Annotated in this window: 50 protein-coding genes and 1 rRNA gene (1 of these 51 running past the window's edge); 37 read left to right on the top strand and 14 right to left on the bottom strand. The window is 65.1% G+C overall.

What is annotated here, in order from left to right; translation table 11 throughout:
* The 8 genes from HY699_15095 to aroQ form a co-directional block, all read left to right on the top strand.
* Positions 1-501, top strand: partial view of a type 4a pilus biogenesis protein PilO gene (locus tag HY699_15095; GenBank protein ID MBI4517131.1) — the 3' portion only. Its footprint begins 117 nt before the window's first position; only the last 501 of its 618 coding nucleotides appear in the window; its start codon lies beyond the left edge, outside the window; its stop codon occupies positions 499-501.
* On the top strand, positions 498-989 hold the full coding sequence (locus HY699_15090) for a pilus assembly protein PilP (protein MBI4517130.1): 492 nt from the start codon (positions 498-500) through the stop codon (positions 987-989). The genes HY699_15095 and HY699_15090 overlap by 4 nt, the downstream gene beginning before the upstream one ends.
* Before the next feature lie 104 nt (positions 990-1,093).
* Positions 1,094-3,115, top strand: a complete 2,022-nt coding sequence (gene pilQ, locus HY699_15085; protein ID MBI4517129.1) for a type IV pilus secretin PilQ — start codon at positions 1,094-1,096, stop codon at positions 3,113-3,115.
* A 45-nt stretch (positions 3,116-3,160) separates the two neighbouring features.
* On the top strand, positions 3,161-4,396 hold the full coding sequence (locus HY699_15080; protein MBI4517128.1) for a 3-dehydroquinate synthase: 1,236 nt from the start codon (positions 3,161-3,163) through the stop codon (positions 4,394-4,396).
* 23 nt (positions 4,397-4,419) lie between these two features.
* Positions 4,420-5,019, top strand: coding sequence for a hypothetical protein (locus HY699_15075; protein ID MBI4517127.1), 600 nt, complete (start codon positions 4,420-4,422; stop codon positions 5,017-5,019).
* A gap of 44 nt (positions 5,020-5,063) precedes the next feature.
* Entirely contained in the window at positions 5,064-14,021 is an 8,958-nt protein-coding gene (locus tag HY699_15070; protein MBI4517126.1) for an Ig-like domain-containing protein, read from the top strand.
* 97 nt (positions 14,022-14,118) lie between these two features.
* Positions 14,119-16,122 (top strand): choice-of-anchor L domain-containing protein, encoded by a 2,004-nt coding sequence (locus HY699_15065; protein ID MBI4517125.1) that lies wholly within the window; start codon positions 14,119-14,121, stop codon positions 16,120-16,122.
* Between the two features lie 34 nt (positions 16,123-16,156).
* Positions 16,157-16,606, top strand: coding sequence for a type II 3-dehydroquinate dehydratase (aroQ, locus tag HY699_15060; protein ID MBI4517124.1), 450 nt, complete (start codon positions 16,157-16,159; stop codon positions 16,604-16,606).
* A gap of 16 nt (positions 16,607-16,622) precedes the next feature.
* Here aroQ and HY699_15055 read toward each other — a convergent pair whose 3' ends face one another.
* Entirely contained in the window at positions 16,623-17,756 is a 1,134-nt protein-coding gene (locus HY699_15055; GenBank protein MBI4517123.1) for a D-alanine--D-alanine ligase, read from the bottom strand.
* A 139-nt stretch (positions 17,757-17,895) separates the two neighbouring features.
* On the opposite strand from HY699_15055, the gene HY699_15050 reads away from it, so the two are divergent.
* The 4 genes from HY699_15050 to HY699_15035 all read left to right on the top strand — a co-directional run bounded on the left by HY699_15050 (position 17,896) and on the right by HY699_15035 (position 19,721).
* Positions 17,896-18,084, top strand: coding sequence for a hypothetical protein (locus tag HY699_15050; protein ID MBI4517122.1), 189 nt, complete (start codon positions 17,896-17,898; stop codon positions 18,082-18,084).
* 162 nt (positions 18,085-18,246) lie between these two features.
* Positions 18,247-18,519, top strand: coding sequence for a helix-turn-helix transcriptional regulator (locus HY699_15045; GenBank protein ID MBI4517121.1), 273 nt, complete (start codon positions 18,247-18,249; stop codon positions 18,517-18,519).
* Positions 18,520-18,565: 46 nt separating this feature from the next.
* Positions 18,566-18,787, top strand: coding sequence for a hypothetical protein (locus HY699_15040; GenBank protein ID MBI4517120.1), 222 nt, complete (start codon positions 18,566-18,568; stop codon positions 18,785-18,787).
* Positions 18,788-18,896: 109 nt separating this feature from the next.
* Positions 18,897-19,721: a DUF3108 domain-containing protein gene (locus HY699_15035; protein MBI4517119.1), complete on the top strand. Its 825-nt coding sequence runs from the start codon at positions 18,897-18,899 to the stop codon at positions 19,719-19,721.
* On the opposite strand, the gene HY699_15030 is transcribed toward HY699_15035, so the two are convergent.
* A complete protein-coding gene (locus HY699_15030) occupies positions 19,659-20,279 on the bottom strand; it encodes a hypothetical protein (protein MBI4517118.1) in 621 nt (206 codons plus the stop codon). The two genes, HY699_15035 and HY699_15030, sit on opposite strands and share 63 nt — an antisense overlap.
* Positions 20,280-20,390: 111 nt before the next feature.
* Here HY699_15030 and HY699_15025 point away from each other — a divergent pair, with 111 nt between their 5' ends.
* Positions 20,391-21,167 carry an SDR family oxidoreductase gene (locus HY699_15025; protein MBI4517117.1) on the top strand — a complete coding sequence of 259 codons (777 nt, stop codon included), beginning with the start codon at positions 20,391-20,393 and terminating at the stop codon, positions 21,165-21,167.
* Here HY699_15025 and HY699_15020 read toward each other — a convergent pair.
* The 11 genes from HY699_15020 to HY699_14970 all read right to left on the bottom strand — a co-directional run bounded on the left by HY699_15020 (position 21,145) and on the right by HY699_14970 (position 32,134).
* Positions 21,145-22,026: a VOC family protein gene (locus tag HY699_15020; GenBank protein MBI4517116.1), complete on the bottom strand. Its 882-nt coding sequence runs from the start codon at positions 22,024-22,026 to the stop codon at positions 21,145-21,147. The genes HY699_15025 and HY699_15020 overlap by 23 nt on opposite strands.
* Positions 22,026-23,324, bottom strand: a complete 1,299-nt coding sequence (locus HY699_15015; GenBank protein ID MBI4517115.1) for an alpha-glucosidase/alpha-galactosidase — start codon at positions 23,322-23,324, stop codon at positions 22,026-22,028. The genes HY699_15020 and HY699_15015 overlap by 1 nt, the downstream gene beginning before the upstream one ends.
* Before the next feature lie 75 nt (positions 23,325-23,399).
* Positions 23,400-24,278 carry a hypothetical protein gene (locus HY699_15010; GenBank protein MBI4517114.1) on the bottom strand — a complete coding sequence of 293 codons (879 nt, stop codon included), beginning with the start codon at positions 24,276-24,278 and terminating at the stop codon, positions 23,400-23,402.
* 20 nt (positions 24,279-24,298) lie between these two features.
* Complete coding sequence (locus tag HY699_15005; GenBank protein ID MBI4517113.1) at positions 24,299-25,483, bottom strand: D-alanyl-D-alanine carboxypeptidase; 1,185 nt, start codon at positions 25,481-25,483, stop codon at positions 24,299-24,301.
* Between the two features lie 49 nt (positions 25,484-25,532).
* Positions 25,533-25,826, bottom strand: coding sequence for a hypothetical protein (locus tag HY699_15000; GenBank protein MBI4517112.1), 294 nt, complete (start codon positions 25,824-25,826; stop codon positions 25,533-25,535).
* 89 nt (positions 25,827-25,915) lie between these two features.
* On the bottom strand, positions 25,916-27,523 hold the full coding sequence (locus HY699_14995; GenBank protein ID MBI4517111.1) for a fatty acid--CoA ligase family protein: 1,608 nt from the start codon (positions 27,521-27,523) through the stop codon (positions 25,916-25,918).
* Positions 27,524-27,556: 33 nt separating this feature from the next.
* Positions 27,557-28,684, bottom strand: coding sequence for an acyl-CoA/acyl-ACP dehydrogenase (locus HY699_14990; protein ID MBI4517110.1), 1,128 nt, complete (start codon positions 28,682-28,684; stop codon positions 27,557-27,559).
* A gap of 20 nt (positions 28,685-28,704) precedes the next feature.
* Complete coding sequence (locus HY699_14985; protein MBI4517109.1) at positions 28,705-29,889, bottom strand: acyl-CoA dehydrogenase family protein; 1,185 nt, start codon at positions 29,887-29,889, stop codon at positions 28,705-28,707.
* Between the two features lie 46 nt (positions 29,890-29,935).
* Positions 29,936-30,778, bottom strand: a complete 843-nt coding sequence (locus HY699_14980; GenBank protein MBI4517108.1) for an LLM class F420-dependent oxidoreductase — start codon at positions 30,776-30,778, stop codon at positions 29,936-29,938.
* 1 nt (position 30,779) lies between these two features.
* Positions 30,780-31,640, bottom strand: coding sequence for a TIGR03619 family F420-dependent LLM class oxidoreductase (locus HY699_14975; protein MBI4517107.1), 861 nt, complete (start codon positions 31,638-31,640; stop codon positions 30,780-30,782).
* 38 nt (positions 31,641-31,678) lie between these two features.
* Positions 31,679-32,134, bottom strand: coding sequence for a nuclear transport factor 2 family protein (locus tag HY699_14970; GenBank protein ID MBI4517106.1), 456 nt, complete (start codon positions 32,132-32,134; stop codon positions 31,679-31,681).
* Positions 32,135-32,273: 139 nt separating this feature from the next.
* Here HY699_14970 and HY699_14965 point away from each other — a divergent pair, with 139 nt between their 5' ends.
* The 18 genes from HY699_14965 to HY699_14880 all read left to right on the top strand — a co-directional run bounded on the left by HY699_14965 (position 32,274) and on the right by HY699_14880 (position 51,096).
* Positions 32,274-33,476, top strand: a complete 1,203-nt coding sequence (locus tag HY699_14965) for an acyl-CoA/acyl-ACP dehydrogenase (GenBank protein MBI4517105.1) — start codon at positions 32,274-32,276, stop codon at positions 33,474-33,476.
* A 48-nt stretch (positions 33,477-33,524) separates the two neighbouring features.
* On the top strand, positions 33,525-35,147 hold the full coding sequence (locus tag HY699_14960; protein MBI4517104.1) for an AMP-binding protein: 1,623 nt from the start codon (positions 33,525-33,527) through the stop codon (positions 35,145-35,147).
* Positions 35,148-35,183: 36 nt separating this feature from the next.
* On the top strand, positions 35,184-36,020 hold the full coding sequence (locus HY699_14955) for a CoA transferase subunit A (protein MBI4517103.1): 837 nt from the start codon (positions 35,184-35,186) through the stop codon (positions 36,018-36,020).
* Positions 36,017-36,781 carry a CoA-transferase gene (locus HY699_14950; GenBank protein ID MBI4517102.1) on the top strand — a complete coding sequence of 255 codons (765 nt, stop codon included), beginning with the start codon at positions 36,017-36,019 and terminating at the stop codon, positions 36,779-36,781. The genes HY699_14955 and HY699_14950 overlap by 4 nt, the downstream gene beginning before the upstream one ends.
* A 135-nt stretch (positions 36,782-36,916) precedes the next feature.
* Positions 36,917-37,972 carry a nitronate monooxygenase gene (locus tag HY699_14945; GenBank protein MBI4517101.1) on the top strand — a complete coding sequence of 352 codons (1,056 nt, stop codon included), beginning with the start codon at positions 36,917-36,919 and terminating at the stop codon, positions 37,970-37,972.
* A 40-nt stretch (positions 37,973-38,012) separates the two neighbouring features.
* Complete coding sequence (locus HY699_14940; GenBank protein MBI4517100.1) at positions 38,013-38,843, top strand: enoyl-CoA hydratase family protein; 831 nt, start codon at positions 38,013-38,015, stop codon at positions 38,841-38,843.
* A gap of 35 nt (positions 38,844-38,878) precedes the next feature.
* Positions 38,879-40,039: an acyl-CoA dehydrogenase gene (locus HY699_14935; GenBank protein ID MBI4517099.1), complete on the top strand. Its 1,161-nt coding sequence runs from the start codon at positions 38,879-38,881 to the stop codon at positions 40,037-40,039.
* A gap of 153 nt (positions 40,040-40,192) precedes the next feature.
* On the top strand, positions 40,193-41,245 hold the full coding sequence (locus HY699_14930) for an acyl-CoA/acyl-ACP dehydrogenase (protein MBI4517098.1): 1,053 nt from the start codon (positions 40,193-40,195) through the stop codon (positions 41,243-41,245).
* A 16-nt stretch (positions 41,246-41,261) separates the two neighbouring features.
* Positions 41,262-41,693, top strand: coding sequence for a Zn-ribbon domain-containing OB-fold protein (locus HY699_14925; protein ID MBI4517097.1), 432 nt, complete (start codon positions 41,262-41,264; stop codon positions 41,691-41,693).
* A 142-nt stretch (positions 41,694-41,835) separates the two neighbouring features.
* Positions 41,836-43,023, top strand: a complete 1,188-nt coding sequence (locus HY699_14920) for a lipid-transfer protein (GenBank protein ID MBI4517096.1) — start codon at positions 41,836-41,838, stop codon at positions 43,021-43,023.
* 3 nt (positions 43,024-43,026) lie between these two features.
* The gene (locus tag HY699_14915) at positions 43,027-44,181 is read left to right on the top strand and encodes a lipid-transfer protein (GenBank protein MBI4517095.1); all 1,155 of its coding nucleotides are present in this window, start codon (positions 43,027-43,029) and stop codon (positions 44,179-44,181) included.
* A gap of 2 nt (positions 44,182-44,183) precedes the next feature.
* Entirely contained in the window at positions 44,184-44,621 is a 438-nt protein-coding gene (locus HY699_14910; protein MBI4517094.1) for an OB-fold domain-containing protein, read from the top strand.
* Positions 44,622-44,742: 121 nt separating this feature from the next.
* Positions 44,743-45,897 carry an acetyl-CoA C-acetyltransferase gene (locus tag HY699_14905; protein ID MBI4517093.1) on the top strand — a complete coding sequence of 385 codons (1,155 nt, stop codon included), beginning with the start codon at positions 44,743-44,745 and terminating at the stop codon, positions 45,895-45,897.
* Between the two features lie 95 nt (positions 45,898-45,992).
* A complete protein-coding gene (locus tag HY699_14900; GenBank protein MBI4517092.1) occupies positions 45,993-47,117 on the top strand; it encodes an acyl-CoA/acyl-ACP dehydrogenase in 1,125 nt (374 codons plus the stop codon).
* A 111-nt stretch (positions 47,118-47,228) separates the two neighbouring features.
* Positions 47,229-48,008, top strand: a complete 780-nt coding sequence (locus HY699_14895) for an SDR family oxidoreductase (protein MBI4517091.1) — start codon at positions 47,229-47,231, stop codon at positions 48,006-48,008.
* A gap of 44 nt (positions 48,009-48,052) precedes the next feature.
* Positions 48,053-48,487 (top strand): MaoC family dehydratase N-terminal domain-containing protein, encoded by a 435-nt coding sequence (locus HY699_14890; protein ID MBI4517090.1) that lies wholly within the window; start codon positions 48,053-48,055, stop codon positions 48,485-48,487.
* Between the two features lie 9 nt (positions 48,488-48,496).
* Positions 48,497-48,895 carry a hypothetical protein gene (locus HY699_14885; GenBank protein MBI4517089.1) on the top strand — a complete coding sequence of 133 codons (399 nt, stop codon included), beginning with the start codon at positions 48,497-48,499 and terminating at the stop codon, positions 48,893-48,895.
* A 365-nt stretch (positions 48,896-49,260) separates the two neighbouring features.
* Positions 49,261-51,096, top strand: coding sequence for an APC family permease (locus HY699_14880; GenBank protein MBI4517088.1), 1,836 nt, complete (start codon positions 49,261-49,263; stop codon positions 51,094-51,096).
* Positions 51,097-51,176: 80 nt separating this feature from the next.
* Here the strand turns inward: HY699_14880 and HY699_14875 are convergent, their stop codons facing one another.
* Positions 51,177-51,977 (bottom strand): enoyl-CoA hydratase/isomerase family protein, encoded by an 801-nt coding sequence (locus tag HY699_14875; protein ID MBI4517087.1) that lies wholly within the window; start codon positions 51,975-51,977, stop codon positions 51,177-51,179.
* A gap of 173 nt (positions 51,978-52,150) precedes the next feature.
* On the opposite strand from HY699_14875, the gene zapB reads away from it, so the two are divergent.
* The 6 genes from zapB to HY699_14845 all read left to right on the top strand — a co-directional run.
* Positions 52,151-52,378: a cell division protein ZapB gene (gene zapB, locus HY699_14870; protein MBI4517086.1), complete on the top strand. Its 228-nt coding sequence runs from the start codon at positions 52,151-52,153 to the stop codon at positions 52,376-52,378.
* Between the two features lie 44 nt (positions 52,379-52,422).
* Entirely contained in the window at positions 52,423-52,668 is a 246-nt protein-coding gene (locus tag HY699_14865; GenBank protein MBI4517085.1) for a cell division protein ZapA, read from the top strand.
* A gap of 619 nt (positions 52,669-53,287) precedes the next feature.
* Entirely contained in the window at positions 53,288-54,853 is a 1,566-nt protein-coding gene (gene rny, locus HY699_14860) for a ribonuclease Y (GenBank protein ID MBI4517084.1), read from the top strand.
* Positions 54,854-54,901: 48 nt separating this feature from the next.
* The gene (locus HY699_14855) at positions 54,902-55,687 is read left to right on the top strand and encodes a TIGR00282 family metallophosphoesterase (GenBank protein MBI4517083.1); all 786 of its coding nucleotides are present in this window, start codon (positions 54,902-54,904) and stop codon (positions 55,685-55,687) included.
* Positions 55,684-56,895, top strand: coding sequence for a tyrosine--tRNA ligase (locus HY699_14850; GenBank protein MBI4517082.1), 1,212 nt, complete (start codon positions 55,684-55,686; stop codon positions 56,893-56,895). Before HY699_14855 ends, HY699_14850 begins: the two co-directional genes overlap by 4 nt.
* Positions 56,896-57,089: 194 nt before the next feature.
* Positions 57,090-57,671, top strand: a 16S ribosomal RNA gene (locus tag HY699_14845); the annotation flags it as partial.

The raw sequence follows: 57,671 nt of genomic DNA, 5'->3' as shown, positions 1-57,671 counted from the left end.
GCCGACGCGATCGCCGAGAAAGAGACCAAGATCGAGGACCTGACCCGTGAGCGCGACAAGAAGGCCGCGCTCGCCGGCAATCTGGAGCTGGCGCGCAAGACCGTGGCCGACCTGAACGCCGCGCTGAAGCAGGCGGTGGCACAGCTGCCCGACACCAAGGAGATCCCCGACCTGCTCAGCAGTATCTCCTCGGTCGGGCGTGAGGCCGGGCTAGATGTGATCCAGTTCCGCCAGCGCGAAGAGCAGCCGATCGATTTCTACGCCGAAGTGCCGGTCGAGATCGTGGTGCGCGGAACCTTTCACCAGATGGCGGCCTTCTTCGACCAGGTCAGCCGCCTGACGCGAATCGTCAACATGTCGAACATCGGCATGAAGATCCCGACGAAGGCCGAACGCGACGTCGTGCTCGACACTTCGTGTACCGCCACGACGTTCCGCTTCCTCGATGAGGCCGAGCGCGAACGGATCGCCAAAGAGCGCGAGAAGAAGGCCAAGTCATGAGAGGCGCAGCGGCGGTGATTGTGCTGATTCTGGCGGTGGTGCCGATGGCGGCGGCCCAGGCTGTCGCGCCGACGCCTCCGGCCGAGACCGAGATCGCACCGCGTCCGGTGGTCGGCGCTCCACCGTACGACCCGACCGGCAAGCGCGATCCGTTCCGGCCATTCATCATCGATGTACGCGAAGCCAGCCCGAACGAGCCGCTGACACCGCTTCAGCGTTACGATGTGGGCCAGCTGTTGGTGGTGGCGGTGCTCTGGGAAGTCAGCCCGCCCCGCGCCATGGTCGAGGACAGCATCGGTATGGGGTACATCGTGACGGTGGGCACGCCCATCGGGCGGCGCAGTGGTGTGGTGAAGGCGATCGAGCCCAGCCGGGTGGTGGTCGAGGAACGGGTGATCGATTTCTACGGCCAAGAGCAGACCGCTGAAGTGGTGATGGAATTGCCGGGCGACAAGGGCACCAAGCAGAAGGCGCGGGAGCGAGAATGATGCGAGGCGGGTGTTGGAAATACGCGGTTTGTGCCGGTGGGATCGGCGCGCTAGTAATCAGCGCCGGCTGTGCGCGGCCTCCGGTCGTCGTCGAGACCGAACCGATGGCTGAAGCCACCACCGCACAAGATACGGCCCTGGTTAGCGAAGCCATTCCGCCGGCCCCTGAGGCCGTCGCAGTTCCGCCGGGGACTGCGCCGGTGGCGGCGCCAGCGGCGGTGACGGTGCGCGAGATCAAGGTCATCGAAGACAACGGCCAGCGCGGCGTCTTCGTCAAGCTGAGCGGTCCCCCGGCAGGGTTGAGCCATTTTGTCCTGGAGAACCCGAGCCGCATCGTGGTTGACGTTGCCGGCGCCGGGGCGAGCGCGCCCAGCGCCAAGCGCTTTGCCGTCTCCGACGCGGTGATCGCGCAAGTCCGTTTGGCCCAGCACGATGCCAGCCTGCGCCTGACCATCGAGTTGCGCGGCAAGTCGATTCCCGCTTACACCGTCAACGACCTCAATGATACCGTGATCGCTTTTCTGGGCGAGCCCCAGGGCAACGCCGAGCCGGTGCGCGAACAAGTGGTGTTCAGCCAACGTCCGATCGAGCTGGCACAGGCGGCGCCAGAAGAAGCCCCGCCGCGTAGCCGGCCGGCGGCAGCGGCGCGCCCGGCAGCGCGCGTGATAGAAGCGGAGCCGACGCCTCGTTCGAGCGATCCGTTTGAACGTATGGGCGAACGCCGCACTTACAGCGGGCCGCATGTGTCGCTCGACTTCAAGGATGCCGACGTCCACAACGTGCTGCGCTTGCTCGCCGAAGTCAGCAAGCTGAACATCGTGGCCACCGAGGACGTGAAGGGCAAGGTGACGCTGCGGTTGTTCGACGTCCCTTGGGATCAGGCGCTCGACATCATTTTGCAGGTGCTGTCGTTGGAGAGCGTGCAGGAGGGCAACGTCATCCGGATTTCCACCGTCAGCCGGCTGCGGGCAGAACGCGAAGAGCTGCGCCGCGCACAAGAGGCCTCGCGGGCGGTGGAACCGCTGCGGGTGGAGTACATCCGCATCAATTACGCCAAGGCGGTCAAGCTGGCCGACATCGTCAGCGGCACCGCCCGTCAGGGCGGCGGCGGTCGCGGGGGGGAAGGTGGTATCCTGACTTCGCGTGGCAGCGTGCTGGTGGACGAATTCACCAATACATTGATCGTGCGTGACGTGCAGCGCGGGATCGACAACGCCCGCGAACTGGTGCGCCAACTCGACGTGCAAACACCGCAGATTTTGATCGAGTCGAACATCGTCGAGGCGACCTCGGACTTCGCCCGCTCACTCGGTGTGCAGTGGGGGTACCGCGCCTCGGTTGGGCCGCAGACCGGTACGACAACGGGGGCGAACTTCCCCGGCACCATTGGCGTCGGCGGCTCCGGACTCGGCCTGGGGCAGCTCAGCGTGCCGTTTATCGCCGACTTTCCGGCGGGCGGCAACTTCGGTCCCGGTGCCGGTGGCGCGCTCGATCTGGCGCTGGGCTCGCTCAACGGGGCGCACGCGCTCGATGCGCGCATTACGGCTTTGCAGGAAAAGGGCAAGGCCAAGATCGTCTCGCGACCGCGAGTCGTTACGCTCAACAACGTTCCGGCGACGATCAAGAGCCTCACCATTATCCGCGTCAAGCTGCCCAGCACGGGCACGGTCATCAACACCGGCGCCGGCGGCGCGGCCGGCAGCGCCAGCACGGCGACCGAGAAGATCGAAACCGGTATCACCTTGGTGGTGACGCCGCAGGTGTCCTCGGACGGCTACATCCTGCTCGACATGTTCGCCAAGTCGAGCCAGGCCGATTTCACCCGGACCGTCGATCAAATTCCCACCGAGATCAGCCGTGAAGCTAACTCACACGTGCTGATCAAGGACGGACAAACGGTGGTTCTGGGCGGCATCTACCGCGATCAACTCAATGATCAAGGACGATCGATTCCATTTGTTTCCGATATCCCGGGGCTCAGCTGGCTGTTCAGCAATGCTACCCGCTCGGATCGCCGCGAGGACCTGCTGGTGTTCATGACCCCGCGCGTGTTGGGCAGCGTCCACCCCTCCCTGCCCACGGCCGCCGAGCTGTGGGAACACCGCGCCGAGGGCGCTTTGCAGTGAGGGCGCCGACGACGACTACCGCGGCGGGCGCGATGCGTGTGACCAATGACGAGAGTGAGCTGCAACGGTGTGGCAGAGACAGCGGGCGCCGCGAGCCGCTGTGGCACCGCGGCTTGCGCCGCGCCCAGGTGCCGGCCGGCTGGCGATGGAGTGAGTGTGATCGAACTGAGCACGACAGTCAGTGAGGCAAGGTTGCACGTGCCGACTGAGACCGTCACCGTCGAGTTGCGCGAGCGTTCTTACCCGATCGTGATCGGCGCCGATTTGCTCGCGGACCTCGGCAATCGGCTGCGCGCGCTGCAGCTGGATGCCAAGATCGCCGTGGTCACTAATCCGATCGTCGGTCAGCTCTATAGTGCGCGTCTGGTGGACGGCCTGAGCGCCGCCGGATTCAAGCCGACGGTCATCGAAATCCCTGCTGGCGAAGAGCACAAGAACTTCGCCTGGCTGACCTTCCTCTATGACCGGCTGCTCGCTGCTCGCATGGAGCGGCGCTCGGCCATCGTTGCCCTCGGCGGTGGTGTCATCGGCGACCTCGCTGGCTTTGCGGCGGCGACGTTCTTGCGCGGCGTGCCGCTAGTGCAAGTGCCGACCACGCTACTGGCGCAGGTTGACGCCAGCGTCGGCGGCAAGACCGCAATCAATCACCCGGGCGGGAAGAACCTGATCGGCGCCTTCTACCAGCCGCGGCTGGTGTTGATTGACGTCGGCACGCTGCGCTCGCTGCCGCGGCGCGAGTTCGTCGCCGGCTTGGCCGAGGTGATCAAGTACGGGGTGATCCTTTCGCCGGAATTGTTCGACTTGCTGGAGCAGGAGCTGGCGCGCGTGCTGGCGTTGGATGCCGCCTTGCTCACTGAGATTATTCGCGTCGCCTGCACGCTCAAGGCGATGGTGGTCGGCGAGGATGAGCGCGAGATGGGTCTGCGCTCGATCCTCAATTTCGGTCATACCCTCGGCCACGCGGTCGAGAGCCTAACGGAATACAAGCGGTTTTTGCATGGCGAGGCGGTAGCTATAGGTATGGCATTTGCCGCTCGCCTGTCGCATGGGCGCGGCCATTGTAGCGAAGCAACGGCCGCCCGCGTGGTGCGCTTGCTCAAGCGCGCCGGGCTACCGGTGGAAATTCCGCGCCAGGTGCTGGGCCGGCATTTGGCCCTGGCGATCGAGGCCGACAAGAAAGTATCGGGTGGCAAGATCAAGTTCGTCTGCATCAGCGAAATCGGGCGCACCCTGTTCGACCAACTCGGGGCCGCCGAGATCGCGCAGTCGGCGATGCGGTGAGGGGCAACAGACACGGAGGGGTCATGAGGTGGCTGTACAAGATAGCGGTAGTGGCGCTGGTGGCGGCGATGATGGGCTGTGGCGGCGACGCCGGCGATCGGGCGGTGTTGCGGTTCCTCGGGTTTGATAACCCCGACAACGGCCAGCCGGACACGGTGAATCAGACGTCTGCGGCGGTCGATATCTTCCCCGGGTTGTGTTCCGACGGCAGCTACGAGCCGTTCACGGAAACGGAAGCGGTGGCCACGTTCATCAATAACAGCGGCTCGGACATCCAGCTTGATACGATCACGGTTGCGATCCCCGACTCGGGCGTGGCGACGATCACTCAGCACGTCAGCCAGACCATCACGGGTGGCCGGTGCGGCGGCTCGGGCGGCAAGCGCTGCGCGATAGATGAGGAGTGCGCCGTGGGCACGGCGCCGGGCACGTGCACGCACCAAGAGTCACAGGTGACCTTCAAGTTGTTCGATATCGAGACCAAACTGCTGGTAAGTGCAGGAGTCTACAACGTTTCGGTGACTTTTTCCGGTGAAGACTTGAGCGCGGAGCGCTTCACGGTGCGCGAGGGACTGCGGGTGACCTTCGCGAATTTCGACGGCTGCTCGTCGGGTGGGCAGTAGGAGTGCGCCCCCGTGCAGCCTGGCGAAGTCGGGAGGAACGACTGATGATCCGACGGGTGGTTGGGAACCTCGGGTTGGCGTTGCTAGCGCTCACCTTGGTCGCGTGCGGCGGCGGCGGGAGCGACAACGGCGGCGGTGGTGGTGGTGGCAATCCCACCCCGGATACTCGCAATCAAGTCACCGATGCCAGCGGGCGGCTGACACTGGCGGTCGAATCGGTGACCTTCAGTGGCGGCGATTCGATCGACTTTACCGTCACCGTACGCGACCGTAGTGGGCGGCCACGTGCGGACGTTCCGGTCGCGGTCACCGGCAGCGCCGGTCTGGCGGTGAGCTTTGACGACAACATCACCGGCGAGAACGGGCAGGCCAGCGGCGCGGTTAGCAGTACCTCGCTCGGGTTGGCGAGTTTGGCGGCCGAAGTGCCCACCGAAGTGCAGGGCGAGAAGGTGCGCGTTTACATCAACATGTTGGTCCTACAGGCGACGCAGGCGCCGGGACAACCGACGCCGACGCCGCTGCCGGGGCAGAACACCCCGACGCCCTTGCCGGCCTCGCTGGTGCGCAACATCGTGCTGGAGACTCGGCCATTTTCGGTCAGCGCCGCCGCCGGCGGCTCGATCGGGGTGACGGCGATCGCTTTTGACGCCGACAATCAGCCGGTGAATAACGTCGAGATACTCTTCGATTTTTCTCCCAAACAGGGAGTGTTGCGACCGCCGACTGCAGTTACGCGAACGGTGGACGGACAACCCGGCATCGCCCAGACGACGATCACCTACGAGCCCGGCACCGCCTCGGCGGGTAAAGTCACCGTGAGCGCGTCGGCTGGGGGCGTCGAGGGCGTAATCGATTTCGATATCGTGGCGGGTGCCAGCCAGAAGCCGGCGGCAACGCTGCTCATGCAGAGCGACACCAATACCATCGGCACCGAAAGCGGCGGCCAGGCCACAATCAGCGCCGTGGTGTTTGATGCTGACAACAATCCGATCAACGACGTCAACGTGCTGTTTCTGACGCCGGTTGGTGAGATGCTGCCGCTGACCGTGAAAACAAGCGTGGTCGGTACGCAGGCCGGAGTGGCGCGTAGCGCCTTGCGCATTCCCGCGGGCACGCCGGTGAAACGCTCGGGCGATAATATCCTGCCCTACGAGATATCGGCCCGCGCCGGCGGAGTCAGCGGCACAATCGACATATACGTGGTACCGGGCCGTGGCACCGGTGGCGGCATCGGCAACGGCGGGACTCCCGGTGAGCCGGCCAGCATCACGCTCGGGGCCAGCCCTAGCCGTGTGCGCGCTCGCGGCGCGGGCGGCCGCGAACTGGCGTCCGTAACCGCGACGGTGTTCGATAACAACGGCAACCGCCTGAAGGATGCTCCGGTAACTTTCGCCGTCGTGGAACCTAGCGCCAGCGGGGCGATGATGCTGCCCAACAACGACGGCACTCTGACGCAGCTGACCGATTCCGCCGGCAGTGCGCTGATTCAGATGCGCTCAGGCTCGGGCCTCGGCTCGGTGACTGTGCGGGCCGAGGTGCCGACTGAGCTTGGCGTCGGTACCGAGGACTGTCAGGTGCCGGCTAATGCCGGCCGCCAGTGTGTCTTTGCAACTAAGCCGCTGGTGACTGTGACCTCGGGGAACCCCGGGCGGGTGAGCCTGGTGATCAATGACGTCTCGATCGACCTCAACGATGGCGCGCGGCTCACAACCGTGTCGGCGATCATTACCGACGCGCAAGGCAATATCGTTGAGGACGGTACCCCGGCATTCTTCGAGGTCCTGGTTGACCCGAACGATCCCACCGACCCGGCGCGGCGGCTGGGGATGCAGGGCTTCTCTGCGACCAACGATGCGCCGCCGTGCGACGTCAGCCAGTTCACGGTACAGACCGGGCTCCCGGTTATCCCGGAGCCCGGCGATGCGATCACCTGCCTGAAATTCCCCCCCAACATGGCCGGGACCACGTTCCGCGCACGGGCGGAGTCGCAGGGGGTGGATGTGACCGAAACCCTGCAACTGCCGGGTGCGATCAGTAGTCTCATCTTGCGCGCACAGCCGGCAAAGGTGCTGGTAACGGCGACCGAATCCGCCAGCGTTCAGCTCACCGCCGAGGCCCTCGATCGCGGTGGACTGCCGGCGCGCAACGCGTTGCTGCGCTTCTTGGCGGAGGTGGGTACGTTCGATGATGGGGCGCTCGCTTACACCGATGCCTCTGGACTAGCTACCGTGGCGCTTACCATCCCCGCCGGCACCAGCGCGGGGTTCGCCACCGTTACCGTGTTCGGCGGCGGGGTGACGGCTGCAGCCGGACCAGACCTCGCTGTTGAAATCGTCAACCAAAGCGGTAGCAGCGGGCCGGCGGGAACGCCGCAAAGCCTCGAGTTCGTCGGCAGCAACCCCGCAAGCATTGGCGTGCGTGGCTCCGGCTTCCCCGAACAAGCGGTGGTGTCGTTCAGGGTCATCGATAGCCTCGGCACACCGCTGAGCGGGGTGACGGTGCGGTTCCGTATTACCGGCATCGGCGGCGAGACCATCACTCCGGCGCAGGATACCACTGACGCCAACGGCATCGCCCAGGTCGCGATCAACAGCGGTAGCCGCGCGGCCCCGATCCGCATCACTGCCTCGGTCGACAAGGATAACAACGGAACGATCGACATCGTGACCCAGTCCGACGCCGTCAGCGTGGTCGGCGCGCCGCCGACCTACAGTCGCTTCAGCCTGGCCGCGCGGTTCCTTAATGTCGCCGGCCGTGTAACTTTCGGCTTGGAGGACACCATCAGCGCCTTCCTCAACGACCGCTTCGGCAACCCCGTGCCCCCGGGCACCGCGGTCAGTTTCTTCACCAACGGCGCCAGCGTCGTCGATGCCCAACCGACCACCGCCGCCGGCCGCGCGGAAGGTACGTTGATGTCCGAAGGCAAGGGCGAGGGCCTGCCGCCCACCGGCATCATCACTGTGCTGGGCGTCACGCGCGGCGAGGAGCCGTTCGTGGACGCCAACGGCAACGGCGTCTACGATTTCGGCGAGCCGTTCACCGACATCGCCGAGCCGTTCATTGATTACAACGGCAATGGGCGGTTCGATCCGCCCGAGGTCCTCGTCGACACTAATGGCAACGGCCGCTACGACAGCGGCGAGACCTACGAAGACAAGAACAGCAACGGGCAATACGATGATCACCGCTACGAGCAGTTCATCGATTTGAACGATAACGAACTTTGGGACGACGCCCAGAGCGCGGGCGAGTGGCAGAGCGATGCGATGATCTTTGCCACTATCGACGTGACTTTCTCCGCCCACACCATCGTCTTCTTGAGCCCGTCCACTTTCCAGATCCGCGACGGCGGTAGCCAAACGTTCCAACTGTTTGTCGGCGACATCAACGCCAACCCCTTGGTCGGCGGTTCAACCGTGAACTTCTCGGTCGAAGGCTCCGACGCCAAATTGGTCGGTGTCCCCAGTTCGATCCGTTTGCCTGATGCCGAGACATTCAATGCCCTCATCCCCGGCCTCAACCAGTTCCAATTCCGGGTGGTTGATAACAACCCCGGCAAGCGCACGACCGAGCAGGTGGTGGCGGTCAACATCGATGTGCGCTCCGAAGGGAGCGGCGGCCTTGCCCCCGGCGGGAACGGAAGCGTGTTCACTTCGGCCGTCGGCGTGCTAGAGGCCGCCGCCACGCCGGTGCCGACAGCAACGCCGACGAACACCCCGACGCCGACGGCGACGCCGACCGAGACCCCGACGGCTACCCCGACGCCGACGCCAACGAATACTCCGACGGCGACGCCGACCAACACCCCGACGGCGACGCCGACGAACACCCCGACGGCGACCCCAACAGCGACGCCGACCAACACCGCGACCTCGACGCCGACCAACACGCCGCCGCCACACTCGCTGGCGTTCGTCAGCGCCGCGCCGTCGAGCATCGGTGTGCGCGGCTCCGGTCTGCCCGAACAGGCGACCTTGACGTTCCAGGTGACCGACGCCCTGGCGCATCCGATTCCCGGTATCGCGGTCCAGTTCAGCTTGACTTCGCTGGGCGGCGAGAACGTTTCGCCGGCGCAGGCGACGAGTGACGCTGCCGGTCTGGTCCAAACCGTGCTGACCAGCGGACAGCGCGCGACCGCCGTCCGTGTCACTGCCAGTGTCGTGGGCCGTCCGGGGATCACCGCCCAATCCACCGCCGTCACCGTCGCCGGCGCCCCGCCCGCCTTCAGCCGCCTCAGCGCGGCACCGCAGTTCGCCAATATCGCCGGCCGCGTCACGCTCGGGATCGAGAACCCGATCACGGCGTTCTTGAATGACCGCTTCGGCAACGTGGTGCCGCGCGGCACCAGTGTCGCCTTCTTGACCAACGGCGGCAGCGTCATCGATATCACACCGACCAACGCCCAAGGCCGCGCCACCGCGACCCTGGTGAGCGAAGGCGGCGCAATTCCGCCTGACGGCATTATTCGCGTGCTCCTGATTACACGCGGTGAAGAGCCGTTCAGTGATACCAACGGCAACGGCGTCTACGACGAGGGTGAACCGTTCACCGATATCCCCGAGCCGTTTATCGACGTCAACGGCAACGGCCAATACGATGCAGACAACGCCTTCGAGATGTTCGTCGATACCAACGCCAACGGCGAGTGGGACGACGTGCAAGACGGCGCGGTCTGGAACGGCGACGCGCTGATCTGGACCGTCGTGCCGGTGACCTTCTCCGGCCACACCATCGTCGAACTGCTACACGAGGAGGCGCCGGACGAATTCGTCGAGGACACCTTCTCTATCCCAGACGGGGGCAACCTGCGCTTCCGCTTGATCGTGCGTGACCAGGACGGCAACCCGATCGTCGGCGGCTCGAAAGTGGCAGTCAAGCTCACTGGTAATGTGCGGCTGCGAAACCTCAGCGACAGCTTCACCATCCCTGACGGGCAGAGCCTCGATCCTGAGAACAAGCTGATCGAAGGCCTAAACCAATTCTCCTTCGTGCTCGAAGACACGCAGCTCGGTACCGTCACCGACGAGCGGGTCACCGTGGAAATCGCCGTTACTTCCGATCCGGTCGCCGTCGCTCCCGGCGGCAATGGCTCGGTTGGCATCGCGGTGACGGGTACCAACCTGGCGCAGCCGACTCCAACACCGACAGAGACCTTCACGGCGCAGGCGACCCGTACGCCCACACGGACCCAGCCGCCGCCCACAGTCACCGGCACTCCGACGATTACGGCCACAGCCACGGCCACCGCCACCGCGACCAGCACGCCGGTGGCGCGCGCACTCACCTTTGTGAGCGTGGTACCGGCCAGCATCGGCGTGCATGGCTCCGGCTTGCCCGAACAGGCGACCTTGACCTTCCGCGTCACCGATGCCTTCGCGCAACCGATTGCAGGCGTGGCGGTGCAATTCGCAGTCACTTCGCTGGGCGGCGAGACCGTTGCCCCAGAGGAAGCCACCTCCGACGCCGACGGCCTGGTGCAAACCATACTCACCAGCGGCGTGCGCGCTACGGCGGTGCGAGTGACCGCCTCGGTCGTGAGCAACCCCACCGTCCAAGCGCAGTCGACGGTCGTCAACATCTCCGGCGGACTGCCGGCGGCAAACCGCTTCAGCCTCGCGCCGCAATTCGTGAACATTGCCGGCCGGGTGACTTTCGGCCTGCAAGATGTGGTGACGGCGTTCCTCAACGATCGCTACGGTAATGCAGTGCCGGCCGGGACGGCGGTCACCTTCCAGAGTAACTACGCCAGCCTGGTCGATATCACCACCACCGACGCGCAAGGACGCGCCCGCGCGACCTTGCTGAGCGAGGGGGTGTCGCCGCCTGACGGCATCGTCACCTTGCTCGCCTACACCCGTGGCGAGAAGGCTTTCGAGGACCTCAACGGTAACGGTGTCCCGGACATTGGCGAGCCCGTGACCCCGCTGCCCGAGCCGTTCTTCGACGAGAACGCCAACGGTGTGCGTGACGCCGGCGAGAACTTCGTTGACTTGGACAACGATGGCCTGTGGGATGCGGATCAAGCGCCGGTCGGCCAGTTCAGCGATCAAGCCCTGGTGTTCGATAGCTTCCGTGTCACCTTCTCGGCACCGACGCGGCTAACGCTCGAGCCGAGCAGCTTCATCATTCCGGACGGCGGCTCACAGAGCTTCATTGTGACGCTCGCCGACCGTGACAACAACCCGTTGGTTGGCGGCACTAGGGTGGATATTGTCGTAGGCGGCGGCGTGACCCTGCAAGGTCCGTCGAGCTTCACCCTGGCGGACGCCGAGTCGTTCGGTGCGACCATCAACGGCTTGAACCGATTCACTTTCGCGGTGGTCGATTCGCAGCCGGGTCAAGGTGATGCAGGGCAGCCGATCACCGTGAGCGTGACCGTGACCTCGCCGATCAGCGGCACGGCCCCGGGCGGCAACGGCGACGCCAATGCCTTCAGCAGCGGCACGCTGCTGGCGGTGCCGACGCCGACGTTCACCACCACACCGACCAATACACCGACACCGACGTTCACCCCGACGCCGACGTTTACACCGACACCGACGTTCACCTTCACGAACACGCCGACCTGGACCAACACGCCGACGGCGACCTTCACGGTGACGCCGACGAATACGCCGACGTTCACCCCGACTATCACCCCGACGCCGACGCCGGGGGCGGCCTTCATCCACGTGGCCTTGTTCGTCAATCAGGCGAGCAACAACGGTGACGGGACGCTCAGCAGTGTCATCAGCGCTCTGGTCACCGATGCCAGCGGCGTGGCTATCGGCGACGATGTTCCGGTGCAGTTCAGCCTGGTGACGCCGATTGCCGGGGTCTCGGTAACCAGCCCCGGCTACACCAACCAGCCGGCGCCGTGTACGCTCAGCTTCACGGTCGTGCCGCAGCCCGGTGATGCGCTGTCGTGCGTCAAGTACAGCCAGAGCCTGCAAGGTACCGCCGTAACCATCCGCGCTCAGGTGCAAACGGCCGGCGGCTCCTTCATTTTCGACACGCGATTGATCACGCTGCCCGATCTGCGCCCGACGGCGACGCCGACCAATACCGCTACGCCGACGGCCACGCCGACGGCTACGCCAACTAGTACGCCGACGCGGACGCCGACCGACACCCCGACGGCGACCCCGACGGCAACACCCACGTTCACCCCGACCAGCACTCCGACAGTTACGGCAACCGCGACGCCGGAAGCTGCGTTCATTGAGTTGGATCTGATTGACACTCAGGCCAGCGCCAACGGCGATGGCACCTACAGCACGGTGATCGGTGCCCTGGTAACCACCGCCACCGGCGCAGTGGTTGGCGACGGTGTCGCGGTCGAGTTCAGCATCGTCGGCCCAGTGGCCGGCGTCTCCGTCACCAGCCCGGGCTACACCAATCAAGCGCCGCCGTGCACGCTCAGCTTCACGGTCGTACCACAGCCCGGCGACGCCTTGTCCTGCGTGAAGTACGTGCAGAGCCTGTCGGGCACGAGCATAACGATTCAGGCCCGGGTGCAGCGCGCCGATAGCAGCTACATCACTACTCAGCGCGTGATTACCCTGCCGGATCTGCGGCCAACGCCGACAGCGACGCGTACCGGAACCTTGCCGGCGACAAATACGCCGACGAATACGGGTACGCCAACCCGCACGGCCACCCCGACCAACACGCCGACCGACACGCCGACGGCGACCCCGACAAATACCCCCACCATTACGGCAACACCATCGCCCAAGTCGGTCCAATTCGTCAGTGCCACCCCCGCCGCCATCGGTGTTCGCGGTTCCGGCCTGCCCGAGCAGTCGGTGCTGGCGTTCCTGGTAACGGATGCCGGCGGTAACCCGATCTCCGGCATTCCGGTGACCTTCACGCTGACCGGGCTCGGCACAGAAAGCATTGATCCGCCGAGCGCGGTCACTGACGCCGATGGTGAGGCGCGGACAACCCTGACCAGCGGTACGCGTGCGGGCACGGTTCTCGTAACCGCGACCGTGGGCAGCTTCTCGGCCCCGGGCACGGTGTCGATTCTGGGTGCGCCACCGTCACAAAACCGCTTCAGCCTGGCCGCCCAGAAGGCGAATATCGCCGGCCGTGTGTCGCTGGGGATCACCAACACGATCAGCGCTTACGTCAACGATCGCTTCGGCAACGCGGTGCCGCCGGGAACCGCTGTCAGCTTCATCAGTAATGCGGCCAGCGTGGTCAACCCGACAACCACCGACAACTCGGGTATTGCCACCGTCACGCTGATCAGCGAATCGTTGACCAGTCAGGGCTCGCCGCCGACTCAGCCTACCGGCATCGTGTCGATCTTGGCGTTCACGCGCGGCGAGGAGAGCTTCCTCGACAACAACGGCAACGGCACCTTCAACGTTGGCGACACGATCGTTACCGATAACGTGCCGGAGCCGTTCCTCGACTTCCGGCCGCGGCCGGCGGCGCTGGCCGGCGGCGGTCCGGACGATTCGGCCTGCTCGGTGTCGGCGCCGAACGCCAAGTGCAACAATGCCTTCGATAGCGGCAAGCCGTTCGAGCTGTTCGTCGATACCGTACCGCTAAGCGGCACCTGGACCACGCAGGGCACCGCCAGCAGCTGGGATAGTAACATTCTGGTGTCGGGCAGCCTGGCAGTCACTTTCTCTGGGCCGCTGGCGAGTCCGACGACGCTGTGTAGCCCGGCCGGCGCAGGTTGCAGCAACGGGCCGCCGGTGACTTTCAATATCCCCAATGCCGGCGCGCAGGCGTTCACCCTGCGGGTGCACGACGACCTCCGCAACCCGCTCGAGGGTGGCTCCACGATTGTCATCGCGGCCACGGTGGGGGAGATCACGGGCGGATCAATCACCATCCCCGACGGGCAGTCGTTCAACCAATTCGTGGCGGGCCTGAACGAGTTCACCTTCGTGGTGGCGGATCCGGACCCGACGGCGTCTACAGCGCAGGCTACGAGTATTGCCGTCACCGTCACCTCGACCAACGGCAGCGGTACATTCATCGTGGCGAGCGGGACCATTAACTAGGAGAGAGCTGGGTGTGGGGCAGCCGGAAAGCCAGCCGGCTGCCCCGCGCAACCGAGGTGTGCGCCACGTGAGGATTCGCCGGAGAACGATGCCTTCAGTGTTCCGATCCGTTTTCGCCGCCGGTCTGCTGCTGCTGTCGATGACCGGTGTCGCCGCCGCTGCCGGCGTCGACCCAGCGGCGGTTGCCGATGCGCTGTTCACCGGCAATCCGCTCACCGACTGCCGGCCGTTCGTCCAGAGCATCGCCATTACCGCAGCCGACGAGCGCTTGGTGCAAGTGGCGGGCAAGTACGGTGCGGCCGATTTCCCGCGCGAGGGCGGTTCATTCCTGATCCTCGGTTCCGGTGATCCCTATGCGCCCAAAGAAGGCGCCGACCTCAACGCTCCGGGTTCCGGCTGCGTCGGTGATATCGGCCGCATCGACATCACCTTCGACTTCCCGGAGGGCTCAGTGCAGTCCTTGGGCTTCGATTTCGATTTCTTCAGCTACGAGTTCCCAGATTTCGTCGGCTCGCAGTTCAATGACTACGTCTTCGCCTTCCTCGATGGAGTGCCGGTGGAATTCGACACCAATTGCTCCGCTACACCGGCGAGCGGCGGTTGCCTGATCACGAAGGACACCAAAGGCAACATCACCAACGTAAACAACGCCTTTTTTAAAGGCTGCAACGTGATCGGTTGCGACAACCCCTCCGGAACCCCGGGCTGGGACCTCATCTTCAACTCGGTGGCGGGTGACGACGCTGGGCGTACCGGCACGCTGTCCACCTGCTCGCCGCTTAGCTGTACCCCGGGTGAAGTACTCGCCGGGCAGCATACGCTGACGCTCATGGCCGCCGATGTCGGCGACGGCATCTACACCACCGTCGGGCTGTTCGACAATTTGCGCTGCTACAGCGACCTGGTGTGCCAGAGCGCGGTAACCTGCCCAACCGATTGCAATGACGACAACGTCTGCAACGGTACCGAGACCTGTGACCAGGGCAGCTGCCAGCCCGGGATACCGCTGCCGTGCGATGACGGCAACGTCTGCACCGAGGACTTGTGCGACGCGTTTTCGGGTTGCGTGTTCCCGCCCATCGTCTGTCCGCAAGGTGGGTTCTGTGACCCCTCAGACCCCTGCGTTACGCCCACGGAAACGCCGACGCGGACGCCGACTGTGACTCCGACACCCAGCCGGACGCCGGTCCCCAGCTTCACCCGCCGCCCGACCGCTACCCCCACTCGCACCTGGACCGCCACCCGCACGCAGCTCCCGACACGTACGCGCACTCCATCGCCGACGGTCACCGACACGGCGACCGAAACGCCCACGGACACGCCGACGGAAACGCCCACGGACACGCCGACCGCGAGCGCCACCGAGACAGCGACCGCGACGCCGAGCGAGACTGCGACCGCAACCGCCACGGACACGCCGACCGCGACGGCCACCGAAACCGCCACCGAAACCGCCACCGGTACCCCGACCGAAACTCCGGTAGACACCCCGACGGATACACCGACAGTTACCTCGACCCCGACGATTACGCCGACCGCGACCGAGACCGGCACCCCGACCGAAACTCGCACGCCGATCCCGACGCCCACCAAGCGTTTCACCGCGACCGGTATCCCCACTTACACCGCCAGCTTCACCCCGATCCCAACGGCGACGCGCACCCCGTCGCCGTCGCGGACCGCCACGGCCACGCGGACGGAAACCTCGACGCCCGGGCCGAGCCCAACACCGCGCGACACTCGGACTCCTACCCCCACCGGCACCCGCCCGCCCACGGAAACGCCGACGCAGCCGACACGCACTCGTACCCGCACCGCTACCGCCACCATCACCGAAACCCCGGGTGGCCCGACCAAGACGGCTACGCCGCTGCCATCGCCGTCCCCGACGGTGACGTCGACCAAGACCCCGAAACCAACCTCGGTGCCGAGAACCCCGACGTCGACGCCCGGAAAAGGTGGCGGCGGCTGCTCGGTCGAGCCCACTTCACCGACCGGGAGTGTGGCGCTGATGCTGGTGGTGCCGTTGCTCCTGTGGGCTCGCCGACGACTGGCGCGTAACCACTGCCGGGGTAGGGTCTGCCGTCGTTATGGCCGCTAGGCGTAAGAGCTCAGCCGCCGGCGCAGCTGCCACGCTGCGCCTGCTGGTGCTCCACGGACCCAACCTCAACCTGCTCGGCACCCGCGAGCCCGCGCTCTACGGGCGGGAGACGCTGGCCGATATCGAGCAGCGGCTCGCCGAATTGGCCGGTGAGTTGGGGGCGACGTTGGAGTTCTTCCACTCGAATAGCGAAGGAGCCCTGGTCGATCGCATCCAAGCCGCGCGCGGTGCGGCCGACGGTATTCTGATCAACCCGGCGGCGTATACGCACACCAGCGTGGCACTGCGCGACGCCTTGCTGGCGATCGCGCTGCCCGTGGTTGAGGTGCACCTCTCCAACATCCACCAGCGCGAGGAATTTCGCCGCCACTCGCTGATTGCCCCGATTGCCGTCGGGCAGGTGTTGGGGTTCGGCGCCGAGAGTTACTTGCTCGGGTTGCGGGCCTTGGCCGGCGTGCTGCGAAAACAGCGGGCGGCTGGCTGAGCCATGTGCGCCGGCATCAACCTGCGCGCGTACCGGTAGCCGTTGGCACGTACGACGTCTTCAGCCGTCGCCGTCGCTGGTGCCGCTCGAGTGCGAGATCGACCAGGCGGGAGATCAGCGCCGTGTACGGCAGCCCAGACACCTCCCACAACTTCGGGTAGACGCTGATCGCGGTGAATCCGGGAATGGTGTTGAGTTCATTCACGTACAGCGCGCCGCTGTGGCGCTCGAGAAAGAAGTCGACCCGGGCCATGCCCTCGCAGCCGATCGTCTGAAAGCTGCGCACCGCCAGGGTGCGCACCGCCGCCGTTTGCTCGGGGCTGAGGGAGGCCGGAATCACAAAGGAGGCGCCCTGCTCGTCTACGTACTTGGCCTCGTAAGAATAGAACTCGGCCTGCGGGCACACCTCACCCGGCAGCGATGCCTCGGGGCAGTCGTTGCCGAGTACCGAGCACTCGAGCTCGCGGGCCTCGACGCCCTTCTCGATGAGGACCTTGGCGTCGTACTCGAAGGCGAGCGCGAGCGCTCGGGCCAACTCGGCTTCACGCTTCACCTTGCTCACGCCCACCGACGAGCCCAGGTTCGCCGGCTTGACGAACACGGGATAACCGAGGGCGGCGGCCGCCGCAGTCGCCTCGTGCGGCGCCACGCTCCAGCGGTGGCAGAGCACGGTGGCGAAGGGCACGATCGGAATGTGCGCGTCACGCAGCAACCGTTTCTGAACATCTTTGTCCATACCCACCGCGGAGCCGAGGACGCCGGCACCGACGTAAGCGATGTCGGCCAATTCGAGCAGCCCTTGCACCGTGCCGTCCTCGCCGAACGAACCGTGCAGCACCGGAAAGATCACATCCAGTTGTTCCAGCGTTGCCGGCGGTTGCCCGGACTCGACCAATGTTCCGTCGCCTGGCACCGGCGGCAACAGGACCTCAGCGCCGCCCTCGGGCAGCGCGGTTAGCTCCCCGCTGGTAATCTGAAGAAAGCGCGCCTCCTCCAGCCGGTGCCAGCGGCCGCGATGGTCGATGCCGATCAAGGTCAGATCGAAGCGGCCGCGGTCGAGGGCCTGAACAACTGAGCGGGCCGAGCGCAGCGAGATCTCATGCTCGCTGGAGCGGCCTCCGCAAATGATTCCGACGCGCAGTTTTCGCATACACCTCCCGCCGTGGTGGCCGAGCTATAGCACAGCCGCGCCGGCGCCTCACTTCCACGATCGTGCGAACAGCCGGCTTGCAAAGCCTGCACGGCTGTGGCTAATTAGCACCAACGTTAGCACAAGCCCGGCGATCAACATGAGAACCCACGACCAACAGCTCGACCGTATGCACACGCGACGTACCGCGGGTGCAGGTACGTGCCAGTGGCACGCGCTGGCCGTGGCGTTGCGCTCGGTGTCTGCGGCGATGGTGGATACGCTGTCGGCCGCCAAGATTAACCCGAACGCGACACCCGGTGGCCATCCCAGCCGGAGGGAACCGTAAGCGACGATTTCACTTCTTAAGGGACAAAAGGCCATCGGGAAGCAAAACCCGGTGGCCTTTTTTTTTGCCCCCCGCGCGCCACGGGGGGCACGCTCTGCTCACTTGGCCGGCCGGCGAGTCAGCAGAGCGAGTGTGGGGCGAAGTTTGGAAGGAGGGAAGACGATGTCACAGATCGATGCTCAGTTGGTTGCGCGGCGGTTGCGCGAGGTGGTGGCGGATGAGCCCAAGGCCTTTGCCTATGACATCGGCGTGAGCCTGTCCGCGCTGTACAACTACCTCAACGGCCGCGTGCCGTCGACGGAAGTGCTGTACCGCATCGCCCAGTATACCGGCCGCCCGATGGAGTGGTTCCTGGCGGGCCCGGATCCGGCCGCGATGCAGCTGGCACAAGCCGGAATCAACGGCGCGCCGCAGCGCGTCGGGGTTGGTTACTAACCGTTAGTCTCCCCGCTCGGAGAGCCGGGCGGGCAGTGGAGTTTGAATGGGGGTGATTTCGATGTTGTGGTGTGCTGCGCAAAGCCCGCTCCCGCTCGCGGTCGCATGGCCGGCGAGCACTTGGGCGCTTGCCGCCGTGGCGGTCGGTGTTGCGGCGGTCCTGTTTGGCCTCGTGCTCTACGAGGTCTTGGTGACCAAGGCGCTCAGGCGGCCGGCGCTGCGCATAGTCGAGGGCGGACGATCCGCATTGCAGTTGAAGCCGGCTTAGTCACCGCCGGCGCGACCCCGGGGGAGGGCATCCGGCCCCTCCCCCGGGCGAGAAGGCTTGAACCGCTGGCGGCCGCAGCCTACCGTGCGGCGCTAGGAGGCGCTCAAGCATGGCCGGGGCCGCGCGACGCTTGGTGTGTCAGCTGGTGGTGGCCGGATTGGCGGCAACCCCGCCGGTAACGGCTGGCGAAGTCGTTCGCCAATACCAGTACCGCGTATCCTGGAACGGCATTCCGGTGGCACGGGCGACCGTGACGCGAACGGATGACCAAGGGGAATTGCGCCAAACCACGCGCTTGTCGGCGCTGATCCGGACCAACAGCTTTGTCGACCTGTTCTGGAGCTTGCGCGCGCAGAGTATCGCCGAGGCGGACGCGCTGATGCTGCGCCCGCGCTGGTTCGTCTTCGATCGGCGTATCAACGGCAAGCCCGAGCTAACCCGCATCGATGCTGAGCCGGACGGACTCTTGGTCGGCCGTTACGCCCGCCCGGGCCGTTACCGCCTGGTGGAGGTCAACAACCCCCGAGCCCTGGATCCGATGACCGCAGTGCTGCGGGCGCTCCAGCAGCCGCCGAGCGCGGCCGCGCCGCAAAGCTACGACATCTTCACTGGTGAAGCCCGCTACCGTATCGAGCTGAGGCGCGAGGCGGTGGAGACCATCCGCGTGCCCGCCGGCCGCTTTGACGCCGTACGCATTGTCCCGACGATCTGGCGCGTGGAGCAAGACAAACGCGACCCGCGGGTGCGGCGGGTGGCGATCTGGGTCACCCAAAGCGTGCCGCACACGCTCTTGCGCATTCGCAGCGAGGTGTTCATCGGTGCGGTGTATTGCGACCTGGTGGAACTGCCGGATGAAGGCCGGGGCGTGGGGCTAGTCGCCGAGCCGCAGGCGCAATTGCAGCACGATCCCGAAGTTGGGCGCACGCTCGAGTGACATCGGTAGCGCCAAGCCATATTGCAGCCGCTGCTGTCGATCGCGGCTGCGCAGCGCCACCAGCAGCGAATAGCCAAAGGTACGGTCTTCACGGCTCTCCAACTCCACCGCGTAGCCCTGCCACGGAATCGTCAACGCAACCGATACCGGGCCGCGGCGTGAGCGCAGCCCGGCCGAGAGCTGTGGGCCGCCGAACTGCGCCCGCAGTCGCACCTCCGGCCACTGAGCCGCCAGCGCGTCCGAGACCACGGTGTAGCTGCGGCGGCCTTCCCCGTCGCGCTGTTCGAGCAGCGAGAAGCCGGCAGCTCGTAGCCAGTCCTCGGTTTGCACGCGCGCCCCGGCGACCTCCAATTGCAGCCGGTGCCGGCGCGCCCGCTTCGGGTCAGCGGCGACGCTGAGAAACACGCGGGAGCTCCAAGCTCCATCGGAGTGCAACCCCAGTCGTTCTCGCCGTGACAGCAGGTCCAAATCACCAGCCAGGCTTAGGCCGGAAGTGATCAGCCAGGCGATTGCGGCGCTGGCTGCGAGCCGAATGATGCGCAAGCGGCGCCGGCTCATGATGCTTCACCTCAACTACATTCTCGGCCGCCGCGGGCGGCTACGCAAGCGCGACGTTGACCGCGGCGTTATCGCGCAGTAGACGAGGTGGCCGTACCGGTAGGAGGGAACATGGCAGGCAGATTCACGGGTAAAGTGGCAGTGGTGACGGGAGCCGCATCAGGGATTGGCGCGGCCACCGCACGGCGTTTCGCACAAGAGGGGGCGCGTCTGGTGCTGAGCGATCTGAATGAAGGCGCGGGCGAGGCGCTAGCCCAGGAGCTGGGCGCTACCTTTTTGCGCGCTGACGTGGCTGACCCGGCCCAGGTCGAAACCTTGATGCAAACCGCGACGGATCGCTACGGCGTGCTGAACATTGTCTTCAACAACGCCGGCATCGGAACCTATGGTAAGAGCCCGGACCTCGACGTCGAGATGTGGAAGCGGGTAATCGAGGTCGACTTGCACGGCGTGTTCTATGGCTGCAAGTTCGCAGTTCCGCTGCTGCGCCGAGCCGGCGGCGGGGTGATCGTCAACACCGCCTCGATCTCGGGCCTGTTCGGCGATTACGGACTGGTGGCGTACAACGCGGCCAAGGGCGGCGTCGTCAACCTCACGCGGACGGTGGCGATCGACCACGCGCGCGAAAACATTCGTTGCAATTGTGTCTGCCCGGGGCCGATCGAGACGCCCTTGCTCTCGCCGCTACTGGCGCTGCCGAACGCGGTGGCCGAATACAACGCGCTGGTGCCGATGGGTCGCATCGGCAAGCCAGAAGAAATCGCCGCCGCGGTCGCGTTCCTGGCCTCTGATGACGCGGCGTACATCACTGGCGCGGCCCTGGTGGTCGATGGCGGACTGACGGCCGCCACCGGCCAAGTCAGCTTCAGCAAGTTGTTGGGGGGCTGAGCCGGCGCTGGATTACCAGCGTCGGAGTGCGCGGCCAGCGCACACTGGCCACTTGCGTGTCGGGCGCCAGCCCCGCGCGGGGGTTGTCCACCTGAAGGCCGGCGGCGCGTAAGCGCGCCACCGCGCTGCTGCAATCGAATACCTGATAGGCCACGCCCCAAAAGCGATCGGCGATACCGGTGGCGAGCTGATCGGTACGCATGATCAGCTCGACGGTAATACCGCCGAAGTCCAACCCCACGTTGCGGGTGCCGCGCTCCGGGAAATCGCGCCGCCACTGCTCGGTGATGCGAAACCCTTCCGTCCACAAGCGCACCGAGGCGTTCAGATCCGAGCTGGAAATCACCACGTGATCGACACCCAAGCAGACGGCGGCGTCGTCGGCGACGCCGAGGGCGCGCGGCAGCAAGTGCGCCGGACAGGTATGCTGTATCAGCAACAGCCGTAACCCGCCGCTGCTCGCCGGATCGATCCAGGCGCTGCGCCAGGTGCGCCGGCGTCCACTGCGCTCATCTTCGCCGGCACCTTCGGAAGCCTCTCCTAATCGCATGCCGCGGCCGCGCAGGATGTTGATCGCGGCGGTGAGATCGTTGACCCTGATAGCGAGCCCGAACGGGCGCTCCGGGCTGTCGCCGAGCGCCTCGCGCAGCCGCGCGCTTTGCGGCGTCGTACTACGCGGCAACGCCGCCAGTAGCTCGATGTAAGTGTTGTCGAGCCGGAAGAGGGTGTTGCGGGTGCCAAAGGCCGCATGCGTGCCGCGCCACGAGGGTGCGCGCCCCAGCAGCGTGCGGTGAGCGGCGGTGGCGGCGTCGAGGTCGCCGACGGCGATGATGATGTGGTCGATCGCCTGGAAGATCATCAGCGCAAGGGAGGCAGCCAGTCGCCGTGCGCCGCGATCAACTCGTCGACCAAGGCCCAGATGCCGTCGAGCGTAAGTTCTGCTGCCGTATGAGGGTCGAGCATTGCCGCGTGGTAGACGTGCTCGCGCTTGCCGGTCAGAGCGGCCTCGACCGCAAGCGCTTGCACATTCACGTTAGTCATGATCAGGCCGGCGAGCTGCGGCGGGAGGTCGCCGATGGCGGTGGGCTGAATCCCGTTGCCATCGACCAGGCAGGGCACCTCGACGCAGCAGCCCGCTTGCAGGTTGGTGATCAGCCCGCGATTCGGCACGTTGCCGTATACCACGCGCGCGCTGTTGGTCTCCAGGCTGTGAATAATCAGCGCCCCGTACTCGTGGCTGCGCTCGAGGTCGGCGATGGGCTCGGCGCCTTCGAAGAATTGCTGCATGTTGCCCCAAAACTGATCCATGAACTCGCAGCGCGTGATGTACTCGTCCAGTGGCACGTTGAAGCGCTCGATCAAGTCGGGGCGGTCGCGGCGAATGAAGTACGGTGTGTACTCGGCGAAGTGCTCGCTCGACTCGGTCACGAAGTAGCCCAGACGCTGGAGCATCTCGTAGCGCACCCGGTTGTTACTCGGTATCCGCCCCTCCGCTACCACTCGGCGGATCAGCGGGTAGAGGTCCTCACCCTGGCGCTCGAAGCGGAGATAGAACGCCATGTGGTTGATGCCCGCTGCCAGGTAGCTGATCTCAGCATAGGGAACACCGATGTCGCCGGCCAACTGCATGGCCGTGCCTTGGACGCTGTGGCACAGGCCGACGGTGCGAATCGGTGTGGCGCGGGAGAGCGCCCAGCAGTTCATGGCCATCGGGTTGGTGTAGTTGAGCAGCCACGCCCGCGGGCAGACTTCTTCCATGTCGCGGCAGATGTCGATGAGCACCGGGATGGTGCGTAGCGCGCGCATGATGCCGCCGATTCCCAGGGTGTCGGCAATCGTCTGGTGCAGGTGGTGGCGCTTGGGTACTTCGAAATCGATTACGGTTGCGGGCCGATAGCCGCCCACCTGGATAGTGTTGATGACGTAATCAGCCCCCGTCAGTGCCGCGCGCCGGTCGGTGTGAGCGCTGATGGTCGGCTGCGCGTGGAGAGCCGCGGCAACCTTCTGGGTCATGCGCTCGGCGGTGTGTAAGCGCGCCGGGTCGAGGTCCATCAGCGCGATGTGGCAGTCGGCCAGCTCGGGAAACAGCAAGATGTCGCCGATCAGATTCTTGGCGAACACCACGCTGCCGGCACCGATTAGCGCAATCTTGGCCATCCCTGTTCCCCCTAGTCGGCGGCGCAGCCTAGCGCGCCAGCCGAAATCGAACAACCTTTGCTCGTTGGCGCGCCCTCACGGTCGAGCTACCCGTTGCAGCGTGGCAGTGTCGCGTTGGTCGCAGGTCTGGCAATGGGTGAGCCGCTTCCACTCGATGGTGGCGCTACCCGTGCCGTTGACGTTGAAGGTGAAGGTGTAGTCGAACTGCATGACGATGGGTTGGCCGTCCACATTGCAGATGCCGGCGTTTTCGGTCACGAGCGGAGGATGGACGGTGCCACCGCTGGTGATGGTGGCCGTGCCCAGGGCTTGGCCGCTGGTCAGGTTGGTGATGGTCAGCTGGTTGCTGGGCGCGGCGGTCACCCGATAGACGGCATCGGCGATGCACAGCGGCTGCGACTGGCCGATGAGGTAGCAGCAGGCGAGGGCGCCGTTGGCCCAATCGGCGCTCCAATCGCCGGCGAGTTGTTGCGCCAGCCCCGTCGGGGTCGCTGTCGGCGTTGCCGTCCGTGTCGGCGTGTCGGTCGCGGTGCGCGTTGCGGTGCGGGTGTTGGTGGGGCGTGGGGTGTTAGTCGGCGTCAGCGTCGGGGTGTTGGTGGCGGATGCGGTGGCGGTGACGCTAGCGGTCGCTGTGGCGCTCGGGGTGCGTGTCGCCGCCGGCGTCCGCGTGGGCGTTGTCGTCGGTGTTGGTGTCCAGGTTTGCTCTTGCCGGTTGAAGATGTCGTTGAGCAGCCGCTCTTGTCCCTCGGGGGTGAACTGATGGTTGCGGAACTGATCCGCGCCGCGGCAGTCGGGAAAGGCGAAGGTGTCCTGGGCGACGGTGACGGCCGCGACCACGTCGGCCGCGGAGCTGAGGCTATCGCAGTTGGCGTCAGCCAGTGCCGCGAGCACTCGTGCGGGCGTGGCTGCTGTCAGCAGCAAGCTAATGAGCGCAGCCTGCACCCTCGTCTTCACGACCGCGCGCCCTTGCCGGATCAGAAGAAGCGCTCGAGCAGCCCGCCGGCTTTCTCCACCGCCTCGAATGTCAGTGCCGGAACTCGGCCGACTTCCTTGCCGTCTTCCTTGACGATGACTTCGCCCACCTTGCTTTGCGCGACCAGCGGCGCGGCCAGCTGGCCGGTAAGCGCCAGCTCGAGCTGGAAGCTGCGCTTGGCGGTTTTCTCCGCTACCAGCGCAACGTTGTCGCCCGCCACCAGACGCACGAACTTGGGCTTGCCGCGCTGCACCGGCACGTCGTTGGCCACGACGTCGCCCTTCTTCACCGCGTAGATGACCTTGTAGTTGCTGAACCCTTTGTTGAGCAGCTTGGCGGCTTCGGCGAAGGAGTCCCGCTTGTGGGTGGAGCCGAGCACGACAGCAATCAGTTTCATGTCATTGCGGGTGGCGGTGGCGGTAACGCAGAAGCCAGCCTCGCGATAATAGCCGGTCTTAAGCCCGTCCACCCAGGATGTGTTGCGAACTAGATGGTTGGTGTTGCGCAGAATCATCGCGCCGTTGCGAAACGGTGCCTCCTTGGTGCCGGCCCACTTCATGACCTCGGGGTACTTCATCAGCTCGCGCGCCAGGACGGCGAGGTCATGGGCGCTGGTGATATCCGGCTTCTGCCCCTGAGCCGGGGGTAGGCCGTGCGGTGTCTGGTACGTCGTGTCGGCCAGCGCCAGCTGTCGGGCCCGTTCGTTCATGAGGTCAACAAACGCCTCGCCTGATCCGGCAATGTGCTCGGCCACGGCCATCGAGGCGTCGTTAGCGGAATGGATGATGACTGCCTGCATCATCTCGGCCAAGGTAAATACCTCGCCTTCTTTCAAGTAAACCTGCGAGCCGCCCATCTTGCTCGCCCAGCGCGAGGTAGTTATCGGCTCCTCCCATTTGGCCGCGCCGTCACGCACGCGCTCGGACGCGATCAGCATCAGCATCATCTTGGTCATCGACGCCGGCGGCCACTGCAGGTGACCGTTCTCCTCGGACAGCACCGCCCCCGAGGCGGCATCCATCAGCAACACCGCGCGGTACTTGACCGCGGCGGCGTCGCTCTTCTTCGCAGTCTCGCCCCTGTGTGCTCTCGTACGAGCCCGGGCAGAACTCGAAATCGCCAGCGTTGCTGCTGCGACTACCGCCAGTACAACTGCAACCGTTCGCCCTCGTACTTGCCGCCTCATTGCCCAAATCCTCCCCACAACGCACCGCCGAGCTAATGCTTCGCCGCCTTCAGCTGCCAGGCAGCAAGGCGCAGAGCTTTGCCTCCAGCACCGTCAGCCAGTCGTCGATCGGCACCTCGCCGTCGACTACGATCTCGAACTTACCGTTGGCCAGCCGCTTGACTACGCCCGGTGATGCCGGCCGCAGCGGAATAATCACCGCCTCGCGCGACAGCCCATGGCGCTCGATGACAGTGAAGATCTTCTCGATTTCGTTGATGGTGACGGCCGCCAGCATGCTCCACTTGTACCAGGCCGAGCCGCTGTGCGCCACACTGCCGAGTCGGGGCGCTGGCGGTTCCAAGGCTGACGGCCTGGCGTGAGTGCCCACCTTTCGCCGGAATGATGGCTTACTGGTGTGAACGGCTCAGGAGCCTCGCAGCGGTTGCCACTCTACGGTTTACGGCCAGTGGCGCGTTCGCGCAGGACGAACTTGGTCACCTTGCCTGAGGCATTCATCGGCAACGAGTCGACGATCTCGACCGCGCGCGGCACCTTGTAGTTGGCCATGTTGGCCCGGCACCAGCCGATGACCGAATCGGGGGTGGGGGTTGCGCCCGGGGCTGCGACCACGAACGCCATCCCGACTTCGCCCAAGCGTTCGTCGGGCACGCCGATGATGGCAACCTGGGCGATCTCGGGGTTGGCGTGCAGCAAGCTTTCAATCTCGGCCGGGTAGCAATTGAAACCTCCGGTGATGTACATGTCCTTGATGCGGTCGGTGATGCGCAGGTAGCCACGCTCGTTCAGCACGCCGACGTCGCCGGTATGTAGCCAGCCTTGCGCATCGATGGTCTGGGCCGTCGCCGCCGGATCCTCGAAGTAGCCCTTCATTACGTTGTAGCCGCGTACGACGATCTCGCCCGGCTGGCCGCAGGGCACTGCCGCCCCAGTCTTGTCGAGGCAACGGACTTCCACGCCCGGAATTGCCCGGCCCGAGGTGGTCGCAATCGTCTCCGGGTCATCATCGAAACGGCACATGGTCACGATGCCGCAGGTCTCGGTCAGGCCGTAGCCGGTGATGATGGTCTCGAACGACAGCTCACGGCGCATGCGGTGGATCAGCTCGACCGGAATCACGGCGGCGCCGGTTACCGCCAGACGCAGGCTGCTGAGGTCGTAGGCGTTACGTTCGGGATGGGCGAGGATCGACTGGTACAAGGTCGGTGGGCCGGGCAGCACGCTGACTCGCTCTTGTCCGATACGCCGCAGCAGCGCGGGCACATCGAAGATCTGCTGCGGCAGGATGGTGGCACCGTACATCAGAGACGAAAGCCAGCCGGCCTTGTAGCCGAAGGAGTGGAAGAACGGGTTCACGATCAAGTAGCGGTCACCGGCGCGCAGGCCAACAACTTCCGACCACACCTGGAACGCGCGCAGGTTTTGACCATGGCACGTCATCACGCCTTTCGGCTTCCCGGTGGTGCCGGAGGTGAAAAGGATATCCGAGAGATCATCGAGCGAGACCGCGGCCGCGCGCCGCTGTGCCTCAGTAGCGGTCACGTGATCACTGAGAGTGAGGAACTCCGTCCACGGCTCCACACCGCCGGCAGCGCCACGCAGGAGGATAATGCGTTCAAGCTGCGGCAGCCCGGCCACCGGCCGTCCGGGCGCGGCTTCACCCAGCGCGCTGCGCAGCAAGTCGACGTAGCGGTTGCCGGCGAACTCGCCGACCGTGCACAGCAGGCGCGCGCCGCTCTTGTCCAGGATATACCCGGCTTCGCCGCCCTTGAGTCGGGTGTTCAAAGGCACCAGCACGCCGCCGGCCGATTGCAGGCCGAGGGCGGCGATGATCCATTCGTGGATGTTCGGCGCCCAGATCGCGACCCGATCGCCGGGCTCGAGTCCGGCTGCGCAGAAGGCGCGGGCCGCACGCAGAGCTTCGCCGGCCAGCTGCGTGAACGTCAGCGTCGTCACCCCATCTTCGACGGCGTGGCGGCTGCCGAACTGCCGGGCCGCCGCTTGCAGCAGCTGCGGGATGGTTTGCGGTACCGTTTCCATGGCCTTCTAAAGTCCTCGGCCGAAGTCTGCGCGCTATCGCGGCCCGCTGCGCGCCAGTTCGCGACCCAGCCGTGCCAGATGTGAACTGGCTCCGCCGAGGGTGAGCTCCAGGCCCTTCGACCAGAGGAAATAGCGGTGCACGGGATAGTCGATATCAACGCCGATGCCGCCGTGCAGGTGCTGCGCCGCACTGGCGATGCGCGCGCCGCCGTCAGCGGCCCAGAACTTGGCCACCGCCAGTTCGCGCTCGGCGGACTGGCCCGCTGACAGCTTCCACGCCGCGCGCCAGGTCGTCCAGCGGATCGCTTCGAGGTCGATGTAGCAGTCGGCTAAGCGGTGCTGCACCGCTTGAAAGGAGCCGATGGCTACGCCGAACTGAATGCGCTCGCAGACATAACGGCTGGTGATTGCGATCGTCTTCTCGGATACCCCCAGTTGTGTCGCACAAGCCGCCGCCAGGGCGCGCTGATACAGCCAGGACACCTTGTCTCCGCCAGCCATGGCGTCGCCACCGAGCAAGTCCGCCGCGCCCACTGGCGCTCCGCTAAGCCCGAGGTGGAACAGCGGCTCGCCGCTGGAGGTGCCTTGCCGCGTCATGGTGGCCCCGCCACCGCGCGGATCGAGCAAGAACAGCCCGACCCCGTCACCGGTGGAAGCGGGCACCAACACGCGCTCGGCCAGGTTGGCGGCCTGCAGGTATAGCTTGTGGCCGTCGAGTCGCCACTGCCCGCCCTCTCTGCGTGCGGTAGTGGCGGGCTGAGCTGGGTCAGCGGAGCCGGCGTCAACCAAAGCGCCGCTCAAGATCGTCTTGCCGGCGGCAATTGCCGGCAGCCATTGCTGCTGCTGCGCGGCCGTGCCGAACTGTGCGATCGCCATTGCGCCCAGCACTAGCGTGGGCAGCGCCGGCAGCGGCGCCACTACCCGCCCGATTTCCTGGAGCAGGAGGCACGCCTCTACTATGCCATAACCCATTCCGCCCAAACTCTCGGGCACCACCAGGCCCAACAGCCCGGCGTCGGCCAGCGTGCGCCACAGTGGCCGGTCGCACCAATCGGGGTCAGCGGTGGCCTTCTTGACGCGCTCGACGGTGACCTCTTTGTCGAGGATCCCGCGGGCGAGTTCACGAACCGAGGCTTGCTCTTCAGAGAACTGGAAATCCATCAATGGTCTCTTGTGACGTGCTAACGCCGCTGGGCTCGGGGCAAGCCCAGGCCGGCCATGGCGATGATGTCGCGCTGCACTTCGTTGACACCGCCACCGAAGGTGAGCGTGGTGGCGCTGCGATACGCGTGTTCGAGCCGGCCGCCAAAGAGCGCCCCGGGTTGCCCGGCTTTGATCAGGCCGGCGCTCTCGACGATCTCGAGTAGCAGCCGATAACATTCGACGAAGAACTCGGTGCCCATCACCTTGACGGCCGAGGCCTCGGCCATGTTGGGCACCCCGGCCGAGATCGACCACGCCGAGCGCCAGTTGAGGACTTTGAGCGCTTCCAGCTTGGCGTAGACGCGCGCGAGGTTGAGCTGCACCCAGGGCTGGTCGATCAAGCGGCCGCCGCCCGGCGCAGTGGTCTTGGCGGCCCAGGCCCACACCTCATCGAGCAGATAGTCGGCCACGCCCGGGGCGGCCAGCGTGATGCGCTCGTGGTTGAGCTGCGAGGTGATCAGCTGCCAGCCGGCGTTTTCCGGTCCGACGCGATTACTGACCGGCACCCGCACGTTGTCGTAGTAAGTCGCGTTGGTGCGCTCGCCGCCGAGCGTGTAGATCGGCGTCAGTGAGAAGCCCGGGCTGTTGGTCGGCACCAGGATGATCGAAATTCCCTTGTGCTTCGGAGCTTCGGGATTGGTGCGGGCGGCGAGCCAGATGTAGTCGGCATCGTTGGCGTGGGTGGTGAAGATCTTTTGGCCGTTGATGACGTACTCGTCGCCGTCGCGCACCGCGCGTGTAGTCAGCGAGGCCAGATCCGTGCCCGCAGACGGCTCGCTGTAGCCCATACCGAAGAAGAGCTGTCCCTTGATGATCTTCGGCAGCAACTCGGTCTTCTGCTCGGGTGTGCCGAATTGCATCAGCGTCGGGCCGATGGTGTTGACGGCGATCACCGGCAGTGGCGCTCGTGCCCGATAAGTCTCATCCCAGAAGATGAACTGCTCGATCGCCGAGCGACCTTGGCCGCCGTACTCCTTCGGCCAGCCGATACCGAGCCAACCGTCGGCACCCATGCGGCCGACCACATGGCGGAAGACCGGGCCGCCGACATCTTCCCACTCCGCGTCCAGCGCCGCGCGCAACTCGGGGGTGAACAGACGCTGGTAGTAGGAGCGGATATCTTGGCGCAGGGCCTGCTGCTCGGGAGTGAAGTCGAGGTACATGTCGTGCCTATCTCTGTGGAGTCTGGGGGGCCGGCAAGTGTGCGTGTTACATGAGTTTCGCGTACTGGTCGAGCAGGGGCAGGACCTCGTCGCGCCCGCCCGTGGGCAGGCGCAGCGCCACTTCGGTGATGCCAATCGAGGCGTAGTAGTCGAGTTTGCCCTGTTCGGGGATGGTGCCGAAAGGGACGATCCGCAGCGTGGCGGGATTGCGGCCGCGCGCCGCCAGCGCCCGGTGCAAGTCGGGCAACACCCCGCGCACGCCGGCCCCGCCGATGGGAATCCAGCCGTCGGCGTACTCGGCGATGTGTGCAAACAGCTTTGGGCCGGGGGCGCCGCCGATCAAGATCGGCGGACTCGGTTGTTGCACCGGTTTCGGCCACGACCAGCTCTCTTCGAAGCGGACGAACTCGCCCGCAAACCCGGCGCGATCCTTGGCCCACAGCTGCTTGAGAGCCAGCACGTGCTCGCGCACGCGCTCGCGGCGGGTGCGAAATTCTACGCCGTGATCGCCCATTTCCTCCCGGTTCCAGCCGAAGCCGATACCGAACACGAAGCGGCCGCTGGATATCAAGTCTAGCGTGGCGATCGCTTTGGCCAACACCACCGGATCGTGCTGGGCCACCAGACACACCCCGGTGCCGATCTTGATTCGCGAGGTCACGGCAGCTGCCGCTGCCAGCGCCACGAACGGATCGAGCGTGCGCCGGTACTCCTCGGGCAGCTCGCCCCCGGTCGGCGCCGGCGACTGCCGGCTGGTGGGAATGTGGGTGTGCTCGGGAACGTAGAGCGAATAGAACCCGCGCTCCTCGACGGCGCGCGCCAACTCCACCGGACCAATAGTCTGGTCGGTGGCGAACATGGTGACCCCGATCTTGAGCGCCGGCGGCATCTCAGACCTTCGCGATCACGTTGTCGGCGTAAAACCGCAGCGCGTCGATCTTCTGCTGCAACGTCATGGTGTCCTGGTCGTAGACGTTGCGGAAACCGACGATCACGTCGGTGACGCCGATGTCCTCCAACGGCTTGATGCCTTCGGCGGTGAAAGCGTCGAAGGAAATCACGTGAACCTCGAACGGCTGCCGCTCTCGCCCATACTCGCGGCGCAGCGCGGTAAGCCGTTGCAGCATCTTGCCGAGATCATCGCTGCCGGCGTGCATCCAACCATCGCCGATTCGCGCGGCGCGGCGCAATGCGGCTTCGGAATGGCCGCCGATCAGGATCGGGATCGGCTGGGTAGGTACCGGGCAGATCTTGATGCTCGGCACGTCGTAGTGCCGGCCGTGGAACTCGTAGAAGCCGCCCTTGGTCAGGCCGCGGATGATCTCGATCATCTCGTCCATGCGCTGGCCGCGCGTCTTCCACTCCGTGCCGCAGACCTGGAAGTCCTCCGGCCAGGGACTCAAGCCGACGCCGAAGCCGAACCGGTCATTCGTTATTACCGCTACGGAACTGGCTGACTTCGCGACCAACACCGGGTGACGAATCGGCAGCTTGACGACGAAGGTGGTAAAGCGCAGGCGCTCGGTCACCGCGCCCATCGCCGGAATCAAGGTGAACGGCTCGATGAACGGCTTGTCCTCCAAGAACTCGCGGTTGCCGTCAATAGTGTAAGGATACTTGCTGTCCGAGCACTGCGGGTAGCAGATGCTGTCGGGCACGATGAACGAGGTGTAGCCGGCAGCTTCCGCGGCTTGGGCTAGCGGAAGGTACTGGCGCGGATCGCACATCGACTCGGCATATGAGAAGCGCATGGTGTCTCTCTCCCTGAACCTTCGCCGCGGAGGTCGGCTCAGAGCCCGAGCTCGCCGGGTGTGGCAACGCGATGATGGCGGGTGGTGTACGAGGTCTCCTCGACCCGTTCGGCGATGCGCCAGCCGGCAGCGCTGCGCACCAGCTTGTCGTTGTAGTAGCCGCCGTCGATGAACAGCTTCAAGCCGCCCTGACCCTCGGCGACGCCCATCGGGTTGAAGAAGCAGGAGCGGCAGCTGGCCGTATCACCATTCACCGCCACCACGCGGTTGCAGACAACATGCTGCGTCATCGGAAACAGCGGCATGACCTGCGCCAGCCAGGCTTTGACCTCGCTGACGGTCCCCTTGATGCCGTCGGCGGCGGTGTAGTCGATGAAGGCGTCGGCGGTGAAGCAGCTGGCGTAAAGTTCCCAGTCTTTGGTGTCGACCGCGGTCGCGTAGCGCGTGAGCAAGTCGTCGATCTCGATGCGGTCGGCAATCTGCTGCAACGTCATTGCTGCCATCTTGGTCCTCCGTGCTCAGGCGAGTACCAGCAGCTCCGAGCATTCGCAAGCGGAGACTGGACGGGATGGCGGGCTTTTGTTACCTAACAAGCGTTAACTTGGGTTGGCCGCTACGCAGGAGACTTCGCCGATGATCTCGCTCGATATTGAAACTGGCCTCACTGACGAAGACCGCCGCGTTCGTGACGAGTCCCACGCCTTTGCCGCCGAGGTGTTGCGGCCGGCTGGGCAGAAGCTCGATCGCCTGCATGATCCAGCCCAAGTGATCGCCCCGGGATCGGTGCTGTGGGATTGTCTCAAGGAATACCATGCCCTCGGCTTCGCCAACATCGCGACCGACCCCAACCTTGACCCGGTGGCCAAAACCCGTCTGATGTGCGTCATCAACGAGGAACTTGCCTGGGGCGACGTCGGCCTGGCGATCAGTTTAGGGCTGACGATGTTCCACGGCCCGTGGATTCAACAGAGCGGCAACCCCGAGTTGTTGGAACGGTTCTGCAATCCCGACAAGCCCACCATCGGCTGCTGGGCGCTGACCGAGCCCGACCACGGCAGCGACACCGTGGCAATCACCGAGCCGCACTTCCGCGATCCCTCATTGAAAGCCAACTGCAGCGCGCGGCGCGAGGGCGATCAGTTCGTCATCACCGGCCAGAAGGCGGCCTGGGTTTCCAACGGCTCGATTGCCGATATCGCCGTGCTCTTCTGCACGCTCGACCAGAGCCAAGGCTTCAATGGTGGCGCGGTGTTTCTTTTGCCGCTGGACCTGCCCGGGGTGAGCCGCCCCAAACCGCTCGATAAGCTGGGCCAGCGCTCGCTCAATCAAGGCGAGATTTTTTTCGATAACGTGCGCATCCCGGCTTCGTACATGGCGGTGGGGCCGGAGTTCTACACGATGGCTCTGGAGATGATGCTGGCGCATGCCAACGCGGCGATGGGGCAATTGTTCGTGGGGGTGGCGCGCGCGGCCTTCGAGCTGGCGGCCGACTACGCCAAGGAGCGGGTGCAAGGCGGCGCGCCGATCTTCCAGCACCAGAGCGTCAAGAGCCGGCTGTTCAAGATGTTCACCCAGGTTGAAGCCGCGCGGGCCTTGGTGCGCCGGGTCGCGCTCTACAACGCCACCGCGGCGCCGCTGGTGCAGTACTCGATCGCCGCCAAGGTGATGGCGACCAACACCGCTTTCGAGGTGGCGAGCGCGGCGTTGCAGATCTTCGGCGGCAACGGCCTGAGCCGCGAGTATCCGATCGAGAAGCTGCTGCGCGATGCCCGTGCTTCGATGATCGAAGACGGCTGCAACGAGGTGCTCGGCCTGCTCGGTGCCACCAGGCTGTGATCAGGGGAAGCCAACCCGGTCAATCCGCTGAAAGTGCCATCTTCGACCATGCGGGAGCGCAGCGAATTCATTCTCGCCGACCTGATCGCGATTCGTGCCGAGCAGCGGCCGGATCTCGATGTGCTCACCTTCGAGCATCTCAGCTTGGACGATGGCGCCACGCCCGACGAAGTGCGCACGTTCGCTGATCTGTACGCCAACGCCAACCGGATCGCGGCCGGGCTGATCGCTCGCGGGCTGGCCGCCGGCGATCGCTTCGCGGTGATGATGCGCAATCATCCCGAGTTCGTCGAAGCGATGATCGCGGCTTCGATCGCCGGCGCGGTCCTGGTGCCGATCGATCCCCGCACTCGTGGTGACAAGCTCGCCTACATGTTGCACAACGCCGGCTGCACCGGTGTCATCGCCGCCGATTACTGCATCGAGGCGATCGCGGCCGTGCGCGCGCAGCTGCCGAACTTGAAATGGCTCTTGGGCCTCGCAACCGGTGAGACAGACGCTGCGCCCACTGCCGGCGTCGATTCGCTGGCCGAGCTGCTGGCCAAGCCGGCAGCCACGGTTGACGTGCGTGCCGAGACCCCCGAGGCGCCGCTGCAGGTCATGTACACCTCGGGCACCACCGGCGATCCGAAGGGCATTGTCGGCAGCAACTTCCGTATCTGCGCCGCCGGGATGCTCGGCAGCCTGTTCGCCTATCAAGCCGACGAGCGTCCCTACACCGGCCTGTCGCTGACACACGGCAACGCACAGTCGGTCACGCTCGCGCCGGCGCTGACGATGGGGTTGCGCGCGGTCTTTAGCCGGCGCTTTACCAAGTCAAAGCTGTGGGCTGTCTGCCGCCGGTATGGCTGCACCACTTTCTCTCTCGTCGGCGGCATGGTTACCGCTATCTACAGCCAGCCTGCCCGGTCTGATGACGATGACAACCCCGTGCGCACGGTGGTGAGCGGCGGTATGCCGGCGGTCATCTGGGAGGCATTCGAGCAACGCTTCGACGTCAAGGTGCTGGAGTTCTACGGCGCCATGGACGGCGGCGGGATGGCCTACAAGCCCGTCGGCGAAGGCCCGATCGGCTCTTTTGGCAGACCAATGGCGGGCGTCGAGATGAGGATACTCGACCCCGACGGCAACGAGTGCCCGCCCGGTGTGACCGGTGAGATTTGCTGCCGGCCCGCCGGCGGCGCCGAGGCTACGGTCGAGTATTTCGGAAACCCGGAGGCGTCGCGCAAGAAGATCCGCGGCGGCTGGAATCGCAGCGGCGACATGGGGCATGCTGACGAAGACGGCTGGCTCTTCTTCGACTACCGCGCCGGCGGCGGCATCCGCCGCAACGGCGACTTCATCAACCCGAGCTTTGTCGAGAAGGCGATCGCCGAGCACCCGGGCGTTGCCGATGTCTTCGTCTACGGCGTACCGGCGGCCTCGGGGGCCCCGGGCGAAAAGGACGTGGTTGCGGCCGTGGTCCTGGCCGACGCAAGGTGCTGCGAGGCGGCCTCGATCTTCTCGGCTTGCCGCGCCAAGCTCGAGCCGAATTTCGTCCCGAGCTACTTGCAGGTGGTGGATGAGATTCCGAAAACCGCCTCGGAGAAGCCGCAGGAACGCATCTTGGTGGCGCAATTCGACCCGCGTGCGGCAAACGTGTACACCGAGCGCGGCAACGCCGAACGCTGAAGAGCCCAGGAACGGAGACGGCCAGTGGATAAGAGGATGACGCCGAGCCAAGTGATCGGCCAGCTGCGTGACGGCATGTCGATCGGCATCGGCGGCTGGGGCTCCCGCCGCAAGCCGATGGCGCTGGTGCGCGAGATCCTGCGCTCGCCGCTCAAGGACCTTACCCTGGTTTCCTACGGCGGCCCCGACGTCGGGCTGCTGTGTGCCGCGGGCAAGGTTAAGAAGGTCGTCTACGGCTTCGTCTCGCTCGACTCGATCCCCCTCGAACCCCACTTTCGGGCTGCGCGGCAAAACGGCACGATCGAGGCGGTCGAGTTCGACGAGGGCATGTTGCAGTGGGGACTCTACGCCGCGGCGCTGCGCTTGCCGTTTCTGCCAACCCGCGCCGGGCTGGGGTCCGATGTGATGAGGATCAACCCGCAACTCAAGCTGGTGCAGTCGCCGTACGACGACGGCGAGGAGCTGGTGGCGATGCCGGCGCTCACGCTCGACGTCGCGCTGATTCATATGAACCGCGCGGACGCGCAGGGCAACGGCCAGTTCCTCGGCCCCGACCTGTACTTCGACGATCTCTTTTGTATGGCCGCCAAGCGGCGGTTCATGACCTGCGAGAAGATCGTCCCGACGAAAGATCTGCTGCGGGAAGGTTCGGTCCACACGCTCAGAATCAATCGAATGATGGTCGACGGCGTCATCGAAACCCCGGGCGGTGCTCACTTCACCGAATGCCCGCCCGATTACGGCCGCGACGAAGCCTTCCAGAAAGAGTACGCCGCCACGGCGAGCGACCCGCAGGCGTGGAAGGCCTTCAAGGCCCGGTACCTGGACGTTGCCAACGAGGACGAGTACCAGAAGGCGGTCAGGAACCGATGAGCGACGTGACCAGAGCGGAGTACTGTGCGGTGGCCATCGCCGAGACCTTTCGCGGCGATGGCGAGATGTTGGTCAGCCCGATCGGCAACCTGCCGGCCATCGGCGCGCGGCTCGCCAAGCTGACCTTCGAGCCCGATCTGTTGCTCACCGACAGTGTTGCCTGTCTGCTCGCCAACGTGCTGCCGCTTGGCGGCGCCGCCGGCCCGGCGCCGATCGTTGAGGGCTGGATGCCGTACCGGCTGGTGTTCGACGTGGTGTGGTCGGGCCGGCGCCACGTGATGATGGGTGCTACGCAGATCGACCGCTTTGGAAACCAGAACATCGCCTGCATCGGCCCGTTCGAAAGACCCAAGGCGCAGCTGCTCGGCATGCGCGGGGCGCCGGGGAACACCATCAATCACCCGACCAGTTACTGGGTTCCGAATCACAGCCCGAAGTCGTTCGTCGCCAAGGTCGACGTGGTTTCCGGCATCGGCTACGATCGTGCCGCCGCGCTGGGCAAGACGGCATCGCGCTTTCACGAGATTCGCCGCGTCGTCTCCAACCTCGGCGTCTTCGACTTCAACACGCCGAGCCACACCATGCGCCTGGCGTCGATTCATCCCGGCGTCAGCATCGACGATGTGGTGAAGAACACCGGCTTCGAGTTGGCGATTCCCGACAAGGTGCCGGAAACGCGGGCGCCGACAGCCGATGAACTGCGCCTGATCCGCGAAGTGATCGACCCGAAGGGTTTTGGATATCAGGAAGTGAAAGGATGAGAAGCACATTCACAACAGAGGCACAGAGGACACCGAGAAGGCTCACAGGGGCGGAAACACTCAAGGTCTTCACTCGGTGTTTCCCTTCTCTGTGATCTCTGTGCCTCTGTGGTAAGCCTGTCCGAAAGGTGTCTCGTGTCTTCGGCGCTCCACACGCGGCTCTGCGAAGTTCTCGGCATCCGCTACCCGATCATCCAGACGGCGATGGGCTGGATCGCCACGCCCGAGTTGACCGCGGCTACCTGCAACGCCGGAGCGTTCGGCATGCTCGCCGCCGCCACGCTTCGGGTGGAGGAGGCGGAGCAGGCGATCACGCGGGTGAAGCAGCTCACTGACCGGCCGTTCGCGGTGAACTTCTTGATGGAACAGCCGGGCGCCAGCGAGATCGTGGAAATGATCATCCGCCACGGGGTGAAGGCAGCCAGCTACGGCCGTGCGCCCAACGCGCAGTTCATCGAGCGGTTCAAGAAGGCGAGCGTGCTCTGCATTCCGACCGTGGGCGCCGCGCGCCACGCGCAGAAGGCGGTGAAGCTCGGGGCCGACATCATCATCGCGCAAGGCGGCGAAGGTGGCGGCCACACGGGTACGGTGCCGACCTCGATCCTGGTGCCGCAGGTCGTCGATGCGGTTGAGGTGCCGGTGGTAGCCGCCGGCGGTTTCCGCGACGGCCGCGGATTAGTGGCCGCGCTCGCCTTCGGCGCCGCCGGCATCGCCATGGGCACGCGCTTTCTCCTGACGGCCGAGAGCCCGCTGCCGCAGGCTACCGCGGAGCGGTACTTCAAGGCCACGGTCAACGACATCTTCGTGACCCGGCATGTGGACGGTTTGCCACAACGAGTGATCATGAACGAGTTCGTCGGCCGGCTCGAAGCGAGCAACCCGGTGGTCAACTTCGTACGGGCGCTGCGCAGCGGCCTCGAATACCGCAAGCTGAGCGGCGCCTCCGTGCGCGAGTTGCTCAGCGCCGCGCTGGCGCTGCGGCGCGGCGACGAGTTGACGCGGACGCAAACGCTGATGGCCGCGAATGCGCCGGTGTTCATCCGCCGCGCCATGGTCGAGGGAAGGCCGGCGGAGGGCGTGCTGCCCAGCGGCGTGGTCGCCGGCCTCATCGACGACCGGCCGACGTGCGCCGAACTGATCGAGCGCATCATGCGCGAGGCGCAGCAGACACTGGCTGCTTTGGGGAACTAGCACGCTGGAATTGCGATGAGGAACAAGGTGACTTCGTCGGATGTCTCATGGCCTCATCCTGACCCTCTCTCAGGGAGAGAGGAACCTTACTGAGGAGTCGGTCGTGTACCTGCAAAGCAACGTGAACGACAAGGGCATCGCGGAGGTGTTGCTCGATCATCCGCCGGTGAACGCGCTGCCCAGCGAGGGCTGGGCGCATCTGGCCAAGACGATTCGATCGCTCGGCGAGGACGAGAAGGTGCGAGTGGTCGTGCTCGGCGCCGCCGGTCGCGGCTTCTGCGGCGGCGTGGACATCAAGGAATTGGCGCGTGACGGCCGGCTCATCGTCAAGGTGAACCGCGGTTGCTACGACAGCTTCGCCGCCGTCTACGATTGCCCGGTGCCGGTGATCACCGCCGTGCATGGCTTCTGCCTCGGCGGCGGCATCGGGTTGGTGGGCTCCTCGGACATCATCATCGCATCCGACGATGCGACGTTCGGCTTACCGGAAATCGACCGCGGCGCGATGGGCGCCGCCACGCACCTGATGCGGATGTTTCCGGTACAAAAGGTCAGGCGGATGTTTTACACCGGCCAGCCGATCACCGCCGCGGAAGCGTATCGCCTGGGCGCGGTCGAGTCGGTGGTGAAACGCGAGGAGGTATTGCCGGCCGCGCGCGCGTTAGCCGAAACCATCGCCGCGAAGAGCCCGCGCGCGGTCCGCCTCGCCAAGTGGGCGCTCAATGGCATCGAGCTGATGGATATCAAGAAGAGCTATCGCTACGAGCAGGGCTTCACCTTCGAGCTGTACACCTCGCCGGACTCGCAGGAAGCGCGCGAGGCCTTCGTCGAGAAGCGCGACGCGAAGTTTAAGGACAAGGGGAAGGACTGAGGGCCTCCGGTGACTGAGAACCGCTGAGAATCACCATGGACCTCACCTACACCGCCGAAGAACAAGCCTTCCGCCAGGAAGTGCGCGCCTGGTTGGAGGCGCACGTGCCGAAGACGCCGCTGAAGTCGTTCGATACCCGCGCCGGCTTCCAGCAGCACCGCGAGTGGGAGCGCAGCTTGAACACCGGCCGCTGGTCGGCGGTGAACTGGCCGGTCGAGTACGGCGGCCGTGGGGTGACGCTGCTGCAGTGGCTGATCTTCGAGGAAGAATACTACCGCGCCGGTGCCCCGGGCCGCGTGAACCAGAACGGGATTTTCCTGCTCGGCCCGACGTTGATGGAGTTCGGTACGCCGGAACAGAAGGCGCGCTACCTGCCGCGCATGGCGTCGGGCGAAGAAGTCTGGGCGCAGGGCTGGTCGGAGCCCAACGCCGGCAGTGACATGGCCGCGATCCGCGCCACCGCGCGCAAGGACGGTGATCATTACGTCATCAACGGCCAGAAGACCTGGTGCTCGCGCGGCGCCTTCGCGGATTGGCTGTTCGGCATCTTTCGCACCGACCCGAACTCCGAGCGCCATCACGGACTGACCTTCATCCTCGTCCCGCTCGATGCGCCCGGCGTCACCGTGCGCCCGATCGCGCAGCTCGATGGTGAGACCGGCTTTGCCGAGGTGTTCTTCGACGATGCCCGCGTGCCGGTCGAGAATCGCCTGGGTCCGGAGAACCAGGGATGGAAGGTTGCGATGGCCACGGCGGGGTTCGAGCGCGGTCTGATGCTGCGCAGCCCGGCGCGCTATCAGAACACGGCCCGCAAGCTGGTCGAGTTCTACCGTGCCCATGCCGATACGGCCGACCCGTGTCTGCGCGACGCCGTTGCCCGCGCCTGGCTCAACGCGGAGTCGTATACGCTGAACACGTACTGGACGGTGTCGCGCCTGATGAGCGGCGGCAGCATCGGCGCCGAAGCGAGCTTGAATAAGATCTTCTGGTCTGAGTTGGACCTGCACATGCACGAGACCGCGCTGGCGTTGCTCGGCCCGCGTGCCGAGCTGACGCGCGCGGCGCCGGACGCCGGCAACATCGGCGACTGGCTCGACGGTTTTCTCTTCGCGCTGGCCGGCCCGATCTACGCCGGCACCAACGAGATCCAGCGCAACGTCATCGCCGAGCGCCTGCTCAAGCTGCCCAAGGGATAGAAGGATGAACCACGGAGGCACAGAGGGCACGGAGAGAACTCGCAGTTCGCACATGAGGCTGTGGGGCGATCGCGGTGATCGTCAACCGTTCGATATCACGGCTTGTCCCGGTCTCTGGGTTCTCTGTGCCTCTGTGGTTGGATAGGTCTTCTCATGGAGTTCCGCTTTACCGAAGATCAGCTGACCTTCCACGCCAGTTTGCGAAAGGCGTTGGAGAAGGAATGCACCGTCGCGCATCTGCGCGCGCTGTGGGCGACGGAGACCGGGCGCTCGCCGGAACGCTGGGCGAAACTCGCCGAGCTGGGCTTGCTCGGGTTGCTCGTGCCCGGGGAGCATGGCGGGCTCGGGATGAACGAGGTCGATCTGGTCCTGCTGCTCGAAGAGACCGGCCGGGTGGCGTTGCCAGAACCGGTGATCGAAACGGCTGCGGTGGGTGCGCCGCTGCTCGCTGCCACGAAGCTCGCAGAGGAGTGGCTTCCGAAAGTGGCGGTCGGCGAGGCGATCGTCACTTTCGGCCATCCGCTCAATCCATTCGTCACCGACGCGCACGTGGCCGACCTGCTGCTGCTGCCGCATGGCGACGAACTCCACGCCGTGCCCCGCGTGCAGGTCGCGCTTCAGCACGAGCCGTGCAGCGATGCCTCGCGGCGGCTGTTTCGCGTCAACTGGACCCCGAAGGCGGCGACGCGCGTCGCGCAAGGTACCGACGCGCAGCGCTTGCTCGCTGCGGCGCTCGATCGCGCGGCGCTGGCGTGCGCGGCGCAGCAGCTTGGTATCGGCCAGCAGATGCTCGATCTGGGCGTGCGCTACGCCACCGAGCGCCAGCAGTTTGGAAAACCGATCGGCTCGTTCCAGGCCGTGAAGCACTTGCTGGCTAACGTCGCGGTGCGGATCGAATTCGCGCGGCCGGTCGTCTATCGCGCGGCCTTTTCGGTGGCGCACGAGACCGCCGCCCGTGCGGTCGACGTCTCGCATGCGAAGGTGGCCGCGTCCGAAGCCGCCGTGCTGGCGGCCAAGACGGTGCATCAAGTGCACGGCGCGATGGGCTACACCTGGGAGTGCGATCTGCACATCTGGATGAAGCGCGCCTGGGCGCTCGAGGCCGCGTGGGGTACTAGCGCCTGGCACCGCGCGCGCGTGGCGGCGGCGGTGATCGACGGGCGAGGTCCGGCCGCCACGTTTGGATATTCGGCGCCAGGCGCCTGATCACGGAAGGTGACGGATGGGCAAGACACAGGTTCCCGCGATCGAAGGGTGGTTCACAACGGAGGCGCAGGCGCGCCTCCTCGGCAGCCGCTGCAAGAAGTGCCGGAGTTACTTCTTTCCGAAGGAGGCGCTCTTCTGCCGCAACCCGGGCTGCGCCGGCACCGAGTTCGAAGAAGTCCCGCTCAGCCGCACCGGGAAGGTCTGGTCGTTCACGACCAACCACTACCAACCGCCCGCGCCCTACGTGTCGCCCGACCCGTTCGTGCCGTACACGGTGGCGGCCGTGGAGTTGGCGCAAGAACAGATGGTGGTCCTCGGTCAGGTGGCGGCCGGCGTCGATCCGAAATCACTGCGAGTGGGCATGAATGTAGAACTGGTGCTGGAAACGCTCTATCAAGACGACAAGGCCGAGTACTTGGTGTGGAAGTGGAAGCCGGTGAATGGCTGAGTATCTTCTCCCTCTCCCTTTGGGAGAGGGTTGGGGTGAGGGCATGTTCCACGCGACCAACCCCTCACCCTGACCCTCTCCCCCGAGGGGGAGAGGGAAGCTTCGCTGGGGCGATTTGAGTGAGCGCGCTAGGAGATCAGAGATGGCAAAGGACGTCGCAATCCTCGGTGTCGGCATGCACCCGTGGGGCAAGTGGGGCAAGAACTTCGTCGAGTACGGGATCAAGGCGTGTCAGGACGCTCTCAAGGACGCGGGTGTTGCGTGGAAGGACATCCAGTTTATCTCGGGCGCCGACACCGTGCGCTGCGGTTATCCCGGCTACGTCGCCGGCGCCACCTTCGCGCAGGCGCTCGGTTGGTCGGGAGCGCGGGTGGCCAGCTCGTATGCCGCGTGTGCCTCGGGTGCGACGGCGATGAACACGGCGCGCGCCCAGATTCTGGCCGGCTTCTGTGATGTCGCGCTGGTCGTCGGTGCCGATACGACGCCAAAGGGATTCCTCGCGCCGACGGCGGGCGAACGCCGCGACGATCCGGATTGGCTACGCTTCCGGCTGCTCGGCGCCACCAACCCCACGTACTTCGCCTTCTATGCGCGCCGGCGCATGGACCTGTATGGCGCCACTGACCGTGACTTCGCGAAGGTGAAGGTGAAGAACAGCAAGCATGGTTTGCACAACCCCAACGCGCGCTACCGCAAGGAGGTCACCGAAGACGAGGTGCTCGCCTCGCCGATGGTGTCCGATCCGTTGCGGTTGCTGGAGATTTGCGCCACCAGCGACGGCGGTGCCGCCGTGGTGCTGTCGAGCATGGAGTACGCGCGCAAGCGGACGACCAAGCCGATCACGATCGCGGCCATCTCGACGGTGACGCCGAAGTATCCCAACACGATCATCGAAATGCCGAACTTCGCCACCGACTCCGCCGCTGTTGCCAGCGCGCCCGAGGTGGCGTTCCGCGACTCGATCGCGGGCGCGGCGTACGAAGAAGCCGGAGTGGGCCCGGAAGACGTGAGCCTGGCCGAGGTCTACGACCTGTCGTCGGCCCTCGAACTCGATTGGTACGAGAACATCGGGCTGTGCACGCCGGGTGACGCAGAGCGGCTGCTCAACGACGGCGCGACGACACTCGGCGGACGCGTCCCGGTGAATCCTAGCGGTGGCTTGTCGTGTTTCGGCGAAGCCGTGCCGGCGCAGGCGATCGCCCAAGTGTGCGAGCTGGTCTGGCAGCTGCGCGGCCAAGCCAACGGCCGCCAAGTGCAGAACGCGAAGGTCGGCATCACCGTCAACCAGGGCCTGTTCGGTCACGGCTCGTCGGTGATTGTGAGAAGATGATCCATGGAGAAGATGCTCAAGGACAAGACCGCGATCGTCGGCATCAGCGAGACGGCGTTCGGGAAGAGCCTCCAGCCATCCGAGCTGGAGCTGGCGTGTCAGGCCATCAAGGCGGCGCTCGATGACGCCGGCATCAAGCCGAGCGAGGTTGACGCGCTGAGTTCCTACACGATGGAGGAGACGCTGGAGTTCGAGGTCGCGCGCAACCTCGGTATGGGCGACATCACCTTCTTCAGCCAGGTCGGCTACGGCGGCGGCGCCGGCTGCGCTGCGGTGGGGCACGTGTCGATGGCGCTGGCCACCGGCGTCGCCAACGTCGGCGTGGTGTGGCGCGCGCGCAAGCGCAGCGATCCGCGCAAACGCGTCTGGGCACAGGCTACCGCGCGGATCACCGATCACTGGAAGTACTCGCGGCCGTGGGGACTGCTCCGGCCGGTCGACGAAGTCGCGATGTTCTGGCGGCGCTACATGCACCTCTACGGCGCCACGCGTGATCACCTGGCCAACGTCGCGCTGGCGTGCCGCAAGCACGCCAACCGCAACCCGCGCGCCTTCATGCACGAGCGCACGCTCACGCGCGACGAGTACATGAACGCGCGCTGGATCTCCGAGCCGCTGTGCCTGTTCGACAACTGCCTCGAAAGCGACGGCGCGCTGGCGGTGGTGATCGTGCGTGCCGATCGCGCCGAAGATTGCCGCCAGCCGCCGGCGTACATCCACGCCTGGTCGCAGGGCCTGACGCGCCAGCACCAGAACATGACCAACTACCACGGCGACAATCCGATGCAGGGCGCGATGTGGGCTGCCGGTAACAACCTGTGGCGGCAGTCCGATCTGCGGCAGCACGACGTCAAGGTGGGGCAGATTTACGACGCCTTCACGCCGTTGATCCCTTTCTGTCTCGAAGCGCTCGGCTTTTGCCAACAAGGCGAAGGCGGTCCGTTCACCGACAACGGCGCCATCGAGTTGGGCGGACGCCTGCCGGTCAACACCTCCGGCGGCAGCCTGTCGGAGGCCTATGTGCACGGCATGAATCTGATCACTGAAGGGGTGAAGCAAATCCGTGGCACCTCGACTGCACAGGTGCCGAATGCCGGCGTGTGCTTGGTCACCAGCGCGTACGTGGTGCCCACCAGCGCCATGCTGCTGCGGAGATAACCATGATTGAAGGCATTCCTCTTCCCGTGACCGACGATCCGATCGACGCACCGTACTGGGAGGCTGCCGGCCGCGGTGAGTTGGTCGTGCAGCGCTGCGCGGCGTGCGGCAAGCGGCGCTTTCCGCCGCGCCCGATGTGTCCGCACTGCCAGTCGTTCGAGCACGACTGGCAGCGGATGTCCGGCGAGGGCCGCGTGTGGTCGTTCGCGGTGCCGCATCCGCCGCTGCTGCCGGCGTTTGCGAAAGTGGCGCCGTACAACGTGATCGTGGTCGAGCTGGCCGACGATTCGTCGATCCGCATGGTCGGTAATCTCGTCAAGTCGGCTGACGGCGCGATCAATGAAATCGATCCGGCGGCGATCAAGATCGGCACGCCGGTGCGGCTTGTCTTTCAGCGTGAGGCCGACGACGTGACTCTGGCGCGGTGGGTGATAGCGTAAGTGAGGAGTGCGGGAGCTTGCGAGTGGCAGGTGGCACAGGCTTCCAGCCTGTGCCCGCAGGCAAGATGCCTGCGCCACCGAGGGCAACCGAAGCCCTAGGATTGAACAAAGGAGAACAGTCATGGCTGAAGCATACATCATCGATGCCGTCCGCACGCCCGTCGGCCGGCGCAATGGCGGGCTGAGCAAGGCGCACCCCGCCGACCTCGGCGGCCACGTCATCAAGGCTTTGATCGATCGCATCGGTATTGACCCGGCTGTGGTCGAGGACGTCTTCTTCGGCTGCGTCGATACCATCGGGCCCCAGGCCGGCGACATTGCCCGCACCTGCTGGCTCACGGCGGGGCTGCCCGACGAAGTGCCGGGCACCACCATCGACCGGCAGTGCGGCTCCTCGCAGCAAGCGATTCACTTCGCCGCACAAGCGGTGATGAGCGGGACCAATGACGTCATTGTCGCCGGCGGCGTGCAGAACATGAGCCTGATTCCGATCTCGTCGGCGATGACCGTGGCGCAGCCAATGGGCTTCCCGGACCCGTTCTCGACCTCGAAGGGCTGGGTGGCGCGCTACGGCACGCAGGAGGTGTCGCAGTTCCGCTCCGCCGAGATGATCGCCGAGAAGTGGAACATCTCGCGCCAGGACATGGAGCGCTTCGCGCTCGAAAGCCACCGCCGGGCGATCCGCGCCATCGACGAAGGCCGCTTCCAGCGCGAAGTCGTACCGTACGACGGCGTCACCACCGACGAGGGGCCGCGCCGAGATACCTCGCCGGAGAAGATGGCGACATTAAAGACGCTGACCGAAGGCGGCCGGCTCACCGCCGCGGTGTCGAGCCAGATTTCCGATGCCGCAGCGGCCACACTGATTGTGTCCGAACGCGCGCTGAAGGCGCACAAACTCAAGCCGCGGGCGCGGATTCATCACATCAGCGTTCGCGGCGCCGATCCGGTGTGGATGCTCACCGCGCCGATTCCGGCGACCGCTTACGCGCTCAAGCGCAGTGGGCTGTCGCAGAAGGACATCGACCTCGTCGAGATTAACGAGGCGTTCGCGTCCGTGGTGCTGGCGTGGCAGAAGGAGACGGGTTGGGATCTCGCGAAGGTGAACGTTAACGGCGGCGCCATCGCGCTCGGTCACCCGCTCGGCGCCACCGGCGCACGCTTGATGACCACGCTGCTGAACGAGCTCGAACGCACCGGCGGCCGCTACGGCTTGCAGACCATGTGCGAAGGCGGCGGCCAGGCCAACGTGACGATCATCGAACGGCTGAGCTAGGAGGATTGTTCACCACAGAGGCACGGAGAACATGAGCCGGAAGGAATACAGAGTTTTGTCTTCTCTGTGCCTCTGTGGTGAATTTCCCTTTTGAGATGAAATTCGCGTTCAACGAAGATCAGGAAGCCCTGCGGGCGGCCGCGCGTGGCTTTCTTGCCGATCACTCGTCGCCGGCCCAGGTGCGCAAGGTCATGGCGACCGAGGCGGGGTACGACCCTGACGTGTGGCGGCGCATTGGTGCGGAGTTGGGTTGGACGGCTATCACGATTCCCGAGGTCTATGGCGGGCTCGGCCTCACCTACGTCGAGCTGATCGCTTTGCTGGAGGAGATGGGCGCGGCGCTGCTGTGCGCGCCGTTTTTCTCCACCATCTGTCTGGCGACCAACGCGTTGTTGCTCGGTGGTACGGAGGAGCAGAAGCAGGCGCATCTGCCGGGCATTGCGGCCGGTGAGACGATTGCGACGCTCGCCGTCACAGAGCCGAAGGGCCGCTGGGACGCGGCGGGCATCGACGCCGTCGCGAAGCGAGCCGGCGGCGGGTTTGTTTTGAACGGCGTCAAGTCTTTCGTGATCGATGGCCACACCGCGCATCTGCTCGTCGTGGCTGCGCGCAGTGGCGATGGCATCAGCCTCTTCCTCGTGCCCGCCGACACCGGCGGCGTCGGGCGGCGGCTGCTGCCGACGATGGACCAGACCCGCAAGCTCGCCGAGGTGCAGCTCCGTGACGTGCGCGTACCCGGCTCGGCGCTGCTGGGCAACGCCGGCGAAGGCTGGCCCATTTTGAGCAAGACGCTCGATCTGGCTGCCATCGCGCTGGCGGCGGAACAGGTTGGCGGCGCGCAGCGGTGCCTCGACATGTCGGTCCAGTACGCCAAGGAGCGCGTGCAATTCGGGCGGCCGATCGGCTCCTTTCAAGCTATCAAGCACAAGTGCGCCGACATGCTTGTGAAGGTCGAGTCGGCGCGGTCCGCCAGCTACTACGCCGGCTGGGCCGCGAGCGTCGATGATCCCGAGCTGCCGGTGCTGGCATCGCTGGCCAAGGCGTACTGCTCCGATGCACACTTCTCCTGCGCGGCGGAGAGCGCGCAAATCCATGGCGGCGTTGGTTTCACCTGGGAGTACGACGTGCACTTGTACTTCAAACGCGCCAAGTCGAGCGAGGTATTGCTCGGCGATCCGGCGTACCATCGCGAGTTGGTGGCGCGGCGGATTGGATTGTAAATAATTTCACCCCAGAGGCACGGAGACACCGAGACGGAAGGAGGGCTTGTGGCGACTTCGAACGGCAACGTATTTCTCTGTGCCTCGGTGTCTCTGTGGTAGGGTTTCTTCATGAACAACCCGCTCGACTTCACAGGCAAGGTCATCATCGTCACCGGCGGCGGCAAGGGAGTGGGCCGCGGCATCGCGACAGGTTTTCTCGACGCCGGCGCCGAGGTCGTGATCTGCGGGCGCAATCAGCCTGACGCCCTGCCGAGCGGCGGTGGCAAGCAGGCGCTCTTCGTCGCGGGCGACATTCGGCAGATCGAAGCGATCGACGCAATCGTCGCCTTCACCACCGAGCGCTTCGGTCATCTCGACGTCCTCGTGAACAACGCCGGCGGCGCGCCGCCAGCCGACGCGGGAACCGCATCGCCGCGCTTCTCGGAATCCATCCTGCGGCTTAACCTGATTGCTCCGCTCAACTTCGCCCAGCGTGCCAACACGGTGATGCAGCAGCAAGAGACGGGCGGCGCGATCATCAACATCGCCAGCGTCAGCGGCATCCGGCCCTCGCCCGGTGCGGCCGCCTACGGCGCGGCCAAGGCGGGCCTGTTGAGTCTCACCCAATCACTGGCGGTGGAATGGGCGCCCAAGGTGCGCGTCAACGCCATCACCGCCGGCATGATTCGGACGGAACAGTCGCACCTGCATTACGGCGACGAAGCCGGCATCGCCGCCGTCGCCGCCACAGTCCCGTTGAGCCGCCTCGGCGAGCCCGAGGACGTGGGCGATGTCTGCCTGTTCCTCGCCTCACCGCTGGCCCGTTACGTCAGCGGGGCGAGCATTCTGCTGCACGGCGGCGGCGAACGGCCCGCGTACCTGAATGCCGCGAAGAAGCCGCGCGACTGAGCCGAAGTCGCATGAGGGAATTGCCGTTTCGCAGCGATCTCGTAATGCGTGCCATCGCAGACGCCCTGCTGGCGTACGAAGCCGATTTCGGGCCGGTAACCGTCACGGCCGAGATGATTGCGAGCTACGCTCGGGCGGTTGGCGATGCGGCGACGGTGGCGGGCCCGCTCACCGAAGCGCCGCCGACCTTTTGCCTGACGTTGCGTGGCGGGCCGGGGCCGGGCATCCCGCTGCCGCCGACGATGTTCTCGCTCTACGGCGGACATGAGATCGAGTTGCACCGGCCGATCTTCACCGGCGGGCGTTATTGGGTTCACGAAAGGGTAGCGGACGTCTACGAGAAGAGCGGCCGCAGTGGGTCACTCGTTGTGGTGGTGCGCGAGTCGACGATTCGGGACGAGAGCGGAGAACTGGTGGTCCGTGTGGTCGACCGGCAAATCGTCCGCGAACGTTCCGGCGCCGGCGGTGCTGCTGGGTGAAGGTGCGCGATGCCGGTGGGAGACGAACTCGGCCCGCGGCGCCGCTCCGCGCCGCTCGCTGAGCAGATCGCGGCCTACGTCGGCGCCGGCAGTGCCAGTGACTTCGCCGATCTGGCTCTCGCCGTCGGCCGGCCCGGCATGGTGGTGCCCGGTCCGATGCTGGCGGCCTTTCTCGAACACTTCCTGCGCGCCGAGCTGTCCGGGTGGCGCCTCGAACACCTGAGCACGACTTTCCGCGTGCCGAGCATAGCGGGCGAGGCGCTCAGCATCCGCGGCGCAGTTACCGAGCATCACGAACAACGCGACCGCGAGCGCATTGTGTGCGACTTGATCATCGAACACGTCGATGGTCAGCCTGCGGTCACTGGGACGGCGACGCTGTGGCGGGCTCGCCCGAAGGATGTATAGCTAGCGGCACTGATGAGCAGCCGAAGTGATGTCGGTGGCGGACGGGGGATATGCGGCCACCGCTGGCGAAACAGGTGCACATTGTAGGTGGCTGGCGACTGTGTTAGCAATCAGCGCGATTGCTGGTCGCCCGGTGGGCCGTGCGTGTAGCCGCGAGGACATTGATGGATTTGATCCGACAAGCGTTCGACATCTCCTTTGAGCGGGATACTTGGCAGAAACGGCGGCCCGGACTTCTCGGCCCCTGGCTGTGTCTGCTGTTGTGCGCGACCGCGGCGGCCGTTGCCGTGCATTTTCGACCCCGGAGCGCGCGTATGGCGCGCCCGTTTTCACCCACTACCGCATAATTGCTGCGCTGCGCCGGCATGACCACGCTGGTCCTGTTGTTTCTCAACACGGCCCTGGTGCTGGTGTTCGCGGTGATCCTGCGGCGCCCCGGGCTGCTGGGCTTCGCCAAGGGCGGCAAGTGGTACGTGACCTGGCTCAGTATCGGCGTGATCACGCTGATGGACGAGCTGACGTCGGTGTTCTACGCCCCGGCAGAAGCTCACCGCTTCATCGGGAACCGCGCGATCTTCTTCATCGCCTTCACCTCATTGCTGATGCGCTTTCTCTCCAGCCGCATGGTCGAGATCGCGCAGATTCTCGAACAAAACAACATGCGCGGCGGCGGCGTGTACTCGTTCTCGTACCTGGTGCTTGGCCCCGTGGCCTCGTTCGTGGCGGTAGCCTCGATCATGGTCACCTACATTTTGACCGCCTGCATCTCGACGGTCAGTGCGGTCACCAACGGCACCACGTTCATTAGTATCGGGCCGGGGGTGGAGCGCGGGCTGATTCTGGGCATCATCTGGGCGGTGGCGGGCCTCAATATCATGGGGATTCGCGAGAATGCCCGGGTCACATTCGGGATCTTCGTCGGTGCGGCGTTTGTCTTCGTGAACCTGATCGCGCTCGGACTCCTGAACATCGATCCGCACGGCCCGTCGATCATCGCCGGCAGCACCACGGCAGTCGTGAAAGACATCACCAGTGGCGGGCTGGCCAGCGCCGTGCAGGTGCTGACGATCGGAGTGGCGAGTTGCGTACTGGCCTACTCCGGCATCGAGTCGGTGATCCAGACTGCGGGTCTGGTCGAGAGCTGGCGCGACATATCGCGGGCGTACTGGTTCTTGGCGCTAACGGTGGGCATCGTTACGCCGCTGATCACCGCGCTGGCGCTGTCGGCACCGATCGACTTCGCCGGCCACGAAGGTGACCTGATTACACACTGGGCCAGCATGGTCGGAAATGCTCCGTTCGGGGCGATGGTCGGCATCTTCGGCAGCGTCATTCTGATTATGGCCGTGAACACCGCCTACGTGGCTTCCTGCGAGCTGCTCGAACGTGTGGCGCATCGCTACCGCTTCGACTGGATGCTGGCTACCAATCGGCGTCTGTCGCCCTACCGCATCCACATCATCAACGCCGTCTTGTACACCGCCATCATCCTGATGACGCGCGGATCGCAGCAGATTTTGGCCGAGATGTATGCGATTGGCCTGCTGGCGAGTTTCTGCATCAACATCGGCTGCTTGATGATCTACCGCTACTTTCGGGGCACCAAGCAAATTCGCGACTACTACACCTCACGCACGGGCACCTTGGCGCTCGAGCTGATTCTGATTGCCTGCTTCGTCTATCTCGCATTCCATCGGCCGTACGGAACCGCTCTGTGGGCAGCGGTGGTCGCCATGCTGCTGGGGGCCGGCATTCCATTATCGCGTCGCTACGGCCCCGAGCTCAAAGAGGTTCGGCGCAGTGATTATCCCATGGAGATGGTGCTCGATCTGGCCGAGGCCGAAGGGCCACTGCACATCTACTTTCGCCGGCCGGGCGAACTCGACATCGCCCTGGCTACCGGGGGCACTGCCTTCATCACGTTCTTCTCGCCGCGCCAGGGCATTCCGGAGAAGTTGGCACGCAACCACTATCGCTTCCCGATCCAGGGCGGCGTCTTCCGCAGCATTGCTGCCGTGCTGGCTCTGTTTCAAGAGGAGTTTGGCGGCCAAGACGTGCATGTGCACCTGGGCTGGCCGATGTCGTCGTGGCTCGACCGCATGGCTACCGGTGTGTTCGTGGCCAATCTCACGCGGCTTCCAAAGCTGTTTCCCAAGCTTCAGTTCTCGATCGAGTACTTGGCTGTCGCTAGCCGCACCTAGCCCACCACAGTGCGCTGAGCCCACTCCCGCCGCGCGGCGGCGGGCCAAGATCACACGAGACTGGAAAGCCCGGGAGAAAGTCAGTCCAGCGCGTCCGGCAGATCGCGGCTGGCGCTCATCGACCAACGAGGAGGGCGCTTTTGAAGGAACGCTTCGACCCCCTCACGCGCGTCGGCTTGCCCGCCGATCCAGGCGAACAGGCGATCCTCGCGACGTTTCATCTCGGACGGCGTTATCGGCGTGTTTTGCCACAGCAGCTGCTTGACGATGGCAACTGCGACCGGGGCGGCGTTCTCGGCGATGTCGCGGGCCAGCGCGAGCGCCGCTGGCAAGACCTCTTCTGCGGGCAACGCTCTGCTTGCCAGCCGCAGCTCTGCGGCCTCCGCTCCGCGAATCGTCCGTCCCGACATCATCAGCTCGGCCGCACAGGACAGCCCCGCGACTCGTGCCACCGTCGCATGCGAGCCGAACCCGGGGATGACTCCGCGCCGCACGAACGCGAACGAGATCTTGGCGTCCTCCGCGATGTAGCGAACATCGCAGCTCATGGCGAACGTGATCCCTACCCCGACCGCATGTCCGTTAATCGCGGCGATCACCGGCTTGCGCAGGTCCCACGGGCAGATCTGCCCGGCGGTAAGGTCGGCCGGCCGTCCTTGGAACGTCTGTCCTCCGCCGGCGAGATCGGCGCCAGCGCAGAACGCCTTGCCTGCTCCCGTGACGACGACGGCTCGCACCTGGTCGTCCTGATCGCACCGACGCAGGGCATCCTGGATCTCGCGTTCCATCGACTGGTTCCACGCATTCATTCGCTCGGGGCGATTCAATGTCAGTGTCGCTACTCGTTCGTTGACTTCGAGTCGGATCGATTCGTAATTCATGGACCCCTCCGCCGTGCGCGCTGTTTGCGCACGTTCACAGTACTACATCTTTGCGGCCGCGACACCGGCAGCCGCGGCGCGCGTTCTGAGCGCCGGCAGGCCGCGGCTGCCGATGCCTTGACTGCCTCGGCGGCCGCCCGTATCTTGGCGCGCCACCTTAAGATTGGATTGGTATGGACCTGGAGAAATTGAAGCTTCTGGAGACGAAGATCGACCGCTTTGTTGCCGAGCACGAGAAGGTACGGCAAGAGCGTGACGCGCTCGGACAGCGTTTGAGAGAGAGGGAAGGCCTGTTTGAGCAGTTGGCTGGTCAGGTCAAGCAGTACGAGCAGGAACGCACAGAGCTGAAGGCCAGGCTGGAGCGCATCCTGAGTCGCCTCGACGGCCTAGACCTTGGGTGAAGGTGCCGGGAGGGGCCATGAGACAGCCCGTTGACGTGGAGATCATGGGCCAGCAGCTGACGGTTACTAGCGACGATGGGCCGGAGCATGTTCGGTCGGTGGCGCGTTACGTGGATGAGGCCATGCGGCAATTGGCAGCAGGCGGACGGGCGGTGGCAACGCTGGACGTCGCGCTGCTTGCGGCGTTGAATATCGCGAGCGAATATCAGAAACTGCAACAGTGCCATAGGGAGCTTACGGAGACCATTGATCGTCTGTCCCGGCGTATTCTGGCGGCGTTGCCAGGCTGACGGCGGGGCAAACAAGGGAAAGGAGACGGATCGGGAACTTGGCCCGACAGAGGCCCGCAAGGCTCATGCATGGGGTGGGGTTGAGGTGAGGTTGGTTGGGAGATCGTCTTGGGGACCTCGTTTTCGGCATTTCGGTGAATCGCGCGTTGGGCATGGGGTCTGGGGATGGGAGGCTGTTTGAGACTGATGTGTTCGATCATCTCACGAATGGCAGCTTCGTTGTCGTATGGGGTAGCATAGTGCTGGCCCCGGTTTGCAGCAGGAATGGAACCCCGGATCACAGACGTTGGTCCCGACAGGGACGAGCAGCGTTAGCCTGACGCTCGTTGTTGCCGAGATGCTAGGGGCTGACCGCCGTGAGGAGGTATGCACCTGGTAATCGGCCGTCAAGGCGTGCCAGCTGGTGGCTGGCCGTGGTCGGAAGCCGCCCAGCGGGCGGCACGAGCGCAGAAGCCTCGCCCGCTGCTGTCTTCGATTGCGCGCAGTATTTTGGAGAGTTGGATGCCCGCTGAAGAGGGGTGGAGGGGCCTGTTGGCGCCACCAGCCCTAGAGCGCGGGCGCGCGAACGCTAGGAGCGATGAAAGAGTAGAGGGGCGCTCCGGAAAGGAGAGGGGCAATCATGACCGAGTATCTTCTAATGATCGTTGTGACCGTGGCCTTGGCAGCTGCCTTTGCGTGGCTGATGGATCGGTTTCGCCAACGCCAGAGCTCACAGCAGCGGCAGGCGGCGCAGGAAGCCGCCGAGCGGGCACTGCACGAAGCCCGCACCGAGGCGGCCTCCATCCGCAAGGAGGGGGAGCTGCGGGCGAAGGAAATCGTCCTACAGGCAAAGGCAGAAGCCGAGAAGGAGGCGCGGGAACTCCGGCGTGAGTTACAACAGACCGAGCGCCGGTTGGTGAGTAAGGAGGAAACACTCGATAAGCGCACGGAGCAGATAGATAAGCGGGATACCGATGTGGCCCGCCGCGATCAGGCGCTCAAGCAGCGCGAACGGGCCATGACCGACAAGGAGGCCGAATACAGCCGGCTGGTCGAGCAGACCCGAGCGCAGCTGGAACAAGTGGCCGGGTTGACCCGCGAGGAGGCCAAACGCACTCTGGTGCAAGAGATGCTGGAGGAGGCGCGCCACGAGGCGGCCAAACATATCCGCCAAATCGAAGAGGAGGCCAAGGAGGACGCCGACCGGCGGGCGAAGAAGGTCATCAGCATTGCTATCGAGCGCTTGGCGGGCGAGTTTGTGGCGGAGCGCACAGTCACCGCCGTGCATCTCCCTGCCGACGAAATGAAGGGGCGTATCATCGGCCGCGAAGGGCGCAACATCCGCGCGATCGAGGCGGCGACCGGGGTGGATCTGATTGTGGACGACACACCGGAGACGGTGATTGTCTCGTGCCATAACCCGATCCGGCGCGAAATTGCGCGCATCGCGTTGGAGCGATTGATCTCGGATGGCCGCATTCATCCCGGGCGTATCGAGGAAGTGGTGCGCAAGGCGGAGCAAGAAGTCGAGGAAAGCGTGCGCGAGGCCGGGCAGAAGGCCATCCTGGAGGTCGGCATTCACGGAGTGCACCCGGAGATAGTCAAGCTGCTCGGGATGCTGAAGTACCGATACAGTTACGCCCAGAACGTGCTCATGCATTCGATCGAGGCGGCCTTCATTTGCGGCGCAATGGCGGCCGAACTTGGGCTGAACGAGAAACAGGCACGGCGTGCCGCGCTGCTCCATGACATCGGCAAGGCGCTAACGCACGAGGTGGAAGGGTCCCACGCCATTATCGGTGCCGAGATCGCACGCAAGTATGGGGAATCGGCGAAGGTGGTGAATGCAATCGCGGCGCACCACGAGGAGGTGAAGGCGGAGACGATCTTGGCGCCCCTGGTTGACGCTGCCGACGCGTTGTCGGGGGCCCGGCCGGGGGCGCGCCGTGAGGTGCTCGAGAGCTACGTTCGACGACTGGAGGAGTTGGAGCGCATCAGCAACTCGTTCAAGGGGGTCGAGAAGTCGTTTGCAGTGCAGGCGGGGCGTGAGATCCGGGTCATTGTCGAGCCGCGCTCTCTCAATGACGAGCAAGCGGCGATATTGGCGCATGATGTGGCGCGCAAGATCGAGAGCGAGATGACCTATCCCGGCCAAATCAAAGTGACGGTTATCCGCGAGGTTCGAGCAACCGATGTGGCGCGCTGAAGGGAACAGCAGGGGGTGGCGGCAACAGCGGGAGAGCGATGGCCGCTTATGAAGATCCTCTTCCTCGGCGACATCGTGGGCAAGCCCGGGCGCCTGGCCGTACGCTCGATCTTGCCACGTCTCATTGCGAGCGAGAAGGTCGCGTTTGTCATTGCGAACTGCGAGAACGTGGCCGGCGGCAAAGGGGTGGAGCCCAAGACTGTGGCGGAATTGCTAGAGGCGGGCATTGACGTGCTCACCTCCGGGAACCACATCTGGCGCAACAAGGAGATCTGCGAGTTCATAGAACGAGAACCGCGCCTGTTGCGGCCGGCAAACTATCCCCCGGGAGTGCCCGGCGCCGGCACGGTGGTGCGCGAAACCCCTGAAGGACATAGCATTGCCGTGCTCAACCTTTTGGGCCGAGTCTTCATGGATGACGTTGACTGCCCGTTTCAGAGCGCGCAACGGCTGGTTGCGGAACTACGGCGGGAGGCCACCGTGGTCATCGTGGATATGCACGGCGAAGCGACGTCGGAAAAGGCCGCAATGGGTTGGATGCTGGCAGGGCGGGTGGCGGCGGTGATTGGTAGCCACACCCACGTGCAAACCGCCGACGAGCGGGTCTTGCCGGGCGGCACGGCTTACGTAACCGATGCGGGCATGTGCGGTCCGATCGACTCGGTCATCGGAGTGCGGCGCGAGCAAGTGATTCAGCGTTTTTTGACCCACATGCCGGCCAAGTTTGAAGTCGCCAGCGGGCCCGTGTCAGTGCAGGGAGTGATCGTGGAAGTCGACCCCGCAACCGGCACCGCAACCGGAATCAGCCGGTTGCAGGAACGGGTGGAAAGATGACACCGGCAGAGCAGATCGTTCTTCTGAAACGGGGGACGACTCACATCGTTCACGAGAACGAACTGCAAGAACGCTTGGCGCGTGGTCGCCCGCTGCGAGTCAAACTAGGAGCCGACCCGTCCGCACCGGATCTGCACCTGGGGCACGTGGTCGTGCTCAGCAAACTGAGGCAGTTCCAGGATCTTGGCCACTCGGTGATCTTTCTTATCGGAGACTTCACCGGCCGCATCGGCGATCCCACCGGACGATCGGAAACCCGCAGGCCTTTGTCGGAAGAGGAAGTCCGGGCCAACGCGCAGACCTATCGGGAGCAAGTTTTCAAGATCCTTGATCCGAGCCGCACCGAGATCCGGTTCAACTCCGAGTGGATGGATCCGATGCCGGTGCGCGATCTGGTGCGGCTTTGCGGCCAATACACGGTGGCGCGCATTCTCGAGCGCGACGATTTTGCCACCAGATTCAGGGCGCAACGGCCGATTCACATCCACGAGTTTTTATATCCCTTGGTGCAGGGCTACGATTCGGTTGCCCTGCGCGCCGACGTTGAAGTCGGTGGTACGGACCAGCGCTTCAACCTCTTGGTTGGCCGAGAGATCCAGAAGGCCTATGGGCTGGAACCCCAAGTCGTCATGACCTTGCCGTTGTTGGAGGGCACGGACGGGGTGCAGAAGATGAGCAAGTCGCTCGATAACTACGTTGGAGTCGCGGATGCGCCGGCGGACATGTTCGGCAAGGTGCTTTCGATATCCGACGAGCTGATGATCCGCTATTACGAGCTGCTGACGGGTGAGGACTCAGAGAGGGTACAGGGGGATATCAACGCGGGGCGGCTCCACCCCATGGAGGCGAAGAAGCACCTAGCCGGGCTGTTGGTAGAGCGGTTTCACGGCTCGGCGGCGGCGCAAGCGGCGCGAGCGGACTTCGAGACCAGGTTTCAGCAGCGACTCCTACCGCAGGAGATCGAGACGTTTGTGTGGCCTGCTGGTCGCGAGGCTGAAGTGGCCCTGGTGGGGGCACTAGTGGCCGCCGGGCTGGCGAAATCCGCAAGCGAGGCGCGGCGCCACATTCAGCAGGGCGGGGTCAGGGTTGACGGGGAGCGGACGCTTGATATTAATTTACGCTTGCGGCCAGAGAACGGGGCCGTGGTGCTGCAGGTTGGCCGCCGACGCGTGAAGCGGATAGTGTTTTCCAGGGCGGTGGGGGGTTGACTCGCAGGAGAAGCTCCCATATATACCGCTATCTGCCACTGGGCAGCCGGTCTTTGAAAACTAGGTAGTAACGCCAAATCATCGAACCCGCCCCGCGGATGGGCGGCATGATGATGCGGATCATCTTCGGATCGTGACGGGACCCTTTTAGGGTAATTAAGGGCCGAGCGGACCTTCCGGTCGGCCTGTAACGTTTAACTGGAGAGTTTGATCCTGGCTCAGAACGAACGCTGGCGGCGTGCCTAACACATGCAAGTCGTGCGGGAAAGCGGGGGCAACCCTGCAAGTACAGCGGCGCACGGGTGAGTAACACGTAGGTAACCTGCCCGCGGGACCGGGATAACCTGTCGAAAGACGGGCTAATACCGGATAAGACCACGGGGGCCTCGGCCCCTGAGGTAAAAGGTGGCCTCTGCTTGCAAGCTACCACCTGCGGATGGGCCTGCGCGCCATTAGCTAGTTGGTGAGGTAACGGCCCACCAAGGCGAAGATGGCTAGCTGGTCTGAGAGGATGTCCAGCCACACTGGGACTGAGACACGGCCCAGACTCCTACGGGAGGCAGCAGTGGGGAATATTGCGCACTGGGCGAAAGCCTGACGCAGCGACGCCGCGTGGGTGTTGATGGCCTTCGGGTCGTATAGCCCTGTCGGGGGGGACGAAACCTCTCGGTGTTAATAACGCCGAGACCTGACGGTACCTCCTAAGGAAGCACCGGCTAACTCCGTGCCAGCAGCCGCGGTAATACGGAGGGTGCGAGCGTTGTTCGGAATCACTG

The organism is Deltaproteobacteria bacterium (genome assembly GCA_016210005.1).
Taxonomy (GTDB): Bacteria; Desulfobacterota; Binatia; order HRBIN30; family JACQVA1; genus JACQVA1.
The sequence above is the reverse complement of the archived record's forward strand: the minus strand, read 5'-3'. Positions and strand labels throughout refer to the sequence as shown.

Coding starts and splice junctions, on each gene's coding strand:
- HY699_15090 (MBI4517130.1), top strand. CDS start 498: ATGAGAGGCGCAGCGGCGGTGATTGTGCTGATTCTGGCGGTGGTGCCG.
- pilQ (MBI4517129.1), top strand. CDS start 1,094: ATGGCTGAAGCCACCACCGCACAAGATACGGCCCTGGTTAGCGAAGCC.
- HY699_15080 (MBI4517128.1), top strand. CDS start 3,161: ATGACGAGAGTGAGCTGCAACGGTGTGGCAGAGACAGCGGGCGCCGCG.
- HY699_15075 (MBI4517127.1), top strand. CDS start 4,420: ATGAGGTGGCTGTACAAGATAGCGGTAGTGGCGCTGGTGGCGGCGATG.
- HY699_15070 (MBI4517126.1), top strand. CDS start 5,064: ATGATCCGACGGGTGGTTGGGAACCTCGGGTTGGCGTTGCTAGCGCTC.
- HY699_15055 (MBI4517123.1), bottom strand. CDS start 17,756: ATGCGAAAACTGCGCGTCGGAATCATTTGCGGAGGCCGCTCCAGCGAG.
- HY699_15050 (MBI4517122.1), top strand. CDS start 17,896: ATGAGAACCCACGACCAACAGCTCGACCGTATGCACACGCGACGTACC.
- HY699_15045 (MBI4517121.1), top strand. CDS start 18,247: ATGTCACAGATCGATGCTCAGTTGGTTGCGCGGCGGTTGCGCGAGGTG.
- HY699_15040 (MBI4517120.1), top strand. CDS start 18,566: ATGGGGGTGATTTCGATGTTGTGGTGTGCTGCGCAAAGCCCGCTCCCG.
- HY699_15035 (MBI4517119.1), top strand. CDS start 18,897: ATGGCCGGGGCCGCGCGACGCTTGGTGTGTCAGCTGGTGGTGGCCGGA.
- HY699_15030 (MBI4517118.1), bottom strand. CDS start 20,279: ATGAGCCGGCGCCGCTTGCGCATCATTCGGCTCGCAGCCAGCGCCGCA.
- HY699_15025 (MBI4517117.1), top strand. CDS start 20,391: ATGGCAGGCAGATTCACGGGTAAAGTGGCAGTGGTGACGGGAGCCGCA.
- HY699_15020 (MBI4517116.1), bottom strand. CDS start 22,026: ATGATCTTCCAGGCGATCGACCACATCATCATCGCCGTCGGCGACCTC.
- HY699_15015 (MBI4517115.1), bottom strand. CDS start 23,324: ATGGCCAAGATTGCGCTAATCGGTGCCGGCAGCGTGGTGTTCGCCAAG.
- HY699_15005 (MBI4517113.1), bottom strand. CDS start 25,483: ATGAGGCGGCAAGTACGAGGGCGAACGGTTGCAGTTGTACTGGCGGTA.
- HY699_14995 (MBI4517111.1), bottom strand. CDS start 27,523: ATGGAAACGGTACCGCAAACCATCCCGCAGCTGCTGCAAGCGGCGGCC.
- HY699_14990 (MBI4517110.1), bottom strand. CDS start 28,684: ATGGATTTCCAGTTCTCTGAAGAGCAAGCCTCGGTTCGTGAACTCGCC.
- HY699_14985 (MBI4517109.1), bottom strand. CDS start 29,889: ATGTACCTCGACTTCACTCCCGAGCAGCAGGCCCTGCGCCAAGATATC.
- HY699_14980 (MBI4517108.1), bottom strand. CDS start 30,778: ATGCCGCCGGCGCTCAAGATCGGGGTCACCATGTTCGCCACCGACCAG.
- HY699_14975 (MBI4517107.1), bottom strand. CDS start 31,640: ATGCGCTTCTCATATGCCGAGTCGATGTGCGATCCGCGCCAGTACCTT.
- HY699_14970 (MBI4517106.1), bottom strand. CDS start 32,134: ATGACGTTGCAGCAGATTGCCGACCGCATCGAGATCGACGACTTGCTC.
- HY699_14965 (MBI4517105.1), top strand. CDS start 32,274: ATGATCTCGCTCGATATTGAAACTGGCCTCACTGACGAAGACCGCCGC.
- HY699_14960 (MBI4517104.1), top strand. CDS start 33,525: ATGCGGGAGCGCAGCGAATTCATTCTCGCCGACCTGATCGCGATTCGT.
- HY699_14955 (MBI4517103.1), top strand. CDS start 35,184: ATGACGCCGAGCCAAGTGATCGGCCAGCTGCGTGACGGCATGTCGATC.
- HY699_14950 (MBI4517102.1), top strand. CDS start 36,017: ATGAGCGACGTGACCAGAGCGGAGTACTGTGCGGTGGCCATCGCCGAG.
- HY699_14940 (MBI4517100.1), top strand. CDS start 38,013: ATGTCTCATGGCCTCATCCTGACCCTCTCTCAGGGAGAGAGGAACCTT.
- HY699_14935 (MBI4517099.1), top strand. CDS start 38,879: ATGGACCTCACCTACACCGCCGAAGAACAAGCCTTCCGCCAGGAAGTG.
- HY699_14930 (MBI4517098.1), top strand. CDS start 40,193: ATGGAGTTCCGCTTTACCGAAGATCAGCTGACCTTCCACGCCAGTTTG.
- HY699_14925 (MBI4517097.1), top strand. CDS start 41,262: ATGGGCAAGACACAGGTTCCCGCGATCGAAGGGTGGTTCACAACGGAG.
- HY699_14920 (MBI4517096.1), top strand. CDS start 41,836: ATGGCAAAGGACGTCGCAATCCTCGGTGTCGGCATGCACCCGTGGGGC.
- HY699_14915 (MBI4517095.1), top strand. CDS start 43,027: ATGGAGAAGATGCTCAAGGACAAGACCGCGATCGTCGGCATCAGCGAG.
- HY699_14910 (MBI4517094.1), top strand. CDS start 44,184: ATGATTGAAGGCATTCCTCTTCCCGTGACCGACGATCCGATCGACGCA.
- HY699_14905 (MBI4517093.1), top strand. CDS start 44,743: ATGGCTGAAGCATACATCATCGATGCCGTCCGCACGCCCGTCGGCCGG.
- HY699_14900 (MBI4517092.1), top strand. CDS start 45,993: ATGAAATTCGCGTTCAACGAAGATCAGGAAGCCCTGCGGGCGGCCGCG.
- HY699_14895 (MBI4517091.1), top strand. CDS start 47,229: ATGAACAACCCGCTCGACTTCACAGGCAAGGTCATCATCGTCACCGGC.
- HY699_14890 (MBI4517090.1), top strand. CDS start 48,053: ATGCGTGCCATCGCAGACGCCCTGCTGGCGTACGAAGCCGATTTCGGG.
- HY699_14885 (MBI4517089.1), top strand. CDS start 48,497: ATGCCGGTGGGAGACGAACTCGGCCCGCGGCGCCGCTCCGCGCCGCTC.
- HY699_14880 (MBI4517088.1), top strand. CDS start 49,261: ATGACCACGCTGGTCCTGTTGTTTCTCAACACGGCCCTGGTGCTGGTG.
- HY699_14875 (MBI4517087.1), bottom strand. CDS start 51,977: ATGAATTACGAATCGATCCGACTCGAAGTCAACGAACGAGTAGCGACA.
- zapB (MBI4517086.1), top strand. CDS start 52,151: ATGGACCTGGAGAAATTGAAGCTTCTGGAGACGAAGATCGACCGCTTT.
- HY699_14865 (MBI4517085.1), top strand. CDS start 52,423: ATGGGCCAGCAGCTGACGGTTACTAGCGACGATGGGCCGGAGCATGTT.
- rny (MBI4517084.1), top strand. CDS start 53,288: ATGACCGAGTATCTTCTAATGATCGTTGTGACCGTGGCCTTGGCAGCT.
- HY699_14855 (MBI4517083.1), top strand. CDS start 54,902: ATGAAGATCCTCTTCCTCGGCGACATCGTGGGCAAGCCCGGGCGCCTG.
- HY699_14850 (MBI4517082.1), top strand. CDS start 55,684: ATGACACCGGCAGAGCAGATCGTTCTTCTGAAACGGGGGACGACTCAC.